The sequence below is a fragment of the Pseudomonas sp. SZ40 genome (genome assembly GCF_052958135.1).
This window is the reverse complement of record NZ_JBQWIF010000025.1, coordinates 1-56,863: the sequence shown is the minus strand read 5'-3', so window position 1 is coordinate 56,863 and position 56,863 is coordinate 1. Positions and strand designations below refer to the sequence as shown.

51 protein-coding genes, 2 pseudogenes and 1 riboswitch are annotated in these 56,863 nt (G+C 63.9%); of the genes and pseudogenes, 20 read left to right on the top strand and 33 right to left on the bottom strand.

Annotated features, from left to right (window positions below; translation table 11 throughout):
- The first annotated feature begins 59 nt into the window (after positions 1-59).
- The 4 genes from ACT9T4_RS18620 to cls all read left to right on the top strand — a co-directional run bounded on the left by ACT9T4_RS18620 (position 60) and on the right by cls (position 5,542).
- Positions 60-1,070, top strand: coding sequence for an ABC transporter substrate-binding protein (locus tag ACT9T4_RS18620; protein WP_042553447.1), 1,011 nt, complete (start codon positions 60-62; stop codon positions 1,068-1,070).
- A 149-nt stretch (positions 1,071-1,219) separates the two neighbouring features.
- Positions 1,220-2,263 (top strand): LLM class flavin-dependent oxidoreductase, encoded by a 1,044-nt coding sequence (locus tag ACT9T4_RS18615; RefSeq protein WP_042553448.1) that lies wholly within the window; start codon positions 1,220-1,222, stop codon positions 2,261-2,263.
- 272 nt (positions 2,264-2,535) lie between these two features.
- Positions 2,536-3,930, top strand: a complete 1,395-nt coding sequence (locus ACT9T4_RS18610) for a purine-cytosine permease family protein (protein ID WP_179539485.1) — start codon at positions 2,536-2,538, stop codon at positions 3,928-3,930.
- A gap of 172 nt (positions 3,931-4,102) precedes the next feature.
- Positions 4,103-5,542, top strand: a complete 1,440-nt coding sequence (cls, locus tag ACT9T4_RS18605; RefSeq protein WP_499118375.1) for a cardiolipin synthase — start codon at positions 4,103-4,105, stop codon at positions 5,540-5,542.
- 386 nt (positions 5,543-5,928) lie between these two features.
- On the opposite strand, the gene ACT9T4_RS18600 is transcribed toward cls, so the two are convergent.
- Complete coding sequence (locus ACT9T4_RS18600) at positions 5,929-6,174, bottom strand: hypothetical protein (RefSeq protein ID WP_499118373.1); 246 nt, start codon at positions 6,172-6,174, stop codon at positions 5,929-5,931.
- Positions 6,175-6,455: 281 nt separating this feature from the next.
- Between ACT9T4_RS18600 and ACT9T4_RS18595 the strand changes: the two are divergent.
- From ACT9T4_RS18595 to ACT9T4_RS18585, 3 genes and pseudogenes are all read left to right on the top strand, one after another.
- Positions 6,456-6,548: pseudogene (locus ACT9T4_RS18595) on the top strand (HNH endonuclease); the annotation flags it as partial.
- A 59-nt stretch (positions 6,549-6,607) separates the two neighbouring features.
- The gene (locus tag ACT9T4_RS18590) at positions 6,608-7,081 is read left to right on the top strand and encodes an SMI1/KNR4 family protein (protein WP_042553476.1); all 474 of its coding nucleotides are present in this window, start codon (positions 6,608-6,610) and stop codon (positions 7,079-7,081) included.
- Between the two features lie 140 nt (positions 7,082-7,221).
- Positions 7,222-7,632, top strand: coding sequence for a hypothetical protein (locus ACT9T4_RS18585; protein ID WP_042553477.1), 411 nt, complete (start codon positions 7,222-7,224; stop codon positions 7,630-7,632).
- 139 nt (positions 7,633-7,771) lie between these two features.
- Here ACT9T4_RS18585 and ACT9T4_RS18580 read toward each other — a convergent pair whose 3' ends face one another.
- From ACT9T4_RS18580 to ACT9T4_RS18540, 9 genes are all read right to left on the bottom strand, one after another.
- Positions 7,772-8,302: a DUF3617 domain-containing protein gene (locus ACT9T4_RS18580; protein WP_052493780.1), complete on the bottom strand. Its 531-nt coding sequence runs from the start codon at positions 8,300-8,302 to the stop codon at positions 7,772-7,774.
- 96 nt (positions 8,303-8,398) lie between these two features.
- Positions 8,399-9,571 (bottom strand): ABC transporter substrate-binding protein, encoded by a 1,173-nt coding sequence (locus tag ACT9T4_RS18575; protein WP_499118371.1) that lies wholly within the window; start codon positions 9,569-9,571, stop codon positions 8,399-8,401.
- Entirely contained in the window at positions 9,568-10,557 is a 990-nt protein-coding gene (locus tag ACT9T4_RS18570) for a CobW family GTP-binding protein (protein WP_042553479.1), read from the bottom strand. Before ACT9T4_RS18570 ends, ACT9T4_RS18575 begins: the two co-directional genes overlap by 4 nt.
- Positions 10,554-10,853, bottom strand: a complete 300-nt coding sequence (locus ACT9T4_RS18565; RefSeq protein ID WP_042553480.1) for a hypothetical protein — start codon at positions 10,851-10,853, stop codon at positions 10,554-10,556. Before ACT9T4_RS18565 ends, ACT9T4_RS18570 begins: the two co-directional genes overlap by 4 nt.
- A gap of 1 nt (position 10,854) precedes the next feature.
- Positions 10,855-11,604 (bottom strand): SDR family NAD(P)-dependent oxidoreductase, encoded by a 750-nt coding sequence (locus ACT9T4_RS18560; RefSeq protein ID WP_042553481.1) that lies wholly within the window; start codon positions 11,602-11,604, stop codon positions 10,855-10,857.
- 221 nt (positions 11,605-11,825) lie between these two features.
- Entirely contained in the window at positions 11,826-12,587 is a 762-nt protein-coding gene (locus tag ACT9T4_RS18555; protein ID WP_042553482.1) for an SDR family NAD(P)-dependent oxidoreductase, read from the bottom strand.
- A 17-nt stretch (positions 12,588-12,604) separates the two neighbouring features.
- Entirely contained in the window at positions 12,605-13,963 is a 1,359-nt protein-coding gene (locus ACT9T4_RS18550; protein WP_499118367.1) for an MFS transporter, read from the bottom strand.
- A gap of 27 nt (positions 13,964-13,990) precedes the next feature.
- The gene (locus ACT9T4_RS18545) at positions 13,991-14,872 is read right to left on the bottom strand and encodes a polysaccharide deacetylase family protein (protein ID WP_499118365.1); all 882 of its coding nucleotides are present in this window, start codon (positions 14,870-14,872) and stop codon (positions 13,991-13,993) included.
- Between the two features lie 73 nt (positions 14,873-14,945).
- On the bottom strand, positions 14,946-16,298 hold the full coding sequence (locus ACT9T4_RS18540) for an amidase (RefSeq protein ID WP_499118363.1): 1,353 nt from the start codon (positions 16,296-16,298) through the stop codon (positions 14,946-14,948).
- Between the two features lie 269 nt (positions 16,299-16,567).
- On the opposite strand from ACT9T4_RS18540, the gene ACT9T4_RS18535 reads away from it, so the two are divergent.
- Positions 16,568-17,578: a GntR family transcriptional regulator gene (locus ACT9T4_RS18535; protein ID WP_042553486.1), complete on the top strand. Its 1,011-nt coding sequence runs from the start codon at positions 16,568-16,570 to the stop codon at positions 17,576-17,578.
- A gap of 8 nt (positions 17,579-17,586) precedes the next feature.
- Here the strand turns inward: ACT9T4_RS18535 and ACT9T4_RS18530 are convergent, their stop codons facing one another.
- The 7 genes from ACT9T4_RS18530 to ACT9T4_RS18500 all read right to left on the bottom strand — a co-directional run bounded on the left by ACT9T4_RS18530 (position 17,587) and on the right by ACT9T4_RS18500 (position 24,168).
- The gene (locus ACT9T4_RS18530; RefSeq protein ID WP_179539467.1) at positions 17,587-18,090 is read right to left on the bottom strand and encodes a GNAT family N-acetyltransferase; all 504 of its coding nucleotides are present in this window, start codon (positions 18,088-18,090) and stop codon (positions 17,587-17,589) included.
- A gap of 176 nt (positions 18,091-18,266) precedes the next feature.
- Complete coding sequence (gene puuE, locus ACT9T4_RS18525) at positions 18,267-19,190, bottom strand: allantoinase PuuE (RefSeq protein WP_499118361.1); 924 nt, start codon at positions 19,188-19,190, stop codon at positions 18,267-18,269.
- 54 nt (positions 19,191-19,244) lie between these two features.
- A complete protein-coding gene (locus ACT9T4_RS18520) occupies positions 19,245-19,946 on the bottom strand; it encodes an aspartate/glutamate racemase family protein (RefSeq protein ID WP_042553489.1) in 702 nt (233 codons plus the stop codon).
- Positions 19,943-20,761 (bottom strand): ABC transporter permease, encoded by an 819-nt coding sequence (locus tag ACT9T4_RS18515; RefSeq protein ID WP_179539466.1) that lies wholly within the window; start codon positions 20,759-20,761, stop codon positions 19,943-19,945. Before ACT9T4_RS18515 ends, ACT9T4_RS18520 begins: the two co-directional genes overlap by 4 nt.
- A gap of 2 nt (positions 20,762-20,763) precedes the next feature.
- The gene (locus ACT9T4_RS18510; RefSeq protein ID WP_373565163.1) at positions 20,764-21,555 is read right to left on the bottom strand and encodes an ABC transporter permease; all 792 of its coding nucleotides are present in this window, start codon (positions 21,553-21,555) and stop codon (positions 20,764-20,766) included.
- Positions 21,556-21,697: 142 nt separating this feature from the next.
- Positions 21,698-23,032, bottom strand: coding sequence for an ABC transporter substrate-binding protein (locus ACT9T4_RS18505; RefSeq protein WP_042553492.1), 1,335 nt, complete (start codon positions 23,030-23,032; stop codon positions 21,698-21,700).
- Positions 23,032-24,168 carry an ABC transporter ATP-binding protein gene (locus ACT9T4_RS18500; RefSeq protein ID WP_499118359.1) on the bottom strand — a complete coding sequence of 379 codons (1,137 nt, stop codon included), beginning with the start codon at positions 24,166-24,168 and terminating at the stop codon, positions 23,032-23,034. Before ACT9T4_RS18500 ends, ACT9T4_RS18505 begins: the two co-directional genes overlap by 1 nt.
- A 335-nt stretch (positions 24,169-24,503) precedes the next feature.
- Between ACT9T4_RS18500 and ACT9T4_RS18495 the strand changes: the two genes are divergently transcribed.
- Positions 24,504-25,196 (top strand): GntR family transcriptional regulator, encoded by a 693-nt coding sequence (locus ACT9T4_RS18495; protein ID WP_499118358.1) that lies wholly within the window; start codon positions 24,504-24,506, stop codon positions 25,194-25,196.
- A gap of 274 nt (positions 25,197-25,470) precedes the next feature.
- Entirely contained in the window at positions 25,471-26,283 is an 813-nt protein-coding gene (locus ACT9T4_RS18490) for an ion transporter (protein ID WP_499118356.1), read from the top strand.
- A gap of 101 nt (positions 26,284-26,384) precedes the next feature.
- Here ACT9T4_RS18490 and ACT9T4_RS18485 read toward each other — a convergent pair whose 3' ends face one another.
- The 8 genes from ACT9T4_RS18485 to cbiE all read right to left on the bottom strand — a co-directional run bounded on the left by ACT9T4_RS18485 (position 26,385) and on the right by cbiE (position 36,417).
- Positions 26,385-26,777 (bottom strand): DUF1850 domain-containing protein, encoded by a 393-nt coding sequence (locus ACT9T4_RS18485; RefSeq protein WP_179539462.1) that lies wholly within the window; start codon positions 26,775-26,777, stop codon positions 26,385-26,387.
- Positions 26,774-28,837 (bottom strand): TRAP transporter permease, encoded by a 2,064-nt coding sequence (locus ACT9T4_RS18480; RefSeq protein ID WP_042554998.1) that lies wholly within the window; start codon positions 28,835-28,837, stop codon positions 26,774-26,776. The genes ACT9T4_RS18485 and ACT9T4_RS18480 overlap by 4 nt, the downstream gene beginning before the upstream one ends.
- Positions 28,838-28,954: 117 nt before the next feature.
- Positions 28,955-29,911, bottom strand: a complete 957-nt coding sequence (locus ACT9T4_RS18475; RefSeq protein WP_499118354.1) for a TAXI family TRAP transporter solute-binding subunit — start codon at positions 29,909-29,911, stop codon at positions 28,955-28,957.
- A gap of 464 nt (positions 29,912-30,375) precedes the next feature.
- Entirely contained in the window at positions 30,376-31,719 is a 1,344-nt protein-coding gene (locus tag ACT9T4_RS18470) for a sigma-54-dependent transcriptional regulator (protein ID WP_179539460.1), read from the bottom strand.
- 93 nt (positions 31,720-31,812) lie between these two features.
- Positions 31,813-33,561, bottom strand: a complete 1,749-nt coding sequence (locus tag ACT9T4_RS18465; RefSeq protein ID WP_179539459.1) for a sensor histidine kinase — start codon at positions 33,559-33,561, stop codon at positions 31,813-31,815.
- 178 nt (positions 33,562-33,739) lie between these two features.
- Entirely contained in the window at positions 33,740-34,450 is a 711-nt protein-coding gene (locus ACT9T4_RS18460) for a (2Fe-2S) ferredoxin domain-containing protein (protein ID WP_499118353.1), read from the bottom strand.
- A gap of 39 nt (positions 34,451-34,489) precedes the next feature.
- The gene (locus tag ACT9T4_RS18455; RefSeq protein ID WP_499118351.1) at positions 34,490-35,215 is read right to left on the bottom strand and encodes a cobalt-precorrin-6A reductase; all 726 of its coding nucleotides are present in this window, start codon (positions 35,213-35,215) and stop codon (positions 34,490-34,492) included.
- Positions 35,212-36,417 carry a precorrin-6y C5,15-methyltransferase (decarboxylating) subunit CbiE gene (gene cbiE, locus ACT9T4_RS18450; protein WP_499118349.1) on the bottom strand — a complete coding sequence of 402 codons (1,206 nt, stop codon included), beginning with the start codon at positions 36,415-36,417 and terminating at the stop codon, positions 35,212-35,214. The genes ACT9T4_RS18455 and cbiE overlap by 4 nt, the downstream gene beginning before the upstream one ends.
- Before the next feature lie 135 nt (positions 36,418-36,552).
- Positions 36,553-36,890: riboswitch (cobalamin riboswitch) on the top strand.
- Positions 36,891-36,986: 96 nt separating this feature from the next.
- On the opposite strand from cbiE, the gene cobG reads away from it, so the two are divergent.
- The 4 genes from cobG (at position 36,987) to cobJ (ending at position 41,562) form a co-directional block, all read left to right on the top strand.
- On the top strand, positions 36,987-38,342 hold the full coding sequence (gene cobG, locus ACT9T4_RS18445; protein WP_499118347.1) for a precorrin-3B synthase: 1,356 nt from the start codon (positions 36,987-36,989) through the stop codon (positions 38,340-38,342).
- Positions 38,339-38,971: a precorrin-8X methylmutase gene (locus ACT9T4_RS18440; protein ID WP_499118344.1), complete on the top strand. Its 633-nt coding sequence runs from the start codon at positions 38,339-38,341 to the stop codon at positions 38,969-38,971. Before cobG ends, ACT9T4_RS18440 begins: the two co-directional genes overlap by 4 nt.
- 8 nt (positions 38,972-38,979) lie before the next feature.
- Positions 38,980-39,732: a precorrin-2 C(20)-methyltransferase gene (locus ACT9T4_RS18435; RefSeq protein ID WP_499118391.1), complete on the top strand. Its 753-nt coding sequence runs from the start codon at positions 38,980-38,982 to the stop codon at positions 39,730-39,732.
- Positions 39,733-39,900: 168 nt separating this feature from the next.
- Complete coding sequence (gene cobJ / locus ACT9T4_RS18430) at positions 39,901-41,562, top strand: precorrin-3B C(17)-methyltransferase (RefSeq protein ID WP_499118342.1); 1,662 nt, start codon at positions 39,901-39,903, stop codon at positions 41,560-41,562.
- A 21-nt stretch (positions 41,563-41,583) separates the two neighbouring features.
- On the opposite strand, the gene ACT9T4_RS18425 is transcribed toward cobJ, so the two are convergent.
- The 7 genes and pseudogenes from ACT9T4_RS18425 to dsdA form a co-directional block, all read right to left on the bottom strand.
- Positions 41,584-42,549, bottom strand: a complete 966-nt coding sequence (locus ACT9T4_RS18425; protein ID WP_499118340.1) for an oligopeptide/dipeptide ABC transporter ATP-binding protein — start codon at positions 42,547-42,549, stop codon at positions 41,584-41,586.
- A complete protein-coding gene (locus ACT9T4_RS18420) occupies positions 42,546-43,538 on the bottom strand; it encodes an ABC transporter ATP-binding protein (RefSeq protein ID WP_499118338.1) in 993 nt (330 codons plus the stop codon). The genes ACT9T4_RS18425 and ACT9T4_RS18420 overlap by 4 nt, the downstream gene beginning before the upstream one ends.
- Positions 43,539-43,540: 2 nt before the next feature.
- Positions 43,541-44,422 carry a D,D-dipeptide ABC transporter permease gene (ddpC, locus tag ACT9T4_RS18415; protein ID WP_499118336.1) on the bottom strand — a complete coding sequence of 294 codons (882 nt, stop codon included), beginning with the start codon at positions 44,420-44,422 and terminating at the stop codon, positions 43,541-43,543.
- 1 nt (position 44,423) lies between these two features.
- Positions 44,424-45,441 (bottom strand): annotated as a pseudogene (locus ACT9T4_RS18410) (ABC transporter permease).
- Positions 45,442-45,498: 57 nt separating this feature from the next.
- Positions 45,499-47,070 (bottom strand): ABC transporter substrate-binding protein, encoded by a 1,572-nt coding sequence (locus ACT9T4_RS18405; RefSeq protein ID WP_499118334.1) that lies wholly within the window; start codon positions 47,068-47,070, stop codon positions 45,499-45,501.
- 186 nt (positions 47,071-47,256) lie between these two features.
- The gene (ddpX, locus tag ACT9T4_RS18400) at positions 47,257-47,793 is read right to left on the bottom strand and encodes a D-alanyl-D-alanine dipeptidase (RefSeq protein ID WP_499118332.1); all 537 of its coding nucleotides are present in this window, start codon (positions 47,791-47,793) and stop codon (positions 47,257-47,259) included.
- A gap of 43 nt (positions 47,794-47,836) precedes the next feature.
- Positions 47,837-49,147 carry a D-serine ammonia-lyase gene (gene dsdA / locus ACT9T4_RS18395; protein ID WP_499118330.1) on the bottom strand — a complete coding sequence of 437 codons (1,311 nt, stop codon included), beginning with the start codon at positions 49,145-49,147 and terminating at the stop codon, positions 47,837-47,839.
- A 106-nt stretch (positions 49,148-49,253) separates the two neighbouring features.
- Here dsdA and ACT9T4_RS18390 point away from each other — a divergent pair, with 106 nt between their 5' ends.
- The 3 genes from ACT9T4_RS18390 (at position 49,254) to ACT9T4_RS18380 (ending at position 51,185) form a co-directional block, all read left to right on the top strand.
- On the top strand, positions 49,254-50,210 hold the full coding sequence (locus ACT9T4_RS18390; protein ID WP_499118328.1) for a LysR substrate-binding domain-containing protein: 957 nt from the start codon (positions 49,254-49,256) through the stop codon (positions 50,208-50,210).
- On the top strand, positions 50,207-50,536 hold the full coding sequence (locus ACT9T4_RS18385) for a low molecular weight protein tyrosine phosphatase family protein (protein ID WP_499118326.1): 330 nt from the start codon (positions 50,207-50,209) through the stop codon (positions 50,534-50,536). Before ACT9T4_RS18390 ends, ACT9T4_RS18385 begins: the two co-directional genes overlap by 4 nt.
- Before the next feature lie 127 nt (positions 50,537-50,663).
- Positions 50,664-51,185, top strand: a complete 522-nt coding sequence (locus tag ACT9T4_RS18380; protein ID WP_179539454.1) for a hypothetical protein — start codon at positions 50,664-50,666, stop codon at positions 51,183-51,185.
- Here ACT9T4_RS18380 and ACT9T4_RS18375 read toward each other — a convergent pair.
- Positions 51,178-52,182 carry an Ldh family oxidoreductase gene (locus ACT9T4_RS18375; RefSeq protein WP_499118325.1) on the bottom strand — a complete coding sequence of 335 codons (1,005 nt, stop codon included), beginning with the start codon at positions 52,180-52,182 and terminating at the stop codon, positions 51,178-51,180. The two genes, ACT9T4_RS18380 and ACT9T4_RS18375, sit on opposite strands and share 8 nt — an antisense overlap.
- 256 nt (positions 52,183-52,438) lie before the next feature.
- On the opposite strand from ACT9T4_RS18375, the gene ACT9T4_RS18370 reads away from it, so the two are divergent.
- The 3 genes from ACT9T4_RS18370 (at position 52,439) to ACT9T4_RS18360 (ending at position 56,638) form a co-directional block, all read left to right on the top strand.
- Positions 52,439-52,978: a sigma-70 family RNA polymerase sigma factor gene (locus ACT9T4_RS18370; protein ID WP_499118323.1), complete on the top strand. Its 540-nt coding sequence runs from the start codon at positions 52,439-52,441 to the stop codon at positions 52,976-52,978.
- Positions 52,971-53,939, top strand: coding sequence for a FecR domain-containing protein (locus ACT9T4_RS18365; protein ID WP_042555082.1), 969 nt, complete (start codon positions 52,971-52,973; stop codon positions 53,937-53,939). The genes ACT9T4_RS18370 and ACT9T4_RS18365 overlap by 8 nt, the downstream gene beginning before the upstream one ends.
- A 269-nt stretch (positions 53,940-54,208) precedes the next feature.
- Positions 54,209-56,638 carry a TonB-dependent siderophore receptor gene (locus tag ACT9T4_RS18360; RefSeq protein WP_499118321.1) on the top strand — a complete coding sequence of 810 codons (2,430 nt, stop codon included), beginning with the start codon at positions 54,209-54,211 and terminating at the stop codon, positions 56,636-56,638.
- Positions 56,639-56,863: the final 225 nt, after the last annotated feature.

The following is a 56,863-nucleotide window of genomic DNA, read 5'->3' as shown; positions in this document are numbered from 1 at the left end:
CCACGGCAGGTTCGCCGGGTCGGCAGCCAGGGCGTCTTTATCGTTCGGGAGGGATTTCCATGCGTACAGTGCTGGCCATGCTGCTGGGGTTGCAGCTGTTGTCGACCGCTCATGCCGAGCAGAGCATCACCTTCGTCAGTTGGGGTGGCACCACCCAGGCAGCGCAGACCCGCGCCTGGAGCGAACCCTTCACCCAGCAGACCGGCATCCGTGTCGAGCAGGCCGGGCCCACCGACTATGCCGCTTTCAAGGCCATGGTGGAGAGTGGCCAGGTGACCTGGGACGTGGTCGATGTGGAGGCGGATTTCGCCCTGCGGGCCGGCCGGGAAGGGCTGCTCGAACCTCTGGATTTCAAGCAGATCGCCAAGCGCACCATCGACCCGCGCTTCGTCACCATCTACGGCGCCGGCTCGTTCTATTTTTCCTTCATCCTCGGCTACAACACCCAGGCCCTGCGCGAGGCGCCGCAGAGCTGGGCGGCACTGTTCGACACGAGTACCTTTCCGGGCAAACGCGCGCTCTACAAGTGGCCGAGCCCAGGTGTGCTGGAGATAGCCCTGCTCGCCGACGGGGTAGCCGCCGACAAGCTGTACCCGCTGGATCTGGATCGCGCCTTCAGGAAGCTCGACAGCATCAAGGGCGATATCGCCTGGTGGGGCAGTGGTGACGAATCACAGCAGTTGCTCGCCTCCGGGACCGCCAGCCTGGGCATGTTCTGGAACGGCCGGGTCAATGCGCTACACGATCAGGGCGCCCCGGTGGGCATGAGCTGGCAGCAGAATCTGGTGGCCGGTGACTTTCTGGTGATACCCCGGGGTTCGCGCAATGTCGCAGCAGCGCGCACCTTCATCGCCCATGCCACCAGCCCGAAACCCCAGGCCGACTTTTCCTCGCTGACCGGTTATGCGCCGGTCAATCTCGGCGCCTCGGCATTGGTGGACCCCAAGCTGGCGGAGAACCAGCCCGGTGCCCACAAAACCGGGCAGATCACGCTGGATTTCAAATACTGGAGCCTCAACGGCGAGCGCATCGCGCAACGCTGGAGCGCCTGGCAAGCCGCCAACCACTGACGCTTTTCGATAACACTGGTCGCCTGCCACTCGCCAAAGTATTTTATATTATGGTATACCATGAACCATAAGCCTCGTGATCCTGCACGGCGGCCAGCCCCGACAGCGCCTCAAACGCACCGGGCTTTATAAAAATCGAGGAAAGCGACATGAAATTCTCTTTGTTCGTCCACATGGAACGCTACGACCAGGAAGTCGGCCACCGCGAGCTCTTCGAGCAACTGACCGAGCTGACCCTGCTGGCCGAAGCTGGTGGTTTCAGCACCGTGTGGGTTGGCGAGCATCACGCCATGGAATACACCATTTCGCCGAGCCCGATGCCGATTCTGGCCTACCTGGCTGCCCGTACCAGCACTATCCGTCTGGGTGCCGGCACCATCATCGCGCCGTTCTGGAACCCGATCCGCGTAGCAGGCGAATGCGCCCTGCTCGACGTGATCAGCAACGGCCGCATGGAAGTCGGTCTGGCCCGCGGTGCCTATCAGTACGAATTCGATCGCATGGCCGGTGGCATGCCCGCCAGTGATGGCGGCAAGTACCTGCGCGAGATGGTGCCGGTGGTCAAGGCACTGTGGAAAGGTGACTACGCCCACGACGGCGAAATCTGGAAATTCCCTACCAGCACCTCGTCGCCCAAGCCGCTGCAGCAACCACTTCCGCCGGTGTGGATCGCCGCACGTGATCCGGACTCGCACAATTTCGCAGTCGCCAATGGCTGCAACGTGATGGTCACGCCATTGATGAAGGGCGACGAGGAAGTGGTCGACCTGAACAACAAGTTCAATGCCGCCCTGGCCAACAACCCGGACGTGCCACGCCCACAGCTGATGGTGTTGCGCCACACCCACGTACACCTGGCAGACGACCCCGAGGGCTGGAAGGTCGGTGCCGCTGCGATCTCGCGCTTCTACCGCACCTTCGATGCCTGGTTCGGCAACAAGATCACCCCGGTCGACGGCCTGCTTGAGCCGAGCCCCGAAGAGAAATTCAAGGAGCGCCCGGAGTTCGAGCTGGAGAACATCCGCAAGAACACCATGATCGGTACGCCCGAGGAAATCATCGCGCGCATTCGTCACTACCAGGAGCTGGGCGTCGACGAATTCAGCTTCTGGGCTGACAACAGCCTGCCCCACGCCGAGAAGAAAAAGTCCCTGGAGCTGTTCATCCAGCACGTGGTGCCAGCCTTCCGCTGAGCCCGCAACCGCTGCCCGGCCATGCCGGGCGGCGGCCTTCGCCCTTGCGGCGAGACGCAAAACCCTATCCGAATAAAGACAAGAAGTAGGTTTTCCCATGGTGTCCCGCACAACCTTGCTGCTCTACCCCTGCCCGTTCTCCCCCGTCTGCGGGCTCTCCCGCGACAGGCGCAGCTGACCCGCTCAGCCGCAACCACCCACGCATCCCCTCCGGCTCTGCCCCGTTCACGCGGAGCAGCGTGCCGTCGCCAATTTGCGCAGGAGAGCAGTCCATGTCCCAGCAAGAGCTCATCGAAAGCAACAGCGTTGGCCAGGTCGCCGATGCCGATCGTCACGGCCGTGTCCGTGATCTGTTCACCCTCTGGTTCAGCACCAATATCGCGCCGCTGCCCATCGTCACCGGCGCCATGGCCGTGCAGGTGTTCCACCTCAGCCTTGGCTGGGCGATCTGCGCCATTCTGGTCGGCCACCTGCTCGGCGGCATCGTGCTCGGTCTGGCTTCGGCGCAGGGCCCGCAAATGGGCTTGCCGCAGATGTTGCAGAGCCGCGGCCAGTTCGGCCGTTACGGCGCCCTGCTGGTGGTGGTGATCGCCGCGGTGCTGTACATCGGTTTTTTCATCTCCAACTGCGTGCTGGCCGGCAAGTCGATCCATACCGTGGCGCCGGATCTGCCGCTGCCTGCCGCGGTGCTGATCGGTGCCTGCGCCGCAACGCTGATCGGCATCCTGGGCTACAACTTCATCCACACCCTCAACCGCATCGGCACCTGGGTAATGGGTATCGGCCTGCTCGCCGGGTTCATCGCGCTGTTCGCCAACGGCCTGCCAGCGGATTTCGCCAGCCGTGGCGGCTTCAACCTCGCCGGCTGGCTGGCGATGGCCTCGCTGGGCGCCATCTGGCAGATCTCCTTCGCGCCCTACACCTCGGACTACTCGCGCTACCTGCCGAAAAACGTGGGTATCTGGAAACCCTTCATCGCCACCTATACAGGCGCCGTTCTCGGTACCTCGCTGTGCTTCGTGTTCGGCACACTGGTGGCGCTGTCGGTGAGCGCGGACACCGATACCATGGACGCGGTCAAGCAGAGCACCGGGGTATTCGGCCCGGTACTCATGGTGCTGTTCATCCTCAGCATCATCAGCCACAACGCCCTGAACCTGTACGGTGCGGTATTGGCACTGATCACCTCGGTACAAACCTTCGCCGCCGACTGGGCACCCAGCCGTCAGGCCCGGGTAGCGCTTTCGGCAATTTTGCTGGTGGCCTGCTGCGTGGTCGCGGTCAGCGCGCCTGCGGACTTCATCTCGCGCTTCATGCAGCTGATCCTGGCGATGATGATCGTGCTGGTGCCCTGGGCGGTGATCAATCTCGCCGACTTCTACCTGGTGCAGAAACAGCGCTACCACATCCCTTCACTGTTCGACGCCACTGGCGGCATCTACGGGCGCTTCAACCCCAACGCGGTGAGCGCCTACGCCGTGGGCATCCTGGTGCAGCTGCCGTTCGCGGTCACGCCGATCTACACCGGGCCGATGGCCAGCAAGCTCGATGGCGCCGACCTGTCCTGGCTGGTGGCGATCGTCGTTACCCTGCCGCTGTACCTGCTGCTGTCACGTCGCGACACGGTGTACCGGCGCAAGCAGATATCCACCCTGTCGCGCGCCTGACAGCAGGCATCATAGACCCCGCCCTCAGCGGCGGGGTTTTCATCAGCAAGCTCCCGCGGTTGCTATAGCGCCTAGCAGTCGCAAGGGTTTGACGCGAAACACCCGCATCTATCGGTGACGTCCCAGCAGTACCGTGGTCTATGCTGGCACAGCAGCCAACAAGCGAACGGCAATGGAATTCGGCATACAGCATTTCTTCGGCTATCTGATCGCGGCGATTCACGGCCTCGGGGCGATAGCTGCCGTGCACGCGATCCTTACCGTACGTACCGCTCAGGGCGCCATCGCCTGGGCGTTGTCGCTGTTCTTCATGCCTTACCTGACGCTGCTGCCCTACGTGGTTTTCGGGCGCAGCCGTTTTTACGCCTACATCGAAGCCCGCCGTCAGGTGGACAAGCAGATGCACAAGGCCATGGCCGCCCTCGACTGGCGACCCTGGGTCGAGGAAGCCATCGCCGCCGGTGAGTCGGAAGCCTACGGCCAGCTCCGCGCCTTGCCGCGACTGGGTCGCATGCCCTGCCTGGCGAATAATCAGGTCAGCCTGCTGATCGATGGCCACGCGACCTTCGAGGCAATCTTCCAGGCACTGGCCGAAGCGCGTCAGGTAATCCTCATCCAGTTCTTCATCGTCCACGACGACAAGCTTGGTCGTCGCCTGCAGGACGTTCTGCTCGAGCGCGCCGCTGCCGGCGTGCAGGTGCACTTCCTCTTTGACGCGGTGGGCAGCCATGCCCTTCCACGCCGCTATATCAAACGGCTGCGCGAAGGTGGCGTGTTCATGCACGCATTTCCCACCGGTGGTGGTCTGTTCAATCGCTTCCAGTTGAATTTCCGTAACCACCGCAAGATCGTCGTGGTCGATGGCGAGCGCGGCTTCCTGGGCGGCCATAACGTTGGCGACGAGTATCTCGGCGAGAAGCCGAGCCTGTCGCCATGGCGTGACACCCACGTGGAAGTACACGGCCCGGCCGTGGCCTGCCTACAGGAATCCTTCGCCGAAGACTGGTTCTGGGCGACCCGCAAACTGCCGCCGCTGCTGCTGCCGGAACGCTACCCGGACGAAGGCATGCTCTGCCAGGTGATTACCAGCGGCCCGGCGGACGCCCAGGAAACCTGCTCGCTGCTGTTCGTGGAAATGCTCAACGCAGCCCGCGAACGCATCTGGCTGACCAGCCCCTATTTCATTCCCGACGAAGCGCTGTTCGCCGCGCTGCGCCTGGCGGTACTGCGTGGCGTGGATGTGCGCATCCTGCTGCCATCGCGGCCGGATCACCGCATCGTCTACGCAGCGTCCAGCCTGTTCGCCCTGGAAGCGCTGCGCGCCGGGGTGAGGATCTTCCGCTACCTGCCGGGTTTTCTGCACCAGAAAGTCGCGCTGATCGATCAGGACATCGGCGTGGTCGGCAGCGCCAACCTGGACAACCGATCCTTCCGCCTCAACTTCGAGATCACTCTGGTGACGGTCGATACGGAGTTCGCACGCCAGGTCGAGGCCATGCTGGAAACCGACTTCAGCCAGTCCCGCGAACTGGTCGGCGCCGACCGCCGCGACGTGCATCGCCTCCAGCAACTGGGCATGCGCGTGGCGCGGCTGATCTCGCCGATCCTTTGAGATCGCGCCCCCTGAAGGCCCAGGCCGGAAAGTGAGCAGCATCACAGCCCCACCATCCAGCCCGACGAACGGCACCTCCACCCCTCCCCAGCCTCCGCGGCGGTACGCTGGCGGAGGAGCGACAGCAATCCATTGCCCGGAACAGCAACAGCTGGCGTAACGAAGCCAGTCGTACCGAGCTAGGCTCCGCCGTCCAGACCACCGGCGAGCTGCAGCTCAGCGCTGGCCAAGACATCAATCTCACCGAAGCCGAGAACACCAGCTCGCCGACGAGGCGCACAAGTTCAAGGGCAAGAGCGGAATGTTCTCCAGCGCCACCACGACCATCCGCGATACGGTCGACCAAGCCCTGGCCGAGCAGGCCTATCTTCAGGCAGGACGCGACATCACTCTGCCCAGCAGGAAAGCGATAGCCGTGGCAGCAGCGCGAGCGTCGGCACCGGCTTCTCGCTCGGCAGCCAGAACGGCTTCTTCAGGGTGACGGGCAATCGGTGAAAGATGGCGAAGACACCGCCCATGCCAACACGCGGGTGGATGCAGGCAGCGCGCCCCTCCTGCTTCGACGCCAGCTCCATTCCGGCAACTTCGGCAAGACCGATATCGACTCCGAATACGCCAGCGTTGTCGAACAATCCGGCATCCGCGCAGGCGGTGGCCGCACACGCAGAGTACCGGGACGCTTACCACCCGCGACATCAAGAACGAGGCCCGGTACGAGGAGAGCAGCATCAACATTGGTAGTGTTCGACACAAAAGGCTTGCCGATCTTCTGCGACTTCGCCAAGTTCGATACTCGCTTGGAAATCGACGCCTTCCGCAACGCCAGCTATGAACGCCAGTTGCGGATGGCCACCAGAAACCCGAGGGCGCCGATAGGCGCGGGTAATGTAAGCACTGGGCAGTCAGTAGCGAGCAGATCAACGCGATTCGCGGTGGGATGGACAAGATTCCGGGTTACACATGGCATCATCACCAGGATACGGGCGGGATACAACTTAGTACCTGAGGCCATTCATAGTGGCGCAAGGCATGTCGGCTGGGAATCCATGAGCAAGGGGCAATGAAATGAGCACATCGGTCGAGTTCGACTCTTACTACGGTGACGGTAATTCCGCTGCTATCGCTGCAGTCGAACAGCAGTTGGGCAGACCTTTTCCTAACAGCTACAAGGACGTCGTCAAGCGTTTCAATGGTGCCTTTATCGTCGATAGACCCTATTTCAGGTACTTCAGTCGCCTGCACGGAGAAGAGGTGGAATCCGGAACGGGTATGTTCCTGGCTTTTGGCGATATCGAGGGCTGCACGGAGACGATGGAGATCAAGCTACGATTGCCACCCGAGGGGTTAGTGCCGGGCCTGGTGATTTTTTCGGCGCTGGGCAACGGTGATGCGCTGTGCTTTGACTATCGAGAGTGTCCACCCAGTGAAGAACCGCCGGTTGTGATTTGGCACCACGAGGGAGTGCCCGGTAGCGAGGAAGAGGTCTCACCTGTTGCCTCCACGTTCGCGGCACTGCTTGATCGGTTGTATGAAGACTGAGCAATACATACACGTCCTGCATACTGCATATTCAGGAAAAGGCCGATTAGGTTTTCTCGAATGGCCGCGGTCTTTCCCTGAGAAATCCCTTACCAGAGCGTTCCAATTCACCTGCTGCGTGTTCATTACAGGGATAGGCTGTGTGGTACCCGGTCAAACGCATAGTGACATCCTTCACCCTCTGCCCGGCGCTGGTGGGCGTGTTCATATTTGGGTATTTCTGCACGCTTGAATTGATGGCCCGAACCACCAGCATGAGCGTCGTGGAAACCGTGGTGGGTACGTTCTGGTTCGGCATTCTTTCAGCCGTAACGAGCCTGTTTTTCTATGGAATCCCAGCGTTCGGCCTGGCAATGCTTTACGCATACTTCCAGCTTCACCGATGCGTTCTGCACATGCTGATCGTTTGCCTGGCTGGTGGTACGGGCGCACTCGTATGGGGTGAGGTGCTGCCGATGGAAACCCATCATGTCGGCAACTTCTGCCTGGGCGCAGTGACGTCGTTTCTGATGGCGCTCTATGCGCTGCCGAGACAGAAGCCAGGCACATGACCGCGCCCTAGCGAGCCGCTTCCTCATCCTGCTGGCGAACACCGGCTGAGCAGCAACTTCGGCCAAGCCCAGGCCAGAGGGAGCGCCCTCGAGCATGGCACTCAGAGCCGATCCACATCGACGGCAGGCTGATGCAACCTCAAGGCTGACGCGGCTTCAGCGCACCACAATCGGCCGACACCCAGCGGGCGTCAGACTCCATGCTGCCCTGCTGACGACCGGCACCGCTGTCGAACTCGCCGCTGACTTTGGAGCTGAAGGACTTGTCGTCGAGGAAATGCGCCTCGCCCTGCCCCTGGCCCTGCGGACAGGTGAAGTTGAACACCCAGCGATCGTTGTCGCGCGAGGTGATCTGCTGGCGGCAGTTGGGATCCTGCAGAGGGATGTTCTGGGCATCGATCTGCGCCTGGCTGATGCAGTACTGCACGCCCTTGTCGCCCAACTGGATACCCTGCTGGGCCATCGCCCGCTCCATCATCTCGCGCTGCGCCTGGGGCAGGTTCTTGAACTGCTGCAGCATCACGTCGCTGCTCGGCAGCGCTTTGCCACCCAGTTGCATGTTCTTCGAGGTGATTTCCCAGAGGCCGGGCTGAATCTGCTGCTGGGCTGTCGCCATGAGCGGCAGCGCCAGCAGGCAGAGTGGCAGGAACTTCAAACTAGGCATCGGCATGTAAGACTCCGTTCAGTGACCGCGACTTGGCTCGCTCCAACTAGGACAGCAGCCCCGGCGAGATGTCGCCGCTGATTGTCGCATCACGTCAGCGCTTCAGCGCCCTGCACGCAAGAAGTCGCTCCACCGCCGCACCAGATAGTTGTGCTCGTCCATGACCGCGTTCCATACGCCGATATGCCCCATGCGCTGAGCGTAGGTGCCGCCTTCCCGCACTTCGCCGGGCTCGATCAATGGCAGCCCGTCACTGCCCAGAAGCTGCTCTGCGGCAGGCTTGCCGTCGTACCAGTAGTCCCATTCGGCAGCGGACATATGGTCACGGGCGCGGGGCGGATTGGAGATGTAGAACCCCTGCCTGGCCATCAGCGCGCCAGGCCAGCCGGCCAGCCACCAGTTGAGGTAGGCGTAGGCAGCGTCCTTGACCTTGCCCTCGACGCAACGCGACAGCGAGAGGCCGCCGAACCAGGCGCGATAGCCCTCCTTGGGCGCAGCCAGACGGTACTGCACGCCGGCGCGATGCAATTGCATCAGGGTCGGCGACCACAGGCTCTGCACATGCACGTTGGGGCCGAGCATCAGTTCGCTGGCCTCACGATCATCCGACCAGAACGCCGCGAAGTGGCCGTGACGCTGCTTCTCGATCAGCCGCTCGGCGAGGCGGTCGATTTCGCCGAGGCGCAGGTTGCCGATATTCTCGAAGTGCGCCAGGCCTCCGGCCTGAAGCGCCAGTGCCGCATCGAGGGCACCGATGGCGGCATCGTTCTGCAGGGCGATATGCCCGCACCAGCCTTCGTCGACCAGCCAGGCCCAGCTCTCCTCGTTGCCAGCCAGGGCCTTGGGCAGGTGCGCGGGCAGATAGGCGAAACTGTCGGCGTTGTGGGTCAGCGGCAACATGCTGATGTGGTCGGTCGGCGCACTGCCCAGGTTGCCGTCGGGCTGCACGAACAGTCGGTCGCACGGCAGGCTGCCGCTGGCCAGCCGATCGTCCGGGTGCAGGCGACCTTTCTTCGCCAGGTCGTTGATCTCTTCCCAGAGCGCCACCCGCCGCGTGTCGATAGGCTGAATTGCCCGCGCAGGCCACACGAAGTCGACGTTGTGAAACCACTGGTCATAGAGGTCGTAGCTCTCCGGCTGCATCACCGCGATGCGTTGCACGGTCTGGGTGTCGTGCAACTGATATTCCAGGCGAATGCCAAGCTCCTGCTCGGCGCGCTGCCGGATCGGTTCGAGCAAGGTCACGGAGGTGCCGAGTACGCGCAGGGTGATCATGCGGCGCGCCCGAGCCGGGCGAGGAAGGCATTGAACGAACGGCGCAGCGTCAGGGTGTCCAGCTCGCGGACGATGAACACCAGGCGCGAGCGGCGCACACCACCTGGCCAGGCGTTGAGATGGACCGGCGCATGCAGACAATGCTGCACGCCATGGATGACGATGGGCTGCGGAGAATCGATCACGTCGAGGATGCCTTTGACTCGGAGTATGCGTTCGCCGTGGCATCTTAGCAGCATGGACAGCCAGACCCCGAAGGCGATCCAGTCCAGCGCGCCATCGAACTCCAGGCAGCACACCTCGGCGCTACCGTGGCGGCTGCTGCCGAGCGGTGCGAACAGTTGCCAGCGCGCCACCTCGGCATCCGGGTCGCGCCCCTTGAGCCCCTCGCCGAGCAGCAGTTCGTCACCACTGACGATGTCAGCGGTCAGGGCCAGGGATGCTGATGGATTGAGCGCCAGCAGTCTGCAGCGCAGCGGGTCGACGACCTCTGCTGCAACCAGATCGGTCTTGCTCAGCAGCAGGCGGTCGGCAGCGGTGACCTGACCAAGCCACTCGGGGTGCAGGCGCTCCTGCAGCTCGGCATGCTGCGCATCGACCACCGTTACCAGCAGACCGAGATGGAAGCGGCCACGCATTTGCGGATCACGTTGCAGGGTGGCCAGGATCGGCGCCGGGTCGGCCAGCCCGGTGGTTTCCAGCAGCACCCGGCGAAAGGCCGGAACCTCGCCACGACTGCGTTTGCCGTGCAGATCCAGTAGCGCCTGCTTGAGATCGCCACGTACCGAACAACAGACACAGCCGCTGGGTAGCAACACGGTTCCCGGGGCGACCTCCTCGACCAGCAGATTATCGATACCGACTTCGCCGAACTCGTTGATCAGCAGCGCAGTGTCACCGAGTTCCTCGTCGGCCAACAGGCGCTTGAGCAACGTGGTCTTGCCGCTGCCGAGAAAGCCGGTGACGACGTTGATTGGCAGGCTCATGGCTGTGCCTCCAGATGATCGAGCACCCGTGGGTCGAGCGGATCCAGTGGTCGGCCGAGGATCGCTTCGGCCTGCAGCCAGAGCTGGTCGAGGCCGCTGGCCAGTTCCTGGCGGCCGGTCGCCCCCTGCACCAGATAGGATGCACCCTGTACGTCGCTGACGGTGAGGCGGAATGGCGCCAGCACCTGATTGATCGCCGCGATCCGACGCAGCCGCTCGCGGCGCCGAGGCAGGGTATCGCCGAGCGGATCGCTCCAGTGCAGCTCTTCGCCGAGCAGGCCGCAGAGTCCGCACATGTCAGGGCATCACATCGCCGGAGTTCGGCCCGAGGGTCTGGCCGACGAACAGGTTGCCACCCGGCTCCGAAGCCAGCAGCACGGCGACAGGCGCAACCTCACTGGCCTTGCCGAAACGGCCAAGGGGCAATTCTCTGGCCTTGGCGGTCTTCCAGTCCTGACTGATGCCATCGACCAGTGGCGTCTCGATGGGGCCGGGAGCGATGGCATTGACCAGCACGTTGTCCTTACTGACCTCGAGGGCCAGGGACTTGCTGAAGCCGATCACGCCGGCCTTGGCTGCGGCGTAATGGGTCAGCTCGGCGCCGCCCTTGATGCCCAGTTGCGAGGCGACGTTGATGATCCGCCCCCACTGCTGGGCGAGCATGTGCGGCAAAGCGCGCTGGCTGGCAATGAACACGCTGGTGAGGTCGACGCGCAGCATGTCGTCCCACATTTCCTGGGTCAGCTCGACGCAGGGTGCCTGGGTCAGCATGCCGGCGTTGTTGACCAGAATATCGATACCGGCGAAGGCCTTCACGCAGGCATCGACACCGGCCTGGGCACCTTCGCGGCTGCCGACGTCGGCCACGCTTTGCACCACCTCGGCCCCGCGCTCGCGGCACTCACGGGCGGTGATCGCCAGGCGGGCGGCATCGCGGTCGCAGAGCACCAGGCGGGCGCCTGCATCGGCATAGGCATGGGCAATGGCCGCGCCGATGCCACTGGCGGCGCCGGTGATCACGGCGCGACGGTCTTGTAGCTGTTTCATGGTCTGTCCTTATCGGAGTTCGTTGCCGTCTCGGTGGAATGGGTTGGAGTAAGGCGATAGCGGACCTTCGATTTGGTGGGCTGAAGCCCACGCTACAGCTGAATGGTGGGAGTAGACGCTCGGTCTACATTCTGTGGGAGCGGGCCATGCCCGCGAAAAAGTCGCGGGCATGGCCCGCTCCCACAGGTACTGCACCGATCACCGCTTTCGCCTTATAGCCGTCAATCCGGCCAACGCACCGTCAGGCCGCCGTCGACGATGATGCTCTGCCCGGTGATGTAGCTGGCCTGGGCACTGGTCAGGTAACGCACCAGATCGGCCACTTCACTGGCGCGCCCCACCCGACCCAGCGGGATGGCCTTGGCCGCCTGGGCCAGCCCCTCCGGGCCGAGGGAGTTTTTCGCGTCGAGCGATTGCGGCGTTTCGATCAGCCCGGGAATCACCGCGTTGCAGCGGATACCCTGCGGCGCCAGCTCCACCGCCAGCGAGCGGCACAGGCCGGGTACGCCGGCCTTGGCGGCGGCATAATGGGAGTGATCCTGCCAGCCGTAGACGCCGCCGGCGATGGAGGAAATCGCCACCAGCGCGCCCCCTTCACCGATGTAGCGTGCGGCGCTGCGGAAGGTACGCATGACCCCGGTCAGGTCGACGTCGAGCATCTCGTTCCAGCGCTCGTCGGTCATTTCCAGCAGCGGTGCGCGGCGCAGCAGGCCGGCATTGGCCACCGCATAGTCGAGACGGCCGAACCGCTCGACGGCGGCAGCGGCCAGCGCGTCCAGCGAGGCGCTGTCGGTAACGTCGGCAGCGAGCATGATGCACTCGCCACCTGCGCCCTCGACCAGCCGCAGGGTCTCGGCAGGGTCATGGGGATCGCCGGCGAAATAGCCACCGGCCACACGCACGCCGCTTCTGGCATACGCCACGGCCAGAGCCTGACCGATACCGCTGGCGGCACCGGTGATCATGGCAACGGGTAGAGTCATGGGAAGAGCCTCCTCGGTCATTTGACGCTGTTCGGTTCGACGTGACGCGCGGCCAGCATCACCACACCGGACAGGAAACACGGCAGGGCACCGAACCACAGAGCCGCGCTGTGCCATTCACCGCCGCTGGTCAGCACCCCGGTAATGCCGAGGCCGGCGAGGATCGCGCCAATCGGGCCCATGGCATGAACGATGGCGCCGCCGGTCGCGCGAATGCTGGTGGGGAAGCTTTCGCCCATGAAGAACAGCATGGCCGAGTACGGACCGGTCAGGAAGAACAGGCCGAGGCTGTACAACGCGATGACGGTCGCCAGGTCGCTGGGCGCCTGAACCATGGCGAAGAAGGCGACACCACCGCACATCCAGCCCAGCGCCACGGTGTTGCGGCGTCCGAAGCGATCACCCAGCCAGCCGTGAAACAGATAGCCGATGAAGCCGACCAGATTGGACAGCACCAGGATCACCAGCGAGTTCTCGAACGACAGCTTGTGCACGCTGACGATCACCGAGGTACCCAGCACGCTGAACACCTGAATCGCCGACCAGTTGAGCAGGATCGCCAGGCTCAGCACCAGGGTCGGGCGCAGCGCGGCACCGCGAAACGCAGCCGCCACGCCAGCCTTGGCATGCTCCTCGTAGTCCACGTCATATTCACGGGCCAGAGCACGGGCATCGGCATCCTGGCCAGCCTTGCGAAGCTGGGAAATACGCTGATGCACCTGAAACTGCGGGCTCTCCTTGAGCTTGTAAGCCAGCACGGCGATGACGAATGCCGGTATCGCGGCAAACACGAAACAACCCTGCCAGCCGATATGCGGCAGCAGCAGGGCGGTGAGTCCGGCAGCGATCAGCGCACCGACCGGCCAGCCACTTTGCACCAGGCTGTAGATGAAACCACGGCGCTTGATCAGCTTCGGATCAGTGGACGCGGCATACACTTCGGTCAGGTAAGTGGCGTTGACGGCTTCCTCGGCATAACCCAGGCCCGCCACCGAGCGCACCAGAATCAACGGCACCTTGCCCATGCCGGCGCAGACGGCGGTCAGCGCCGAGCAAATCGCCGTTCCGCCAATCGTGACCATGATGCCGCCACGGCGACCGATGCGGTCGACCAGCGGGCCGATCCCGAAAGCGACGATGGCGCCGCCCAGAGCGACCCAGGTGGCTATCTTGGCCTGCTCGGCCTCGCTCCAGTTGAAGTGCCCGCCCATGACCGGCAACAACGTGCCGAACAGGATGAAGTCATAGACTGCGAAAACCCAGGCGAAGAAAGCGATCCAGGTCGAATAGGTGACATCTCTGGACGAGAGCTGCACCGGTTTCCAGGTGCAGGATTGTTTGACGTGGGTCGGTGTTGCGGCATGCGTTGTTGTCATGTCGGCATACTCATCAGGGGCTAGGCGTCAGCGCTTGTGCGGCTGGCGACGCAGGAAGTCATCGGCGATTTCGTCCATGGTCACGAAGTGCACACCTTCATGGCCTTTGATGTGCTCGATAAGGCGCTCGAGCATCAACAGCACCTGCGGACGACCGGACACGTCGGGGTGGATGGTGATCGGGAACACCGCGTAGTCGTGCTCGCGGTAGACCCAGTCGAACTGGTCGCGCCACATCTCCTCGAGATGACGCGGGTTGACGAAGCCATGGCTGTTCGGCGCCTTCTTGATGAACATCATTGGCGGCAGGTCATCGAGGTACCAGTTGGCCGGAATCTCCACCAGGCAGGTTTCCTCACCACGCACCAGCGGCTTCATCCAGGTATCCGGATGCTGGCTGTAGTCGATCTTGGTCCAGCGATCGCCAACCCTCACGTAGTAGGGATGGAAGTCGTTGTGCATCAGGCTATGGTCGTACTTGATGCCTTTCTTGAGCAGCAGCTCGTTGGTCACGTTGCTGAATTCCCACCAGGGCGCGACGTACCCGGTAGGACGCTTGCCGGCCAGTGCCGTGATCAGCTCGATGGACTTGTCGAGAACGATCTCCTCCTGCTCCGCCGTCATGGCGATCGGATTTTCGTGGCTGTAACCGTGGATGCCGATCTCATGGCCTGCATCGGCCACCGCCTTCATCTGCTCGGGAAAGGTTTCGACCGAATGACCGGGAATGAACCAGGTGGTACGCAAACCGTACTTCTCGAACAGTTTGAGCAGGCGCGGTGCCCCCACTTCACCTGCGAACAAGCCACGGGAGATGTCGTCCGGGGAATCCTCACCGCCGTAGGAGCCGAGCCAGCCGGCGACCGCATCCACGTCAACGCCGATGGAGACGAATATTTCTTTTGCCATCGTTGAATCCTCTTGGCCCGGATCGGTGAGCGACGTGCAAGCGGGCCGGGCCCCGCTGCTCGCCCAAGCGAATTCAGGGCAGCAAGGCAGCCTCGACAGCCAGCGCCGCACGCAGCAACAGGTCGTCCGCGGCGCTGGGCGCTGCAAGCAGCAGGCTGGTGGGCAAGCCGTGCTCATCGACACCGCTAGGCAAGGCAACCGCGGGCATGTCGAGCAGGCTGCCGGGCATGGTCAGGCGCAGAGTGGCCAGGTTGGTGGCAACGAACAACGCCTCGTCGGCTTCCAGAGGCGCCAGCAGCGGGGCCACATGAGCGACGGTCGGCGTGATCACGAAGGCTCCATCCAGCTCATCGACGAGTTGCCTGCGCAGGCTTTCACCCTGTTGGTAAAGGCGTATCTGGTGGCTGGCCGGGATCGAGCGCGCCCCTTCGAGCCGCTTGCGCACGCGCGGGTCGAGACGCTTGGCGTCGGCGCTGTCGAGCAGGCTCTCGTGCAGGGCAAAGGCCTCTGCGGAACCGACCCAGTCGCCGCGCTCGATCATCGCCAGCGCCTCGCGCATGGCCTTGATGGGTTTGCGTTCAACCACAGCACCGGCGCAGGCCAAGCGCTCCAGCGCGCGCTCCAGGTTCTGCCTGACCGCTGGCTGTACGCGCGAATCGTCGACCCAGGCCGGGTCGACGTACACACGCACGCCAAACAATGAACACGCGGTTGAGCGACGCGACACCGGGCCACCACGCAGCAGGCTGTCCACTGCCACGACGTCCTCGACAGTGCGCGCCAGTGGGCCAAGGGCATCCAGAGAGCGAGCCAGGGGAAATACACCGTCGAAGGCGTAACGGCGTCGGCTGCTGCGGTAACCGACCAAGCCGTTGAAAGCCGCCGGGACACGAATCGACCCTGCCGTGTCGGTGCCCATCGCCAGCGGCACCACACCCGCGGCCACGGCAACCGCAGAACCACTCGACGAGCCACCGGGAACACGGGGCTCGTGCCCGCTGAATGGGTTGATCGGCGTACCGAAATGCGGATTGAGGCCGAGCCCGGAATAAGCGAACTCACTGAGGTTGGTCTTGCCCAGATTGACCAGGCCAGCCCTGGTCAGCGCGCCAACCAGGGCAGCGTCAGCGGTGGCTGGCGCCAGCTCGCGGCGGGTCGCCGAGCCGGCGGTGGTCACGCTGCCGGCCACATCGAACAAATCCTTCCAGGCGAAGGGCACACCGTCCAACACCGACAGCGCTTGCCCGGCCCGCCAGCGTGACCGTGACGCCAGCGCTTCGCGACGGCCACGCTCGGCGCTCAGCGAGATGAATGCCGCCGGCAGCTCGGCAGCTTTCGCCAACGCGGCCTCGAGCACCTCGACGGGGTCGGTCGAGCCCGCAGCATAAGCCTGGGCGAGTTCGAGAGCGCGGGATGGACCGGGCATGGAAACCTCAAAACGTACATATACAAAAAAGTACGTTTACAAAAGCAGCCTTCATGCCAATCTTTCAAAAACACTTCAAGAGCCCGTCAAGCGCGGGACCGAAGGTTGCCAAAACAAATAATGGATATAAATTTAAAAGATCCATTTTTGTGCAAAAAAGTAACGCTGGGTTCCAAGATGCTTCCTTTTGGAGCACCGCCATCGAGGTAATCGGGAGGGCTGAACCTGTGAGAGAATCGTCACCTCGTACTCGTCCCCGGAAACCCGGTATGCCCGCAGCAAGCGCCCCTCAGGAAGAATCCCTTGCGGTCTCGCGCTACGAAATGATCCGCGACACCCTGCGCGCCTCCATCACTCAGGGACGTGCAGCCCCTGGCCTGGTGCTGGTCGAAGCCCCGCTGGCGCAGCTGTTCGGCACCAGCCGCGTACCGGTACGGCAGGCGCTTAACCTGCTGCATGACGAAGGCCTGATCTGCCGTTTCGAAGGCCGCGGCTATCTGGTCAACCCGCACGACGCAGCCGTCGAACCGCTGCGCACACCGCTGACACGCCAGCTATTGGGCCTGGAAACGGAAGATGAACTGATCGACGTACGACCATTGGGTGAACGTGCTTATGAAGACCTCGCCGCCAGCGTTGGCACCTTCATGGTCTTCGGTCACTACCGGCTGGACGAGCAACTGGCGGCCGAGCACCTGAACGTCAGTCGCAGCGTGGTCCGCGAAGCGCTGATGCGCCTGCGCGATCGTGGCCTGGTGGAAAAGGAACCCTACTCGCAATGGCTGGCCGGCCCGCTCACGGCGCAATCGGTGATCGACGACTACGAACTGCGCGGCCTGCTCGAACCGCAGGCGCTGAGGCAGAGCGCTCCAGGTCTGAGCCAAGATGCACTGCACGGCATGCTCGAGCGCATCGAGCGCGCCCGCCAGGCCAGCAACGGCGCCGAGCGCGCCACCATCGAACGCATCGAACACGACCTGCACGTCGAGTGCCTGGCCGGCCTGCGCAATCAAAAGATGGCTTCGCTGATACGCCAATGCCAGAGCCAGATGAACATCGGCCGCATCCTCCACGGCGCCTTGCGCAGAAGCCTGGACGAAGCGATGCTCGACGAACACCATCAGGTGATCGAGGCGCTGCTGGCCAAGGATATCGACCGCGCCGCCAACGCCCTGCGCCATCACCTGAGCTGCGCCCGCGAGCGCACCCTGCAACGCCTCAAGGTGCTGTCGGTATTACCGGAGCCGGCACTACCGAGTTATCTGATCCGCTTGAGCTGAAACGCCCCTCAGCCTTCGACTTCCTGGCGATACAGCTGCAACCCACGGGCCTGATAGTTGGCCAGGGCGCTGGGGTGATCGAAGGTGCAGGTGTGCACCCAGACTCGCCGGGTACCGGGCCAGGCCCAGGCGGATTGCAGCGCGTGGGTCAGCAGCGGGCCGCCGAAACCCTGACCGAAAAACGCTTCGGCGAGACCGAAATAGAGAATCTCCACCGAGCCGTCGGCGTCACGCTGCAACTCGTAGTAACCGGCGATAGCGCCTTGGTGGTAGGCCACCCAAGTACGATGAGTGTCAGTCTCGACCAGCTCGCGCCACTGCGCATCCGACCAGGACAGCTTGTCCGTCCACTCCCAGGGCCCGCCCACCAACTGGTAGAGAAAGCGGTTGAGCTGGAACTGCTTGATGCGGCACTCGACCACCTGCAGGTCGTCAGGCATGGGCTTGGCGCGCACCTGTTCGGGGCTGTGCATCTCCAGGTAATAGGTGATGTTTTCGACCTGCTCGCTCATACCGTGATCCATCGTGTTGGTCAGGACCACCCGGCCCCGGCAAAAAGCGCAGGCTAATGATCTTCGATGGATTCGGCAATCCGCTCAGGTTCGGCAGCTCCCGATACCCTGATTCCTATCTGCTGCAGGCGTCTTTCGAAATACCCAGCCAACCGCCCTGGCGAAGCAGTGCGTTTCTACGCTTGGTAAGGATGATGCTCAACCCAGTGCCGGGCGATGTCGACTCGACGCGCCACCCAGACACGATCATGGGCTTCGATATGATCGAGGAAGCGTTGCAACGCCCGGAAACGCCCAGGGCGACCGATCAGCCGTGCGTGCAGACCGATCGACATCATTTTCGGCGCCGTTTCGCCCTCGGCGTAGAGCACGTCGAAAGTATCTCTCAGGTAGGCGAAGAACTGGTCACCACTGTTGAATCCGCCCGGGCTCGAGAAGCGCATGTCATTGGCGTCGAGCGTATAAGGCACGATCAGGTGAGGCTGACGGGTACCGTCGCGAGTTCCTACGGTGCTCCATAGCGGCAGGTCGTCGCCGTAATAATCGCTGTCGTAGAGAAAGCCGCCATGCTCGACCACCAGGCGCCGCGTGTTGGGGCTGTCTCTACCGGTATACCAGCCGAGCGGTGCGGCGCCGGTAAGGCGGGTGATCAGCTCGACCGCGCGCTCGAGGTGTTCGCGCTCCAGATCGGCCGGAGTGTTCTGGTAATGCAACCAACGCCAGCCGTGACTGGCGATTTCGTGGTTGCGTGCGACCAACGCCTGGGTGATGTCCGGGCAACGCTCCAGGGCCATGGCGACGGCAAAGGCGGTAAGCGGCAGTTGGCGGCGTTGGAACTCATCGAGGATGCGCCACACACCGGCACGGGAGCCGTATTCGTACATCGACTCCATGCTCATATGCCGATCGGCAAAGCTCTGCGCACCGACGATCTCGGAAAGAAACGTCTCGCTCTGCGGATCCCCATGCAGCACACAACTTTCACTGCCCTCCTCGATATTGAGGACGAACTGGACGGCGATTCGCGCATTTCCCGGCCATTTTGCCTGAGGCGGGTTGCCTGCGTATCCGCGCAGGTCGCGGGGATAATGTGGAGTCATGTTCTTCCTTAGGCTGCTTTAGAGGTGATAGAAAATGTGCCAGCGGCACAGCCGCTACACCACCTTCTCGCGCGGCCAGGCATAGCTCAGGCTCTTGCTGCTGCCCAGGCGCAACTGCACCAGCGCCTCCACCCATTTCAACGCCACCTGAACCCCATCGACCACCGGCACGCCGAGATCCTCCTGCAGGCGCTGCGCCCACTGGCTCATGCCCGCGCAGCCCATCACCAGACACTCGCTACGGTCATCGCGCAGGATCTGCTGGCCTAGGTCGCGCAGACGCAGGTAATGGGCGGGATCGCGCTCCAGCTCCAGCACCGGAATATCCGCCGCATGGATATTCGCGCAGCGCCGCTGCAGACCATAGCTGTGCATGTTGCGCTCGATGATGTGGATCGAACGCGGCAGGCTGGTAAGGATCGAGTAGCGCACGCTCAGCATGCTCGCCGCGTGCATGGCCGCTTCGCCGATGCCCAGCACCGGGCCGCTGGCCAATTCGCGAGCGGCATCCAGGCCGGTGTCGTCGAAACAGGCGATCACGAAACCTTGCACGCCCTCTTCCTGGCCCTGACGCATCGCTCCCAGCAGGTGATAAGCCGCGCACACGCCATCGGCAGCGCCCTCGATGCTCGCCACCGAGCCGGGCAGATGGATCACGCTCAACTGCGTATCGGCCGCCTTGATGCCCTGGCAGGTTGCATCCAGCAATTGGGCCATGCCCGCCGAGCCATTGGGATTGATCACGCGAATCTTCATACGGGTTTTCTCATACGCTGGCTCAGATTCATCAACAGCAGCACCAGACCAATCAGCGCCAGGGAAAACAGCGTGGTCAGTGTGCCCAGCGCATAGAGCACCGGGGTGGTGACGTTGGTGGTCATGCCGAAGATTTCCAGAGGCAGGCTATTGAAGCTGCCGGAGACCATCAGGGTGCGGGCGAATTCGTCGTAGGACAGGGTGAAGCCGAACAGCGCCACGCCGAACAGGCTCGGGGCAATCAGCGGCAGAACGATCAGGCGTACCGTTTGCCAGGCGCTCGCGCCGAGGTCGCGGGCCGCCATTTCGTAGGCGCGGTTGAAGCGGTTGAACACGGCGAACATGATCAACAGGCCGAACGGCAAGGTCCAGGTCAGGTGCGCGCCAAAGGCCGAGCTGTACCAGATCGGCTCCCAGCCGAGGCGATCGAACATCAGGCCAATGCCCAGGCTGACCAGAATCGACGGAATGATCAGGCTCGCCAACGTCAGGTAGAACAGTGCCTGACTGCCAGCGAATGGGCGCCGGTAAGCGAACCCGGCGAGCACCGAAAACACCAGTGTGCAGGCCATCACCGCGATACCGAGGAGAATCGAACGGCTGAAGGCACCGGCGAAATCGCCCACCTGCTGGGCCTGGAACAGGTTGTGAAACCAGTGCAGGGACACGCCGTTCATGGGAAAGGTCAACCCGCCGTCCGGCCCCTGGAACGAGAGAATGCCGATGGTCAGGGTCGGCCCGTAAAGGAACAGTACGAACAGGCCAAAGAACAGGCTCAGGCAATAAAAGCTCAACGGCCGTGCCGTGGATTTCATGGTCATAGCTCCTTGCGGATATCCACCAGGCGGAACATCACCACCAGCATCAGCAGCACCGTGGCCAGCAGCACCACGGCACTGGCCGCAGCCGCCGGGTATTGCAGCAAACTGATTTCGTTGTGGATCAGCACGCCGACCGAAGCATGCAGGCCGCCCCCCATGATGCGCACGGTAACGAAGTCGCCCATCACCAGGGTCAGTACGAAAATGCTGCCGATGAGAATGCCCGACTTGCACAGCGGCACGATCACCAGCAGGAGGATCTGCCAGGTCTGCGCTCCCGCGTCCCGCGCGGCCTCGATCAGGCGGCGATCGATGCGCATCATGGTGTTGAAGATCGGCACCACCATGAACAGGGTGTACAGGTGCACATAGGCCAGAACGATGGAGAAGTCGCTGTACAGCAGAAACTCCAGCGGCTGTTCGATCAACCCGGCGCCGATCAGGCCGCTGTTGACCAGACCATTGCGCCCCAGCAGCGGTATCCAGGAAATCATGCGGATGATGTTGGAGGTGAAGAACGGGATGGTGCACAGCAGAAACAGCAAGGTTTGCACCTTGTTGCTGCGGATGTGGAAGGCCAGGTAATAGGCCACGGTAAAGCCCAGCGTCAGGGTGATCAGCCAGGTCAGCAAGGCGTACTTGAAGGTATTCAGGTAAGCCTGCAAGGTCGTCGGCGATGACAGCAGGTACTGGTAGTTGCCGAAGATGAAGTCCGGGATCAACTGGTAGGAGTCGTAGTCCCAGAAGCTCACCACCACGATCACCGTGATGGGGAAGACCAGGAACAGCAGCAGGGTCAGCGCCAGCGGCAGGGCTTGCAGGTGGCTGATGTTGGCGAGTCCGGTGCGCATATCGAGTCCAGTACGCAGAAAGTGAGGTGGCGCAGGCGCGGCGGTGGATGAAACGGCGCCACCCACCGCTACGGCCGGGTCAGGAAACGATGAACTCGTTCCACTTGCGGACCATGTGGCGGTTCTCGTCCATCACCGAGTTCCAGCAAGCCACGCTGCCCATGCGCTGCTCATAGGAGCCGCCATCACGCACCGCGCCGGCCTTTTCCATGACCTTGCCGTCCGGGCTGAGAATGTCGCTCTGGGCGGCCTTGCCCTCCATCCAGAAGCCCCATTCATCGGCGCTCATGTACTGCCTGGAGGTCTCCGGGGCGGCGCTGTAGTAGCCCTGGCGGTTGAGGTAGGCACCGACCCAGCCCGACAGGTACCAGTCGATGTACTCATAGGCCGCATCCAGCTCCAGGCCGCTGAGGTGCTTGGCCAGACCGATACCGCCGCCCCAGGCGCGATAGCCCTCTTCCAGCGGCTGGTAGGTGCAGGCCACACCGCGGCTGCGCACGGCGGCCACGGCCGGTGACCACATGGACTGGATCACCACCTCACCGGAAGCCATCAGGTTCACCGACTCATCGAAGCTCTTCCAGAAGGCGCGGAATTGGCCATCTTTCTTCGCCTGCATGAGGATGGCGATGGTCTTGTCGATCTCGGCCTGGGTCATGTTGCCCTTGTCGCCATAGGTGATCTCACCCATGGATTCGCAGATCATCGCCGCGTCCATGATGCCGATGGACGGGATGTTGAGGATCGAGGCCTTGCCCTTGAAGGCCGGATCCATGATGTCGCGCCAGTTCTTGATCGGACGCCCGACCAGATCCGGGCGAATGCCCAGGGTGTCGGCGTTGTAGATGGTCGGCACCAGCGTCATCCAGCGGGTCGGCTCACTGGCGAACTTCAGCGAATCGGCGCTTTCGACGAAGCCAACGGTGTGTGGCGCAGTACCTTGGGCGATCACCGAATCGGCGTTCAATTTGCCGTTGATGAACAGCGGCGAGATCTTGTCGAAATTCTTCAGTCGTTGAGTGTCCATGGCCTGCATGGTGCCGGACGGGTACACCTTCTTGCCGATCCAGTACTCGATGTCGGCGATGTCGAAGGAGCGTGGCTGAGTCACTGCCCGCTGCGCCACCGCATCGGAGTCCAGTGCGGTGAGTTGCAGGGTGATCCCCAGATCTTCCTTGGCCTTCATGGCGATGTCGTTGAGGTTGGACACCCCGGTGCCGAACTGACGCAAGGTGATGTTCTTGATGTTCTGCGCCCAGATCATCGGAAAACCGGTGATCGCGCCGGAACCCACGGCCACTGCCGAGGCCACCCCCAGCCCCTTGATCAGGCTGCGCCTGGACAGTCCCTTGGCGGATTCCACCTGCGGGGTTTCGGCGGGGAGTTGCGGGGTGCTGTCATCGTGCTCGCTCATCAGTGAACCTCCTCTGTCGGGTTGGCGTGTTGCGGGGAGAACAGGTTGAGGTGCGCGGCGTCCCAGGCCAGGGTGACCTCTGCACCCACCTCGGGTACCTGGCGCTGGCGGTCGGCCAGGTAAACCATCAGCGGCGTAGCGCTGGCGGTTTGGCATTCGACGTAGATGAAAGCGCCCTGGAACTCGACATCGCAGACCCGCGCAGGCAAGCCAAACTGCCCGGCTGGCGGAGCGCTGCCTGGCGGCAGGATGTCCAGGTGATCGCAGCGCACCGAGAACGCCAGCGGCGTGCCCACCATGGCCTCGGCATAATCGTCGCCCAGTTGCGCCAGACTCAGGCTGCCCTGCCCTGTGCCTTCGACGCTGAGTACCACGCGATCTGCCTCGCGCGCAGTCAGCTCGCCACGCATCAGGCTGTGGCCGCCGATGAATTGCGCGACGAAGGGAGTGGCCGGCCGCTCGAACAATTCCCGTGGCGGCGCTACCTGCTGAATCTTGCCACCGTCCATCACCACCGCCAGATCGGCCAGGGCGAAGGCTTCTTCCTGGGAGTGGGTGACGTGGATGAAGGTCAGCCCCAATTGCTTCTGGATCGCCTTGAGCTCCTTGCGCATGCGAATCCGCAAGAACGGGTCGAGAGCGGACAGCGGCTCGTCGAGCAGCACCACGTCCGGCTGGGTAATCAGGGCACGGGCCAGCGCCACTCGCTGCTGCTGACCACCGGAAAGCTGCTCGGGGTAACTCTCGGCGTAATCCTGCATGTTCACCAGCGCCAGCAGCTCGCGGGCCTTGGTGTGGCGCTCGGCCCTGGCCATGCCGGCGATGCGCAGGCCGAAGGCGACGTTGTCCAGGCAGCTCATGTGCGGGAACAGCGCGTAGTTCTGAAACATCATTGCCGTGCCGCGCTGGGTCGGCGAAAACTCGGTGACGTTGCGGTTATCCATGAGGATGTCGCCCTCGCTCACCTCTTCGTGCCCGGCCAGCATGCGCAAGGTGGTGCTCTTGCCGCAGCCGCTGGGGCCGAGCAGGCAGCAATAGCTGCCACTGGGAATTTTCAGATGGAGATCGGTGACCGCCACCCGCGCACCGTAGGCCTTGTGCACCGCCACCAGCTCGACCTGACCTTTCCCAGACATGCTTGCCGCCCGAAATTGCTAACAATTATAAAACAAGTGTTAGCAACGGATGTGCCAGGCTGCCACTTCGCTGCTCACAACCTGCACCAGACTTCTCCCGCACTGTGTATCCGGCTGAAAAACGGATGGTTTTTCAGTTACGGTGAAAAGACGGCATACGCCCTACATAACGGATTAAATCCTGAAAAATAGCGTGCATTGCACAACAATAGGGCAATGCGATAACGCCGTGCACCACCCGGTATAGCCCTCTCCCCCTTTGCCGCTTCATTGTTAACAATTACACTGCCGCCAAGCTTCAGCCGCCCTGGCTCCCACGCAAACGAGCATCGCCCATGGCCAGTCACGTCATTCGTGAAGTGCAACGCATCTACAACGCGATCTACGATGCCATCGTCGAGCAGCGTCTGCCGCCCGGTACTCGCCTGACCGAGCTCAACCTGGTGGACGTGTTTCAGGCCAACCGCAACCACATCCGCAGTGCCCTGCGCGACCTGGCTCACCTCAAGCTGGTGCGCCTGGAAATGAACCGTGGCGCCTTTGTCGAAGAACCCACGCCGCAACAGGCCCGCGAAGTGTTCGCCGCACGCCGGGTGATCGAAAAGGCGTTGATCGAAGAAGCCTGCAAGCGCATGCAAGCCCCCGACCGCCGCGCCATCGAAGCGCACCTGAAGGCCGAATTGGCACTTGGGCATGAACCGGCCAAACCCGAATTCATCCGCCTGTCAGGGGACTTCCATCGCCTGCTGGCACGTATCGCCGGCAACAGCACCCTGGGCGAAATGCTCGAAGGCCTGATAGCCCGTAGCTCGCTGATCATCGCCCTGTATGAAAACCATAACGGCATCCAGTGCTCGCACAACGAGCATGAAGCCCTGGCCAAGGCCCTGCTCGACGGTAATGTTCAGCAGGCGACGCAGTGCATGGAGGAGCATCTGCTGAATATCGAACAGCGTCTGCGCCTGGCCCCACCGGAAAGCGAAGAGGTCGATCTGTTCAAGGTGTTTGCGCAGCAGTCATCCGGGTAAATCGGCTCGCAGTCGGAATCGAAATCGCGGCAGGGCGAACACGTCTTTCTCCCCCTTAGGCAGGGTAGCCCCTCTTCGCAGCCACGCGGAGTGCAAGCCCATGCTCGTGGTTTTCAAAACCTGCGGGGCGGCAATTACCCTCGAGATCGGTCTGCTGAAACAATGGGTAACCCGAAATCCCTGCCGAAACGCCGCTTGTGCCTGATCACTGCCAGCCTGAGACCTTAGAATCGTCAGCCTTCTGACCGAACCGGACATCGACTGACGCACGCCCATGAACAGCCCCCTACCTTCCTCGAACGCCACCTGGCGCCTGAAACTGGCCGAGGTGATGGACGGCACCCCCGTGCAGCGCCTGATCACCGTGCTGATCCTGATCAACGCCGCCATCCTCGGCCTGCTCACCTCGAAGGAGATCGTCGCTGAGTGGGGCTGGCTGTTGTTGCCTGTGGATATGTTCATCCTGGCGGTGTTCGTGATCGAGCTGGCGCTGCGCTTCGCGGCCCGTGGCATAGGCCTGCTGCGTGATCCGTGGGCGGTGTTCGATTGCATCGTGGTGGGCATCGCGCTGGTGCCGGCCAGCGGGCCGTTCAGCGTATTGCGGGCATTGCGCGTGTTGCGGGTACTGCGCCTGGTGTCGATCAATCCGAGCATGCGCAAGGTGGTGCAGGCGCTGCTCGCGTCGCTGCCCGGCATGGGCAGCATCATCATGCTGATGGGGCTGATCTTCTACGTGTCGGCGGTGATGGCCACGCAACTGTTTGGCGAGCGCTTTCCCGAGTGGTTCGGCTCGCTGACCGCCAGCCTGTATTCGCTGTTCCAGATGATGACCTTGGACAGCTGGTCGAGCGGCACGGTGCGACCGATCATGGAGGTCTATCCACTGGCCTGGGTGTTCTTCATTCCTTATGTGCTGATCGCCACCTTCATGATGCTCAACCTGTTCATTGCAGTGATCGTCAATGCCATGCAGGACGCCCAGGGGCCTGATCCCGAAGTCGATGCACGGCTGCAGCGCGAGCAGATGATCCTGGATGAGTTGAAGGCATTGCGGGCGGAGTTGCGGGAGATGCGGCAGGGCCGTTGATCAGTGCGGCAGAGCAAGCAGGCCGTCTGTGGGAGCGGGCCATGCCCGCGATTTCTTTCGCGCGCATGGCGCGCTCCACATGGCTGCAATTACTTGCAGGATCAAGGATCGGTCAGCTCACAACTCCAAAGCTCCACCGCCGGCTGATTGGCCGTCGGTGGCCCGAGCCACTCGCTGAGGGGTTTACAGCCCTGGGCATCGCAGAGTTGATAGTCGCCCGCCTCGGGTGTGCGGCCGAGGCGTAACGGTTGCAGAGGCGGCATTCGACGCTGGTAATGCCAGGCGCCATCACGCAATACGGCGCCGTCAGGAATCTCCATGCCGGCACCGCTGCCGCGCACCCGCGCCTCGCCGAGCAACAACCCCTCGGCACTGACGCGGTAGTCCTCTTCCCAGCGAATCTTCTCGATGCTGTGATTCCAGGCCAGGGTGAAAGCCGGGGTGGGCACTTGCGCCCAGACCACCCCGGCCAACCCCATGCACAGTGCGATCAAGCTGCAGCCAGTGCAGGCTGACGGCGTGCGCGCAGCACGTGCTGGGCAATCACCGCGGCCGCGACCAGAAAACCGATTTCATCGGTGGTCACGCTGTACAGCCCGAGCAGGTCGTAACTGAACACCGAGGCTGGAATCACCAGCGAAGCACCGGCAGCGAAAACCAGTAGCCGCTCCCACGCACGCATCGGCGCCGAGCAATAGCCGACCACCGCCATGCCCCACAACCCGACGGCAAACACCGACTTGATGAACATGTAGAGGATCGCCCCCCAGTCATCACCCTGCATCAGCAGCGCCGGGTCATACACCGCCATGAAGGGGACGACGAAGCCACAGGCGGCGATGCGCACCGACCACAGGCTGATCTTCAGGCCGTTCTCCTTGGCGATCGACCCCGCAGCGAAGCAGGCCAGCGCCACCGGCGGCGTCAGGTCGGCCATCAGGCCGAAATAGAACACGAACATATGCGACACGATCAGCGGCACACCCAGCTCAAGCAAAGCTGGCGCGGCAATCGCGCTGGTGATGATGTAGTTGGGGATGGTCGGAATACCCATGCCCAGGATCAGGCACGTGAGCATGGTCAGCAGCAGTGACAGGAACAGGTTGTCCTTGCCAATGGCCATGATGTAACCGGCGAAGGTGGTGGCGATGCCGGTCAGCGAAACCACGCCGATGATCACCCCCACCAGGATGCAGGCGACCGCCACCGGCACCGCATGGCGCGCGCCCTCGGCCAGCGCCCAGACGCAGGCGCGCAGGGTTTCACGCCCGCCCTTGACGTAGAAGCAGCCGGCAACCAGCACCGCGATCACGCCGAACACCACGCCAATGCCGAATTTGAGGAACCCGGAACTGACCAGCCCCAGGGCGATCCAGAAGGCGATCTTCAGCCACAGGTTGCTGGCGCGCATGACGATCGCCGTGCCGAGGATGACGATGGCCGTCAGGGCCAGGCCCACGGTGCCGGAGAACATCGGGGTGAAGCCGGCGAACAACAGATACACCAGCACACCCAGCGGAATCAGCAGGTACCAGCGCTGCTTGATCGCCGCGAATGGATCCGGGCATTCGTCTTTCGGCAGGCCAACCAGTTTGAGGCGCTGGGCCTCGAGGTGCACGGTCCAGAAAATCGAGCCGAACCACAGCAGGGCCGGGATCAGCGCCGCCTTGGCGATCTCCACGTACGGCACGTTGATGGTCTCGGCCATGATGAAGGCCACGGCCCCCATGATCGGCGGCATGATCTGGCTGCCCATGCTGGCCGAGGCTTCCACCGCGGCGGCGAAGGTGCCCTTGTAACCGAAGCGCTTCATCAGCGGGATGGTGAACTGGCCGGTGGTCACCACGTTGGCTACACCCGAACCGGTGATGGTGCCCATCAGCGCCGAAGAGACCACCGACACCTTGGCCGGGCCGCCGGTCTTGTGACCGAACATGCCCATGGCGAAATCGGTGAATAGCCTGATCATCCCCGCCTGTTCGAGGAAGGCGCCGAACAGGATGAACAGGAAGATATAGGTGCCCGACACGTAGGTCGGCGTGCCGTAGAAACCCTCGGTACCGAACGACAGCTGGTTGATGATCTGGTCGAAGTCATAACCACGGTGCGCCAGGTCGCCCGGCAGGTGCTCGCCAAACAGGCCGTACGCCAGGAAGCAGCCGCAGATGATCGGCAAGGCCAGCCCCATGACCCGTCGCGCCGCCTCGAATACCAGCACCAGCAAGGTCACCCCGATCACCATGTCGAAGGGGGTGAGGTCGCCCGACCGCTGGATCAGGTCGGCCTCGAAATACCACTGGTAAATCGCCGTGCTCAGGCCAGCCAGGCCCAGGGCCCAGGCCACCGGAGTCCATGGCCGGCCCTGGCCCCGCAACGGGAAACACAGGTACACCATCAGCAACACGAAGCCGACGTGCCCGGCGCGCAGCACCTGGCTGGAGAAAGGATGGAACGCAGCCCCGATGATCTGATAGACCGAAAACAGGATCGCGACGTAGAACACGGCCTTGGGCCACTGACTGGGATTGCCGGTCAGACCTGGATGATCGCTCATGGATAGATTCTCGATACAGCTGGGATAACGGTACGCCGACACCATCAGGGCATGGGCGAACGCTGACTCGATGAACGAGGGCGCCGGACACGGGCCCCGGCCCCTCTTCCATCGGTGTTACTCGAGAACGCCGGCTTCCTTGTAGAAGCGCTCGGCGCCCGGATGCAACGGGATCGGCAGGCCTTCCGTGGCCTTCTCCAGGCTCATGTCGTTGGACGCAGAATGCGCGGTGCGCAGGCGGGCAAGGTTGTCGAACATCAGCTTGGTCATCTGATAGGCGACGTCGTCGGACACGCCTTCATGGCTGACCAGCAGGTTGATGATCGCCGCAGTCGGCACATCCTCGCTCTGGCCGTCATAGGTGTTGGCCGGGATCACCATCGGCTGGTAGGCGCTGCTGCCGATCTTGGTGACGACCTCCTCGGGAATCGCCACGAAGGTGAGCGGCACCATCGACGCCAGGTCGCGGATCGCCGCCATGCCCAACCCGGAAGACTGCAGCGTGGCGTCCAACTGGCGGTTCTTGATCAACTCGACCGACTCGGCATAGGGCATGAATTCGACCCGGCCCATGTCCTTGTAACTCAGGCCAGCGGCCTTGAAGATGGCCCGGGCATTGAGCTCGGTGCCGGACTTCGGCGCGCCGACCGAGATGCGCTTGCCCTTGAGGTCTTCCAGGGTCTTGATCCCGGATTCCTTGCTGGCCACGATCTGGATGTAGTTCGGGTAGGTGGCGGCGATGGCACGGATCTTGGTCAGCGGCGCCTTGAAGCCAGCGTCCTCGACTCCCTTCCAGGCATCGTCCACCGAATCGCCAAGCGCGAAGGCCAGTTCACCCCGGCCTGCCTGCAGCAGATTGAGGTTTTCCACCGAGGCTTTGGTCGCCTGCACGGAAGTCTTGGCACCCTCGATACCGTTGCCGTAAAGCTGCGAAAGGGCCACGCCAATCGGGTAATACACCCCGCTGGTACCGCCGGTAAGCACGTTGATGAAGGTGGGTGCGGCGAGTGCGGCGGTGCTGGCAGTGAAGGCCGCAGCGGCGGCGAAGAGGCTGAAGCGCTTGGTCAGTCGCATGGTGTTTCTCCGTGATTATTCTTGTCAGAGAGCCGGTGCGGGATCGATGACCAGAGAGAACGGAGAGCGGCGAACAGAGAGCAAAATCACGCTGCCGCTGACGACCTGTTGTCTTTGTTATGGTCACCGACTCGAATGCCGGTTGCCCAAGCGACATTGCAGATGCCATGCCAGCGCCCAGAATTCCCGTGCCAGAGCGGTAGAGGGTTTTCGCAGCGACTGAAACCAGCGAAAGCCCGCCTATTCGCGGACCGGCGACCGGCAAGATTCCGCCCAGAAAGACCGACGCTTCTCAGAAGCGAACGCAGAGCGTGGAAATGATCTGGCAACTCCACTATTGGTGGGCTGAAGCCCACCCTACACGGGGAGCGCGCAGACGTCGGGTGGGCCGGGCAGCAATCCGCCTCAGACTGTAGGGTGGGCTTCAGCCCACCAGCAAGGGTGAACGGCCCATCAGGTGCTGCTCAATCCTCGTCGCCGCTTCCGGCGGGGCGATAGGTGCTGCGTTGCAAACCATGGCGCTGCATCTTTTCGTTGAGGGTACGGCGGGGTACCTGCAGCAGTTCCATGGTCTGCAGGATGCTGCCGCGACAGCGCAGCAGCGCGTTGTGCAGGCACTGCGCCTCGAAGGTTTCCATCTGCCCGGCGAGGGACTGGCCGGCCTGTTCCTGGGCCGCACCGCTCAGCCCCAGGGCGTGGCGCTCGGCGGCGTTGACCAGCTCGCGTACGTTGCCCGGCCACTCATGCCCGAGCAACGCGGCCAGCTCGGCGGGTGTCAGTGGTTCGAGGCTGCGACCGTGGCGTTGTGCGGCCTCTTCGGCGAAATGCTCGAAGAGCAGCGAGATGTCTTCACGACGCTCGCGCAACGCCGGAATCTGCAAGGTGGCGACATTCAGCCGATAGAGCAGATCCTCGCGGAAACGCCCGGCTCTCACTTCATCGAGCAGGTCCGGCTTCACCGCACTGATCACCCGCAGGTCGACGTGGATGCTGCGGTTGGACCCCAACCGTTCCAGGGTTTTCTCTTGCAGCACGCGCAACAGCTTGACCTGTTGCGCCAGCGGCAAGCTTTCTACCTCGTCGAGGAACAGGGTGCCGCCGTCGGCATGTTCGATACGGCCGATGCGCTTGCTCTGGGCACCAGTGAAGGCGCCGCTCTCGTGGCCGAACAGCTCGCTCTCGAACAGATGCTCGGGAATCGCGGCGCAGTTGAGGGCCACGAAGGGCTTGTCGGCACGTTCGCTGAAGTCGTGCAGGCAGCGCGCCACGCGCTCCTTGCCGGAACCGGTCTCACCGCGGATCAGCACGTTCACGGAGGTGCCGGCCAGGTCGAGGATCTGTCGACGCAAGCGCTCCATGGGCCGCGACACGCCGAGCAATTGCGCGGCGATACCGTCCTTGAGGGCGAACTGCTGGCGCAGGCCGCGGTTCTCGCAGACCAGGCGACGTTTTTCCAGAGCTCGGCGCACGGTGTCGAGCAGGCGATCGGGGGTGAAGGGCTTTTCGATGAAGTCATAGGCGCCCTGCTTGAGCGCCTGCACGGCCATGGGCACATCGCCGTGCCCGGTGATCATGATGACCGGCAGATCGCGGTCGCAGGCGACCACCTTGTCCAGCAGTTGCAGGCCATCGGTGCCGGGCATGCGCACATCGCTGATCAGCACGCCGGGAAAATCCACGTCGATCAGGGCCAGCGCCTGGGCGGCGTTGGCGCAGGTACGCACGCTGAAACCGGACAACTCCAGCCATTGCTGCGCCGCTTCGCGGATTGCTGCCTCATCGTCGACGACGATTACCTGACCACCCATATCACCTCCTTATTCTTGGATCGCGCAGTGTAGCGCCCGGTCATCGGCCCGCCAGCCACGGCGTCGTTACACGAAATGCCAAACCCGCCCGGTTCACCCCGCGCGCGGCAGGCGCAGAATGAAGATGGCGCCGTCAGGGCCGTTGCGCGCCTCCAGGCTGCCGCCCAGATCACGCACGATGCCGTAGGAAATCGCCAGGCCGAGTCCGAGCCCCTCGCCCACCGGCTTGGTGGTGAAGAACGGCTCGAAGACGTTACCCAGATGCTCTTCGGGAATGCCGCCGCCCACATCGCTGACCTCCAGCGCACAGCTGTCGCCAAGCAACTCGATGGTCACCCCGAGGATACGCCGCGGGCTGTCGACCATGGCGTCCAGAGCATTGTTGAGCAGGTTGAGCACCACCTGCTCCAGGCGAATGGCATCGCCGGAAACCCGGGCCTCGCTGCGAATTTCGCGGCGCAACTCCACCTGCTCGCTGCGCAGGCGTGGCGCCAGCAGCAACAGCGCCTGCTCCAGCACATCGCTGAGCAACAGACGCTCGTTGAGCCCCGCCGGGCTCTTGCGGGCGAAGGTCTTCAGATGGCCGGTCAGACTGGCCATGCGCTGCAACAGACCATCGATGCGGATCAGGCCCTCGCGCACCTCGCGCTCGCGGCCGTTGTCGAGCAGCAGGCCGAGGCTGCCCAGGTGCATCTGGATGGCCGTCAGCGGCTGGTTGATCTCATGGGCCATGGCCGCCGACATCTGCCCCAGCGCCGCCATCTTGGCGGCATGTACCAGGCCTTCCTGGGCCTCTCGCAATTCGGCGGTACGCAGGGTCACCTCACGTTCGAGGTTCTCGCGGATGCTCGCCTGCAGGCGCTGGTTCTTGTGACGCTGGACCAGAAACAGCACCAGGAATACCAGGGTCAGCCATACACCGGCCGCGGCCAGACGATAGCTGCGCGCGGTGTCGCCCAGGCTGTTTTCCTCGATCAGCAGGTGCAGCGTCCAGGCTTCGCTGGTCAACTCCTGGCGCTGCCACAGGTAACTCTGCCGGCCATCCGGACCATCGATGTTCATCCAGTCCGCATTGCCCTCGAAGTACGGGCCGGGCTCCGTGGACAGCACCTCCAGGGGGCGCTCGGCGTACTTGCGCACCTCCACCAGCTCGGCGTGATCGAGTTCGTCGAGCTCATCCAGGGCACGGAAACGCCAGGCCGGCCGGCTGCTGAGAATCACCACGCCGTAGCTGTCGGCCACCAGCAGCACACCGGGCTGGCCCACCCACTCGCGCTGCAGTTCCTCCAGCTCCAGCTTGACCACCAGCACGCCGATCACCGCGCCGTTATCGTCGTACACCGCATGGGAGAGAAAGTAACCGGGCACGCCAGTGGTCACCCCGACCGCGAAATAGCGACCTGCGGTGCGGTGCAGCGCATCCTGGAAGTAGGGGCGGAAGCCATAGTTGCTGCCGACGAAGCTGCTCCACTCGTTCCAGTTGCTGGCCGCCAGGGTGAGGCCCTGGCGGTCGATCAGGTAGAGCACGCTGGCGCCAGCGGCGGCGTTGAGCATTTCGAAGCGACGGTTGAGCTTGTCGCGTAACTGCGGATCGTCCGGTGCCTGCAGCAGTGCCTGAATATCACCGTCCATGGACAGCAACTCCGGCACCGAACGGAAGCGGTCGACCAGGGTCTGGATCGATTGCGCATACAGCTGCAACTGGCCGTGTGCCTCGCTGCTGCGATCCTCCCAGGCCCGCTGCTCGGCATAGCGGCTGGCCAGCCACAGGCTGACGGCCAGGCCAAGGATGACCAACAGCACGATGGCAACGATGCGATAACGCAGAAACAGGGCGGTCATGCACGACTCGAATTTTTATGATGCCGGCATGTTAGCCCGAAATCAGTTCAGGTCGAGTAGGGGATGCAGCCGCCGATGTAGCCTGGATTAGCCGAAGGAGTAACCCGGGGCAGCAGGTTCGGGCTGCTCAAGAGACCCGGGTCTCGCTACGCTCAACCCGGGCTCCAGGCGATACCGGTCAGGGGCGCGCCATCATCAGTTCGGGCACCGCACGGCCAGCGACCAGTTGCTCGTCGACCAGGCGCACCACGTCTTCCTCGCTACGCACCTGATACCAATGACCCGGCGGGTAGACCGTCAGCGTCGGGCCCTGATCGCAGGGAAACTGGCACTGGGTACGGGTGATATGCACGCCACCCTCGCATTCCAGACGGCCAGCAGCCTTGACCTTCTCCCGCAGCATTTTCCACAGCGGCAGAGCGCCACGACGGGTGCAGCGTGGGCCGTTGCACAGCAGCACGCGGTACTGGTGAGCGGGAATCTTCGACCAGGCGTGGCTGCCGGGCAGCGCTGGCACATCGAGGCAACTCAGGTGCAGCTCCGGGCGTTCGAGCAATGCACAGGCGGCCCCGGCTGCATCGGCATCGAGCTGGCCGAACAGGCTGGTGACAGACACCCGTGCAGGCTCGGTCAGGCGCGCCAGCTCGCTGCGCAGCCAGTCGACATGCTGGCTGCTGCTCTGCGCCTCCAGGTCGATCACCAGCAGCCTGCCGCTGCCCTCCTGCACGCGCTGCCAGAGACCGTCATAACCGGCACCGGTATCGACGATTTCGGCCAGCGCAGGCTCGCCACGCAGCTCGACCAGGCGGGCACGAAACAGCTCGGCAAAGGAGCCGTCGAGCAGATCCGGACCGGCGAACAGCACCTGAGCGTAGGGCGTGGTAGTCATGGGTAGGCTCCGGGAAAAGGGCGGCAGTCTAGCAGTGAGCTAGACACCGTTGGTCAGCAACGCCTGCCAGAGCACTTCGGCTTCGGCGAACTCGCGATCCACAGCGGGCAAAATCGGCCGCTGCAACACCAACACCGGCACACCACGCTCACGGGCCACCTGCAACTTGTGCTCGGTGGCAGCGCTGCCACTGTTCTTGCTCACCAGCACATCGCAATCGAGGCGCTCGAACAGCGCGCGCTCATCGTCCAGGCTGAACGGCCCTCGGGCGCCGATCACTTCGGCGCGGGGCATGGGAGGCTGGCTCTGCAGGCAGCGCACCGTCCAGTGCTGGTGGGCGGGAATCTCGTGCAGATGCTCCAGTGGCTCGCGGCCAAGGGTGAACAGCGGGCGCTGAAAGTCGCCAAGCGCGGCGATCAGGCTGGGCCAGTCGAACACCTCGCGCCAGTCATCCTCGGACGAGGCCTGCCAGCCCGGACGACGCAGCGCCCAGCAGGCGATCCCGGCCTGTCGCGCGGCCTGGGCGGCGTTGTGGCTGATCTGCGCGGCGTAGGGATGGGTGGCGTCGACCAGCAGGTCGATACCCTGCTCGCGGATGAAGGCAGCCAGACCATCGGCCCCGCCAAAACCGCCGACGCGCACCTGGCAAGCGAGGTCATCCGGCACCTTGCCCAACCCGGCCAGGCTGTAGACATGCGCCGGGCCGAGGCGCCGGGCGAGGTTCAGCGCTTCGCCGATCCCGCCCAGTAGCAGGATGCGGCTCATAACGGCTTGCTGACCTGCAGCAGGGTGATCGGCAACGCGGCGCGCCAGGTGTCGAAACCGCCGAGCGGGCGCGCCTGGGCCACTTCGATACGGGTCAGCTCGCCGCCCTTTTCGCCACGAAAGGCGATCAACGCCGCCTCGCTCTGCAGGGTCACGGCGTTGGCCACCAGCCGACCGCCGGGCTTGAGCGCGCGCCAGCAGCTTTGCAGCACGCCGGGCGCAGTCACCCCGCCGCCGATGAAGATGGCGTCTGGCGCCGCCAGCCCGGCCAGCGCCTCGGGTGCACGCCCGGCCACCAGTTGCAGGCCCGGCACGCCAAGGGCATCGCGGTTGTGGGCGATATGGCCCTGGCGGCCTTCGTCGGCCTCGATGGCGATGGCCCGACAAGCGGGGTGGGTACGCAGCCACTCGATGCCGATGGAGCCGCAGCCGGCTCCCACGTCCCAGAGCAGTTCGCCGGGCAGCGGCGCCAAGCGCGCCAGGGTGATGGCGCGCACGTCGCGTTTGGTGAGTTGCCCGTCGTGGCGATAGGCATCGTCCGGCAGGCCCGGCGTGAGCGGCAGGCGCATGGCGTCATCACCGGCCACGCAGTCGATCGCCACCAGATTCAGATCAGCGGAGCGAGCCAGCGACCAGCCATCAGCCAGGCCATCGATACGCCGCTCGCGCTCACCGCCCAGGTGTTCGAAGACGCTCAGCCGACTGGGGCCGAAACCACGCTCGCGCAACAATCCGGCGATGGCCGCCGGGCTCTCGCCATCGTTGCTCAGGACCAGCAGGCGCACGCCGGGATGGATCTGCGTATTGAGCGCCGCCAGCGGGCGGCCCACCAGCGACACCAGAGGCGTGCTCTGCAACGGCCAGCCCAGGCGAGCCGCCGCCAGCGAGCAGGAAGAAGGCGCCGGCAGAATGTGCAGTTCCTCGCTCGGCAGCTCACGGGCCAGGCTGGCACCGACACCAAAGAACATCGGGTCACCGCTGGCCAGCACGCAAACCGGCGTGCCGCGGCGCTCGAATACCGGGGCCAGGGAAAACGGCTTCGGCCAGGGCAGGCGTGTGGCACGGATACAGTGCGGCAACAGTGCCAGTTGGCGCTCGCTACCGAACACCTGCTCGGCGGCCAGCAACGCATGCCGCGCCGCCTTGCCGAGGCCGGGGTAGCCGTCTTCGCCAATGCCCACGACGGTCAGCCAGGGTGTCATGCGTTTTTCCTCATCCTAGAAACAGCCATAAGCTGCAAGCCTCAAGCGACAAGCCAACGAGTCGTCAGCAACCTGTTTCCGGCTTGGCGCTTGCCGCTGATCCACACGGCTTTTCATCCGGGTGGGCAAAGCGGGCATAATAGCGCCTTCGTCGGTGTCCGTCGGCTGCGTGGTACGTAGGCGCGGGCCTAAGAGGGAACACGATATAAAACGTGTTCAATATCTAGCGAGCTAGAGCCATGCAAGGCAGAAAGGGGCGAGAAAGCGGAGTTTACGACTGTAAATGAGCATTTCGAGTCGCTTTCTAACGCAGCAGGGCCGACGCGCAGCAGATATTGAGCAGGTTTTCAGCCGTGGCTGCCCCCGCAACTGTAGCAGCGAGCGCCTGTGCCAATCGCCACTGGGAAACCGGGAAGGCCGGCCACGCGCCATGACCTGCGAGCCAGGAGACCTGCCGACGGATTCAGTCGCATGTGCCCACACCGGGCGGGGTGTCCCGGTGATAGAAGCTCGTCCTTCTCTGGCCTATCCTCGAACGGATGCCCATGTGACCCGACCCCGGTGATCCGTTGAAACAGGCTTTTTGCATTCCATCCCCTGCTGTTCGCCCCTCGGCCTGTCCGGGGTTGCTGCGTATCGTGCAGGCGAAGGACGGCGGCATCTGCCGGATCAAGCTGGCCTGCGGGCGCCTCGATGCCACCGGAGCTGAGCGCATCGCCAGGGCCGCACAACGCCATGCAGGCGGCGTGATCGAAGCCACCAACCGCGCCAACCTGCAGATCCGCGGCATCCACGCCGGCAGTGAAGACGCGTTGATCGGCGAGTTGCTGGCCGCCGGCCTCGGCCCGCGCTCACCCGCTGCCGACGATGTGCGCAACCTGATGGTCAGCCCGGCCGCAGGCGTGGATCCGCAAGCGCTTGTGGATATCTCGCCACTGGCCATGCAGTTGCTGGCGACGCTGGAAAACACAGCGCATCTGCATGCCCTGTCGCCGAAGTTCGCCCTGCTGCTCGACGGCGGCGAACGCCTCGCGATGCTCGAACACCACCACGATATATGGCTCAGCGCGCTGCCGCTGAACGGCGGTATCGGCTATGCATTCGGGCTGGCCGGCTGCCCGCCCTTCGCAGAAGAAGATGCAGCCGCGTTGGCTGTCGTGCCGCAAGCCTCTGCTCACGAACTGATCATCGCCTTGCTCGACCTGTTCCTGGAGCTGGCCACGCCAGAGCAGACGCGCATGCGGCATCTGCTGGAAAACCATTCTCCTGCCGATCTGCTGCAGCGTCTGCAGATACGGTTGGGAGATGTGCTGCTGCCTGCAGGCAACTGGCGCCGCACCCCGGCGCAAGACAATGCCCATCTCGGTATCCATGAGCAGCGTCAGCCGGGTCTCGTGCATATCGGCGCCGCCGCTGTGCTCGGTCGGTTGGATGCCGAACAGTTACTCGGCCTGGCAGATCTCGCCCGCCGTTACGGTGATGGCAGCCTGCGCCTGACGCCCTGGCAAAGCGTATTGCTGACCAATATCCCCGAGACGGCTGCCGATGCAGTCATGCACAGCCTGCACGCACTCGGCCTGCTGACCGATGCCAGCGCGCCGCTGACCCGTATCATCGCCTGCACCGGCGCCAGCGGCTGTGCCAAAGGCCAGGCCGACACCAAGGCCGATGCCCTGCGCCTGGCCGACCGGCTACCCGCTGGCAGCGAGCAGCCGGGCATTCACCTCACGGGATGCAGCCGCTCCTGCGCCGCCGCCCATCGCACACCTTTCACCTTATTGGCCGTGGCCGAGGGTCGTTACGACTTGTTCGCCCGCCAACCGCTCGGCACCGGCTTCGGCCAATTGCTGGGCCACCACCTGACACCTGACGACGCCGCCGAATTGCTGGCCTCGCTCACCGCTACCCGGAGTTTCACCCGATGACCGATTACATCCGCGATGGTCAGGAGATCTATCGCCATTCCTTCTCCATCATCCGCGCCGAGGCCGACCTGAGCGCCATTCCGGCGGATCTCGAGAAGCTCGCGGTGCGGGTCATCCACGCCTGCGGCATGGTCGATGTGGTGCAGGATCTACGCTTCTGCGCGGGTGCCGGTGCGGCCGGCCGCCAGGCCCTCGCCAATGGCGCGGCGATTCTCTGCGATGCGCGCATGGTTGCCGAAGGGGTGACGCGCACGCGCCTGCAGGCCGGCAATCCGGTGATCTGCACCCTCAACGATGCGGGTGTACCGGAGCTGGCCAAGAAGCTCGGCAACACCCGCTCGGCGGTGGCCCTGGAGCATTGGCGCGAGCATCTCGAAGGCTCGGTGGTGGTGATCGGCAACGCCCCCACCGCGCTGTTCTATCTGCTCGACATGCTCGCTGCAGGCGCCCCCAAACCAGCGCTGATTCTCGGCTTCCCGGTGGGCTTCGTGGGCGCTGCTGAGTCCAAGGACCTGCTCGCCAGCACCTTCGCCGAGCATCGCGTGCCCTACGTGATCGTGCAGGGCCGTCGGGGCGGTAGCGCCATGGCCGCCGCCGCGGTCAACGCCCTGGCCACGGAGGTCGAATGATGACCGGCATGGACCGCCCCGGCAAAGGCCGCCTGCTGGGCCTGGGCGTTGGCCCGGGCGACCCCGAGCTGATCACCCTCAAGGCCCTGCGCCTGCTCAAGTCGTCACCCGTGGTCGGCTACTTCGTGGCCAAGGCCAAGGCCAATATCGGCCAGGGTGGCAACGCCTTCGGCATCATCGAAGGTCACCTGGACGACAGTCAGCAGCGCCTGCCACTGGTCTACCCGGTGACCACCGAAAAGCTCGAGCCGCCGCTGTCTTACGAGGACGTGATCAGCGACTTCTACGACACCTGCGCCGCCCAGGTCGCCGAGCACCTCGACGCGGGCCGCGACGTGGCGGTGATCTGCGAGGGCGACCCGTTCTTCTACGGCTCCTACATGTACCTGCATGACCGCCTGGCCGAGCGCTACGAGGCCCACGTGATCCCCGGCGTGTGCTCGATGCTCGGTAGCGCGGCGGTGCTCGGCGTTCCCCTGGTGTACCGCAACCAGAGCCTGTCGGTGCTTTCCGGCGTGCTGCCCGAAGACGAGCTGCGCGAGCGCCTGCGCGATGCCGAAGCCGCCGTGGTGATGAAGCTGGGCCGCAACTTCGAGAAGGTCCGCCGGGTGCTGCAGGACCTCGGCCTGCACGACCGTGCTCACTACGTGGAGCGGGCGACCATGGCCAACCAGCGCATCGTGCCGCTGGATGAAGTCGAACCGATGGCCTCGCCGTATTTTTCGATGATCGTGGTGCCCGGTGAGAAATGGCGGGGTTGAACCGAAACAGCTGTCTCGCAATAGGCACCTTTTCCGTAGGAGCCAGCTTGCTGGCGATATCGATGGCCAAATCGATAGTTGTGTTGCGGTTCGGATCGCTTCGCCGGCAAGCCAGCTCCTACATGATTGCAGCGAACTCGCCTGCCTGTTCCTGACAGTGGATAAACCATGACCTCTTCACCCGCCATCGTCATCCTCGGCCCCTCTGCGCTGGCCACTGCGCGACGCATGCAGACACTTTATCCACAGGCCGTGATCCATGGTCTGCGCGGGCGGGTCGAGGCCGACCAGGCCTACGAAGACTTCGGCGACACCCTGCGCAGCCTGTATCGCAGCGGCACGCCGATCATCGCCCTGTGCGCCGCCGGTATCGTCATTCGCAGCCTGGCACCGCTGCTCGCCAGCAAGGGCGCCGAGCCACCGGTGCTGGCCGTAGCCGAAGACGGCAGCGCCGTGGTGCCGCTGCTCGGCGGCCTGGGCGGCGTCAACCGCATGGCCAGGGAGATCGCCACGGCACTGGAGACCCGCGCGGCCATCACCACCAGCGGCGAACTGCGTTTCGGCACCTGCCTGCTCGACCCGCCGAGCGGTTATGCCCTGGCCGACCTGGAGCAGGGCAAGCGCTTCGTCTCCGACCTGCTGGGCGGCGAAAGCCTGCGCATCGATGGCACCGCGCCGTGGCTGAACGATGCCAGCCTGCCGCTGGCCGAAGATGCCGGCCGTACCGTACGGATCACCACCGAACAGCGCCCCGCGCAGCCTGACGAACTGCTGATCCATCCACGCACGCTACTCGTTCTGGTCAACCAGGCAGATGACCTTGCCGCGGCCATCCGCCAGGCATTCGAACAGTCGCGCCTGGCGCCGAAATCCCTGGCGGCTCTGCTCGCCCCCCAGGCACTGATCAGCGACAAGCGCCTGGCCCAGGTCGCCAGCGAGCTCGCCGTACCACTGCGCTTCGTCCGCGCTGACGATGGACTGCCACCTCGGGTGCACCGCAGCGAAAACCTGCAGGTGCTGCAGGCCGACTCGCCCGAAGCGGCGCAATCCATGGGCCGCCCCCGCGGTCGCCTGAGCGTGATCGGCCTGGGCCCCGGCGCCGCCGAACACATGACCCCCGCCGTTCGCCGCGCGCTGGACGAAGCCGAAGATCTGCTCGGCTACGAAACCTACGTGAAAATGGCCGAGCCGTTGCGCCCGGAACAGGTGCGCCACTGCAGCGACAACCGTGAAGAGCTGCAACGGGCCCGCCATGCCTTCGAACTGGCGGCCAGCGGCCGCCGCGTGGTGGTGATTTCCTCCGGCGACCCCGGCGTATTCGCCATGGCAGCGGCGGTGCTGGAGGCGTTGGAAGAAGCGGGCGCACCGATCGACTGGAACAGCGTCGAGCTGGAAATTCTGCCCGGTGTCTCCGCTGCCCTGGCCACCGCCGCCAAGGCCGGTGCGCCGCTGGGTCACGACTTCTGCCTGATCTCCCTGTCGGACAATCTCAAACCCTGGGCGGTGATCGAAAACCGCCTCGACCATGCCGGCGCGGCGGACCTGGCGATGGCCTTCTACAACCCGATTTCCAAAGCTCGCCCCTGGCAACTCGGCCGCGCCCTGGAAATCGTCCGCCAGCACCGTACGCCCGACACCGTGGTGGTGCTCGGCCGCGACATCGGCCGCCCCGCCGAAGCCCTGCGCGTGCTCGACCTCGGCGAGCTGACCCCGGACATGGTCGACATGCGCACCCTGGTGATCATCGGCTCCAGCCAGACCCGCCGTCTGCCCAGGGGCGATGGCGGCGAATGGGTGTATACGCCGCGCAGTTATCCACAGCTGCCCTGATCGAGCACCCAGCGGGCATCTTCAACCCTGTACGTGACAGCGCACACCCTGTCGCTCGTCACCTTGCAGGGGCTGCGGCCTTTCACAGCCCACTCCACTGAAACTGCAGCGCTCGCGGAAGAAACAGCCTTTCGGCAACAGACGGTTGCCGGGCAGCTCCCCAGGGGCGGCCAGCTGGTCGGCCGGCAGTGCAACGCCGAGCCGCGGCACGGCGTCGAGCAGCAGCCGGGTGTAGGGATGACGCGGCCGTTCCAGCACCTGCTCGGCCTGGCCGAGTTCGACGATCTGCCCGAGGTACATGACCGCTACCCGGTTGGCCATGTGCCGCACCACCGATACGTTGTGCGAAATCAGAATGTAGGTCAGGTTACGGGCCCGTTGCAGATCGGCGAGCAGGTTCAAAATCTGCGCCTGGACCGAGATGTCCAGCGCCGAGGTGGGCTCATCCAGCACGATGATGTCCGGGTCCGACGACAGGGCGCGAGCGATGGCGATACGTTGCCGCTGACCACCGGAGAACTGGTGCGCGAAGCGATCCAGATACGCCTCGCGTATACCGACCTGGGCCGCCACTCTGGCCGCCACCTCGCGCATGCCGGCAGCGTCGACATTGCCCCTGGCATACAGCGGTTCGGTGATGATCTTCCAGATGGGCAGACGCGGGTCGAGGGACGATTGCGGGTCCTGAAAGACGATCTGCACGTTGCTGCCACCTGCATCACCGCCGGCCCAGTCGACGGCGCCACTGCTGGGCGCGATAAGGCCCATAAGCACTTGCGCCAGGGTACTTTTTCCACAACCGGACTCGCCGACCACGCCAAGGGTTTCCCCGGCCCGGACCTGCAGGTCGATGCCGTTCAGGGCGTGGGCGTATCCCCGCGCCCGGCCCAGCCAGTCGCGAGACACGGGGAAGCGCACGCGAACATCGTCGAGCTGCAGGATTGCCGAGGCGCTCCCGGGGGCGTACTGGAGAGGGGTAGCGTTCATGTGCGTGACTCCTCGAGCGACAGCCAGCAGGCGCTCCTGCGCCGCTCGTCATTGCCGATGACATTGAGGTTCGAGCGTTGGCTGCACACCGGCATGCTGTGCGGGCAGCGCTCCTGAAAGGTACAGCCCTGCGGCAGATGGGCCAGGTTCGGCACCTGGCCGGGGATGGTCAGCAGTGGCTGGCCGGGCTCGACCATTTCCGGCAAGCCGCTCAGCAGGCCCTGGGTGTAGGGATGCTGCGGGCTGGCCATGACCTCGCGGGTAAGGCCCTGCTCGACCACGGCACCGGTGTACATCACGTACACCCGATCGCAGAACTGCGAGACCAGCGCCATGTCATGGGTGATCAACAGAATGGCGGTGCCGCGCTGACGTGCCTTTTCCCGCAGCAGCAGGAGTACCTGGCGCTGCACGGTGACATCGAGGGCGGTCGTCGGCTCGTCGGCGATCAGCAGTTTCGGTTCGCAGGAAAACGCCAGGGCGATCATCACCCGCTGACGCATGCCCCCGGACAGCTCGAAGGGGTAGCTCTGCAGCACCTGCTCGGGGCTGGCGATGTGCATGTCGCGCAGCAGAGCAATGGCCTTGAGGCGCGCCTCGGCCTTGCCGATGCGCTGGTGATGGACGATCACGTCGAGCATCTGCCGACCAATGCGACGGGTCGGATTGAGGGCCGTCATCGGCTCCTGGAAGATCATCGCCGCATCGCGCCCACGAATCTTCAACAGCGCCTTCTCCGGCATCGCCAGCATGTCCCGATCGAGCATTCTCAAACTGCCGCCGGTAACCCGGTAAGTGCGCGGGGACAGCAGCCGCATGCTCATCATCGCGGTAACCGACTTGCCAGAGCCGGACTCCCCCACCACACCAACGATTTCACCCGGATCGACGTGCAGGGATACGCCATTGAGGGCCTGAACGTGGTGCCCATAACCGGGAAATTCCAGACTCAGGTTGTCGATGGCCAGCACCGGTGGGCTATCGGTCATGATCATTTCCCCTGTTGCCGTGGATCGAGCAGATCGCGCACTCCGTCACCCAGCAGATTGAAGCCGGTGGCGGTGATCAGAATGGCGAGCCCCGGAAACGTCGAGTACCACCAGTTGTCGAGGATGTAATTACGGCCGGTGGCGACCATCGCCCCCCACTCCGCCGTGGGTTGCTGGGCGCCCAGGCCGATGAAGCCGAGTGCCGAGGCCATCAGGATCGCGCTGCCTATGTCCAGGCTCAGTTGCACCAGCAGCGGCGGCATCGCATTGCGCGCCACATGCCAGTGCACCTGATGCCAGCGGCCGGCGCCAAAGGTCTGGGCGGCCTTGACGTAGCCCATCTGACGAATGCTCAGGGCCTGTCCCCTGGCCAGGCGCACATAGTAGGGAATGCGCACCAGGGTGATCGCCAGCATGGCATTGAACAGACTCGGCCCCAGCGCGGCTGCCAGTGCCATGATCAGCACCAGGGAAGGCACCGCCAGCATGATGTCCATCAGGCGCATCATCAGGGCATCGAAACGCCCGCCGATCACCCCGGAAAAGCACCCCAGCAAGCCGCCGATGAAACAGGCGGTAAAAGCCACGAACAGACCCACACCGACCGACTGCTGGCTGCCGAATACCACGCGGCTGAACAGGTCACGGCCTACCTCATCGGTGCCGAACCAGTGTTCGGCGGATGGTGCCGCGAGGCGTGCGGAAAGGTTGAGGGCATTGGGATCGTGGGTGGCGAGCCAGGGCGCGAAGATCATGCACAGCATGACCAGCGAAGTGATCGCCAGGCCTGCCAGGGTCAACGGGCTGCGGCGGATGCGGTAAGCCTGGTAGGCGAGCGTCTGCCGCCAGCGCGACGGGCGCGCGGCAATCGAAGTCAGGGTCATCTCAGTTCACCTCGCCGATGCGCGGATCGACCATCCGGTAGAGAAGATCGATGAACATGTTCAGGACGACGTAGACGAACGACACCAGAATGGCGAAGCCCATCACCGCCGGAAAATCCAGGGCCTGGATCGAGCTGACCACATAGGCCCCCATACCCGGCCAGGCGAAGACCGCTTCGGTCAGGACGGCGCCGTACAGCAGATCGCCGAGGGTCAGCCCGAGCACCGTGATCGAAGGAATCAGCGCATTGGGCAGGGCATGGCCGAGGATCACCGTCCATTGCGAAAGGCCGTAGGCGCGGGCCGTGCGGATGTAGTCCTCGCCCAGCTGGTCGAGCATGGCGGAGCGGATCTGCCGCGCCACCACGCCCAGGGTCACGAAGCCCAGCGTCATGGCTGGCAGAAGCAGATGCTGCAACGCATCGAAAAACAGTCGGCCATCGCCGGCGAACAACGCGTCGAGCAGATAGAAACCGGTAACGGTGGGGGGGCGGAGCCAGCCCCTGGGACAAGCGCCCGCTGCCCGGCAGCCAACCGAGGTGACCGTAGAAGATCACGATCAAGCCCATGCCCAGCCAGAACGCCGGGGTGGAGATTCCGGTAACGGCCAGGGTCCGGGCGATCTGATCGATCAGGCGGTTATGGTAGACCGCAGACAGCACGCCCAGCGGAACCCCCACCAGAATCGCCAGGGTCAGCGCCACCAGAGCCAGCTCGAGTGTGGCCGGAAAGAACGCCTGCAAGTCCTCCAGCACCGGACGCCCCGTGCGGATCGAGGTACCCAGATCGCCCTGCAGCAGGTTCAGCAGGTAGCGGCCGTACTGCTGGTAGAGGGGAAGATCGAGCCCCAGTTGCTGACGTATGCCGGCCACCAGTTCATCACTGGCACGGTCACCCGCGATGAGGCGGGCGGGATCGCCGGGAATCAGATGCGAGATCGAGAAGGTGATCAGTGAAACGCCCGCCACCACCAGCATCATGCCGAGCAGACGTTTGCGCAGTAAGGTCAGGAAGGCCATCGGAAACCCCTATCAGTATGCGCGCCAGCCGCCACGGACCGGCGCACGAGAACCGCATCACTTGCTCATGCCACCCAGGTTGAACACCTGTTCCAGCATGGGATTGAACACGTAGCCCTTGACCGCATCACGCATCGGCAGGCTGTAGTTCTTCTGATAGAGGTAGGTGTACACATTGTCTTCGAGCACCTGCCGCTGCGCGCTCTGGTACAGCGCCAGGCGTCGGTCAGCATCGCTGGTCGAGGCCGCTTCGCGGATCAGCCGGTCGACCTCCGGGTTGCTGTAGAAGGAGCGGTTGCCCTGCAAGCCGTGCATGTTCGAGTCGAACCAGAAGTTCATGTACATGTAGGGGTCGGCGAAGTCGGGGCTCCAGGAGCCCACGGCGATATCGAAGTCGCCCTGATCGACGCGCTCGCGCAGGGTCGCGTTGGCGAGTTTTTCCAAGCGCAGGTTGATGCCCAGAGGTGCCAGCGCCGCCTGCAGGGTCAGGCCGATGGGCTCCCAGTTGGGATCCTTGTCGGAATACAGATAGCTCAGACGGGTGAATTTCTGCGCCACGCGGCCCAGGCTGTCGCGCGCAGCCTGGGGATCCTGACGCATGGTCGGCAAGCTGGCATCGTAGCCCCACATGCCATCCGGGATGGGGCCGTTCAGCAACTTGCCCTTGCCATGGAGAATGCCATTGACGATGCCGTCGTAATCCATGGCCTGGCTGATGGTTCGCCGCGCCTCGAGATCGGCCAGTGGCCCGCGCTTGTTGTTCAGGTACAGGTAGGTCACCCGCAACGACGGGAACTCTCTGACCACCACGCCCGACTTGCTGCTCAGGGCGGTGAGCTGGTCCTCAGGCATGTCTTCGATGATGTCGAGATCGCCGCGCTCCAGTTGCAGGCGCCGCACGGACGCCTCGCCGATGATCTTGATCACCACGGCTTTCAGGGCGGGAGCGGGGCCAGCGAAATGGCTGTTGGGCTCGAGGGTCAGTGACTGGCCCTTCTGCCACTTGCTCAGGCGGAAGGGGCCGGAGCCTGCGGTATTGCCCGCCAGCCAGGTATTCACGTCGACGCCCTTGTCGAGCACCGCCGGGTTGATGATCGATGCACCGTTGTGCGCCAGGGTGAACAGAAAGGGGGCGAAGGGCGCCTTGAGGGTGAAACGCACGGTCTGCGGATCCAGCACCGTGACGCTCATGTCCTCGGGAAACGCACCGGATGGTCCCTGCTTGAGGGCCATCAACCGGTCGAAGGTGAACTTCACCGCTGCCGCGTCGACTGGCGCGCCGTCATCGAACCTGTTGCCGGTCTTGAGCTTGAATTCCCAGACCAGATTGTCTGGCGACACGCTCCAGCTCTCGGCCAGTTCGCCCTCCACTTCGGTGGTTCCCTTGCCGTCTTCGGTGCGGTACCCCACCAGCCGCTGGTAGGCGGGGTAGGTGATGGTCCAGTCGTTGTTGTCCATGGTCACGGCCGGATCGAGGGTCTGCGGATCCGCCGCCTTGCCGATCACCAGGGTATCGGTGGCGGAAGCACTCGCAGCCTGCCAGACGCCCAGCAACAGGACTGTGCAGATGACGCGAAGCAGTCGCTTGACCGTGCGATATGGGTATTCGAAGGGGTTCAGGTTGTTCATGCCAGTTTCCTCGATCTTTCGATGCATGGAAATTCAAAGGTTTTTTGTAAGCGCTATAACCGGCAGTTGCAGGAAGTGGGCGACGCAGGGACCTTGTCGGGCGATGACGCGGGCCGCGCGTACGCAGTGGTATCCGGGAACTCTGCGGTTCCTCGAATGGCCAGAATCGGGGTCTGGCAAGGCCGTTCAGGCCTCGAGCAGCGGGTACTCCTCGGCGTTTGGCAACTCGTAATGCCACCACTCGGTGGCAATGCAGCTGAAGCTGGCGCCGAGCATGATCCCGAGCAGCAGCAGGCGGTTCTTCTGCACGCTCTCGGGCAGATCGGGGTAGAAATGATGGGATCGCGGCTCCATCGCATCGAAGGCGCTGCCCATGTCCAGAGGAGTACCGCTGGCGTCCAGCAGGGTCAGGTCCACCGCCACGCCGCGGCTATGGTGGGAGCCGATACGCGGGTCACGTACGTAATCGTTGTCCGGCAATACCTCCCAGAGCAGGTACTGGGCGTAGGGCGGTCGATAGGCGTCGTAGATCAGCAGTGTCAGCCCGGCCTGCCTGGCCAGCCGAGCGGCTTTCTCTAGACAGCTGGCGGCGTCGCGGTGCAGCTGACAACGGGCATCGGCGTAGATGACCTTGCCCGTCATGTTCGCCGCCGTGGCATAGAGCATCTCGATTCGTAGCTGATGACGCTGGGCGTCTATCTCGACAAGGGGGCTGTTGTTCATCGCAAGACTCCAGTCGTGTGAAGCGGATCGGCAGACAGTGGTTTCAGGCACACAGACGCGTGGCCCGCTGCAGAAAACGCAGTTGCTCTTCAGCGGGAACCAGGGAGCCCCCGGTGGCCCAGATCACATGGGTCGCGTTGTGCAGATGCTCGCCATCCAGGCCGTTTTCGATTCGGTAGCGCAGCCCCTCGTCACTGTTCTCGAGCCAGCCCGGGCCGGCGATACCGGCAGCGGCAGAAGGCTCCAGAGAAACATCCAGAGCCTTGCTGGCGGCAAGCAGCAGGGCATAGAGCTGCAGATCGCTGACGGTGAATACGCCAGCCAGTTGAGCCGCCATCAGCGGCGCGACCAGAGAGGACGCCTGCCCGACGGCCAGGCCGTCGGCATCGGTGCGGTTGTCTAGGCCGACGTCGTAGACCGACACGGGCCGTTCGCCACCGGATGCCAGCTGAACCAGCATGCAGGGTGACGCCACCGGCTCGGCGAAGAAGCAATGCACGTTGTCACCGAACAGGGCCTTGAGGCCGTAGGCGATGCCACCGGGCGCGCCGCCCACACCACAAGGGATATGCACGAACAGCGGGTGAGCAGCGTCCACCCGGCGACCGGCTTCGGCGAGCTGGGTCGCCAGGTGCGCGGCGGAGGCGGCATAACCGAGAAACAGCAGGCTGGATCGCTCGTCATCGACGAAATGGCAGCGCGGGGTCTTCGCGGCTTCCGCACGTCCCGAGGCGACGGCCTGCGCATAATCGCCGGCATGTTCGACGACACGCACACCGCGATTCCTGAGACGCTCCTTCTTCCATTGTTTGGCGTCGGTGGACATATGAACCACGGCATCGAAGCCCAGAGCTGCAGCGATCACACCAATGCTCAGCCCCAGGTTACCCGTGCTGCCGACCGCAATGCGGTAGTGGGAAAACAGCGCTCGCGCGGCCGCGCTGGCCAGCACGCGGCTGTCGCCGTATGGCTGCAACAGGCCATGGTCGATGGCGATGGCTTCGGCATGGCTGAGGATTTCGTGCAGGCCACCACGGGCCTTGATGGAGCCGGCGATGGGCAGCTCATCGTCGCGCTTGATGAACCATTTCCCCTGGCGGCCGCCCAGACACTGCTGCAGCTCGTCGGCCGGCATGAGCTGCGACTCGATCCGTCCAGCGCTACTTTCGAGCTCGGGAAACAGCAGCGCCAGCAAGGGTGCGCAGCGCTCGAAACGAGCCTGCGCAGAACGGATCCTGCCGATCGATGGGGCATCGACGGGCAATGGCTGACCGAGCTGCGGATTGAGCCACAGCAGGGGCTCCCTTGATTGTAGTTTCGCTAATAACTCGGTAGGTTCGAGCAGGACGGTCATCGCAGTTCGCCTCTAGTTAAACTGGACCTCTGGCGAAATACTAGAGCGATCGATGCAGCCAAAACAGCGGTCATTCTTAATGTAACCATTAGCCAGGCTAATACCTATGCAGCTCAATGCCACGAATCTCGGCGCGCTCAAATCCTTCGAAATCGCGGCGCGTCAGCTGAGCTTCACCCGCGCCGCCCAGGCCCTCAACCTGACCCAGAGCGCGGTCAGCCAGCAGATTCGTCAGTTGGAAGATCGCCTCGGCTATCCCCTGTTCGTGCGCCAGGCGCGGCGCATCCAACTGACCAGCAAGGGCCAGTTGCTTTTCGACAGCATCTCCACCGCGTTCCTCGCCATCGACCGGACGCTGGAGCAACTCAGCCTGTCGAACTCACCCCTGCAACTCAGTTGCCTGCCCTCGCTGGCGCTGCAGTGGCTGCTGCCACGCCTGACCGACTTTCATCGGCAACGGCCAGAGCTGTCGGTACGCCTGAAAGCCGAATATCAGGTGCTGGATCAATATGCGATGAGCGTCGACGACATCGATATCGCCATCCGCTACGACCCGGTCCAATACAGTCAGATCCCGGCCGAAGTCATTCTGGATGAATACCTGATCGCCGTAGCCAGCCCCGAATACCTGGCCCAGCACCCCGCCTTCGCCAGGGGTGAAAGCCTTGCTGGAGTGGAATTGCTGCACGACGCCACACCCTGGATCGGCGCGCCGGAATTCATCGAATGGCGTACCTGGATGGAAGCCGCGCACCCGCAGTGGGCCGGGCAGATCGGTGGGCAGCAGTTCAACCTGTCCAGCCTTGCGATTACCGCAGCGGTGAATCACCAGGGGGTTGCGATGGGCCGCACCGCCCTGGTGTACGACGAGCTGAAAAGCGGACGCCTGGTAAACGTCTTCAACACCAGCGTGCAAGCCCCTGCACGTTACGTACTGCTGTGCCGCCAGCCTGACGATCCACGGGTCGCGGTTTTCAGCGGCTGGCTCAGGGCCGAGTGCAAACGCTTCGCCGAGGCGAGAAAACAACGCCTGCAATCGACTTCAGACAGGCACGACTCATGACGCATGTTCTGTTCATCTGCAGCCGCAATCAGTGGCGCAGCCCTACCGCCGAAACGCTATGGCGCAAGCATCCAGGGCTCAGCGTGCGCTCCGCAGGCACCAGCCCGAGGGCACGAAGGACGGTGAGCGCGGGCGATATCCAGTGGGCCGACGTGGTGTTCGTCATGGAGCACAAACACAAGAGCCGCCTGCTGGCGGACTTCGCTCGGCTGCTGAGCCATAAACCACTGCACGTTCTGGATATCCCGGACGAGTATCAGTACATGGACGCTGAGCTGGTGCAGATTCTCGAGCAAAGCGTCGCTGCCTTTCTTGGCATCGACTGACGATAGCCTCGACTCTAGCCTCCTTTACACCAGCTTTACATCTGCCTGACGTCCCTTTGCACAGGCCTCTGGATAATCGATTCTGCCCAACCAGCTGGTCGGGCTATCGCATTTTCTGGAGCCCACGATGAAAGCAAGTCTCCCCCGTACCGCCGTCGCCGCACTGTTGCTGGCGACGCTTTCCCTGAACGCGGTGGCTGGTCCCGGCGGGCCGGGCGGTGGTCCTGGGGGGCCGGGCGGATATCACGGGCATGGCGGCCCGGGACCAGGCTGGGGTGGCCCGGGGCCGCGGCATGGCCATGGCCTGCCGGACTACGCTCGTGAGCTGTGGATCGGCAGTGCGCTGTACTTCGTCGCGGCCGGTACCTACTACATGTGGAACGCCGATCGCAGGCAGTACATCGTGGTCGAGGCGCCACCGGTAGCCGTGGCGGCCCCTGCGGCCAATTACAACGTGATCGCCTATCCGGCCCGCGGTCAGAACGCGGACTTGCAGGCCCGCGACCGCTACGAGTGCCACAGCTGGGCGGTCGGCCAGAGCGGTTTCGACCCGGCTACCGCCGTCAGTGCACCCGCCGCCAGCGCCACCGACTACTACCGGCGCGCCTTGGGTGCTTGCCTGAGCGGGCGCGGTTACAGCATCAATTGAGCAGCGCCTTGAGGTCGTCGTAGAGCGCCTGGGGAATCTGTACACCGTCGATGAGGCTGCGTGCGCGGGCATCGTAGCGGCGCTGCGAGGGCAGGCGCGCGCCCTGCCCCTCGATGCCGTCGAACAGCGCCTCGGCCCTTGCCAGATGCTGATCGGCAGCCGCACCGAGAAAGCGCTGCGGGTCGAGGGCGATGATCAGTTCGCCGTGATAGGGCGACGATTTGCTGCCGGCGTCGTAGGCCAGGGACTCGGCGCTGGTCAGGTCACCGATCAGCGGCCCGGCGATCAGCTCCACCATGGCCGCCAGCGCCGAGCCCTTGTGCCCGCCAAAGGTCAGCATGGCGCCGTTCATGACCGCCTCGGCGTCGGTACTCGGCTGGCCGTCGGCATCGATGCCCCAGCCCTCCGGGATGGCCTTGCCGGCACGACGGTGCAACTCGATGTCGCCACGGGCGATGGCGCTGGTGGCGAAGTCGAAGATGAACGGATGCTTGCCGGCGCGCGGCCAGCCAAAGGCGATGGGGTTGGTGCCGAAGATCGGCTTGCTGCCACCGGCCGGTGCTACCCAGGCATGGCTGGGATTGCACGCCAGGGCCACCAGCCCGGCTTCGGTGAGCGCCTCGATCTCTACCCACAATGCGGAAAAATGCACACAGCGGTTGATCGCCAGCGCGGCGATGCCGTTGGCCCTGGTTTTCTCTTCGAGCACCGGCAACCCTGCCTGGAAAGCCAGCTGCGAGAAGCCGCCGCGGGCATCCACGCGGACGATCGAGGGTGCCTGGTCGATCACCTCGGGCTCGGCATCGGCCACCACCTTGCCAGCCTTCAGCGAACTGACGCAGCCCAGCACGCGGTACAGGCCGTGGGAGGCGCAGCCGTCGCGCTCGCCGGCCAGCACGGTGGCGGTCACTGCCCGCGCCTGGGCTTCGCTGAAGCCGTTGTGGCGCATGATCGAGAGCGCTAGCTCTTCGGCTTCGTCCAGGGTCAGTCGAATCATCTTGAGCTCCTTGTTCGAGGCGGCCGCAGGGCCAGATTGACGTTATACAGTGAGACCTGAAGCAGTCGCTGGCTTGATGCCTTTGCTCCCGGCAGATGACGAATTCAGCATAGTCCGATCAGCGCTTGCAACGTCCCGGAACCTGGCGTTGAGCGCAGCGATAGCCAGGAAGCGCTGCAGCCGCACCCTTGTTTGTACGAGTGCATAATTACACTGATAGAATGCGACGAATTCTCATTCCCACCGAACCTATCCCGTGCATTCCACTCCACCGGCACCTCACCACCCGCACCAGGCCATCGATCAGCTCTACAGCCACCACCACAGCTGGCTGCAAGGCTGGCTGCGCAAGCGCCTGGGCAATGCCGCCGATGCGGCGGACCTGGCCCAGGACACCTTCGTGCGCCTGCTCAGCAATGCCCCGGGCGAGCCACTGAACCTCACGACGCCCCGCGCCTACCTGGCCACCATCGCCAACCGCCTGACCATCAACCTCTACCGCCGCCGCTCGCTGGAGCACGCCTACCTGGCCGCGCTGGCGGAAATACCGGAAGAGCTGGCGCCATCGCTGGAGCATCAGGCTCTGGTGCTCGAAGCGCTCGACGAGGTCGATCAGGTACTTGCCGCACTGCCCGCCAAGGCCGGGCAGGCGTTCCTGATGGCGCAGCTGGAAGGTTATACACAGGAAGAGATCGCCAGTCGGCTCGGCATCAGCGTGCGCTCGGTGCAGCGCCATCTGGCACGGGCCTTCGAGGAGTGCATCGTGCTCGCCAGCCAGGGCGCGAGGCATGAGTGAGTCGCCCATCGACCGGCGGATCGCCCGTGAGGCGGCCGGCTGGTTCGTGCGTTTACAGAACAGTGGGGTCAGCGCCGCCGAGCATGCTGCCTGTGCCGAATGGCGGGCCCGACATGCCGATCACGAGCGAGCCTGGCAACTGGCCGAGCGTTTCAGCGCTCATGCCCAACAGCTTGCCGGAGGCGCCGGACGGGCGGCCCTGGAGCGCCCACGCAATCTGCAACGGCGACAAGTGCTCAAAACCCTTGCCCTGTTGATCGCCGCCGCCCCGCTCGGCCTTGCCGCACACCGCAGCCTGCCCTGGCGTGAATGGCAGGCGGACGAGCGCACCGCCACCGGTGAGCAGCGCACCCTGCACCTGCCGGATGGCGGACAGCTTCGCCTGAACACCGGCAGCGCAGTCGATATCGCCTACGACGACAGCGTTCGTCGCGTACGCCTGATCGCCGGCGAGCTGCTCATCGAGGTGCCCGGTGAGCAGGCCAGGCGGCCCTTCATCGTCGATACCGCCGACGCGCAAATCGTCCTGCTGGGCAGCCGCGCTCTGGTGCGCCAATACCCGCAAAGTACCTACCTCGCTGCGCTGGAGGGTGCTGTCGAAGTGCGTCCGCGGCTGTCACGAGGCGATGACGGCCTGCTGCGTCTGGCGACCGGCCAGCAGACCTACGTCAACGCTCGCACTGCAGAGCCTGCGGTGGCACTGGCACAGCATCGTCTCGACTGGCTAAGCGGCGTGCTGCGTGCAGAAAAGATGCGCCTGGATGACTTCATCGCCGAGCTGGATCGCTATCGCCCGGGTCTGCTGCGTTGCGATCCGGCGGTGGCCGGGCTGCTGATCTCCGGTGCCTTCCAGCTGCGCGATACCGACCAGATTCTCCGCGCCCTGAGCCAGACCCTGCCGGTGAGCGTCCACTACCGCACGGCCTATTGGGTCACCGTCACCGCGCGTGCCACCGCGTAAGAACCTGTTCACGAGCTAGCGCACTGCAGGGCCAGGCGCCCCCGCAAAAACAAGCGAAGAAGCGGACTGGGCTCGCACGCGTGTTTACGAGTTGTACATGAGCATTGCGACGGGAACGCCTGGTTCGGGCTGGCAATCCAGCCTGTTTTGACGCCGCAGGGCCGAAGCGCAGCAGATCGTGAGCTGGTTCTGAGAATCATTGTCGTGTTTTCTTCTGGCTGCGTGTCCCTCCCGTAACCACATCATTCTCACTGGGCGGGGACGGCAACATGGCGACGACGCAGGGCATGCAACCATTGGCACGGGCGGTATACGCTGCCGCACTGGGGCTGATCATCGCGGGCGGCAGCCTCACTGCGGCCCAGCTGCAGGCCGCCGAGCAGGCAACCGAGCAGAGTCGTGCCTATCAGGTACCGGGCGGTAACCTGAGCAGCGCCCTGTCCGACTTCGCCAGTCAGGCAGGCATCACCTTGCCCATCGAGCCAGCCCTGGTGGAAGGTTTGCGCAGCCCCGGCCTGAACGCCGCCACCAGCGTGGAAGGCGGGCTGCGGCAACTGCTGCAAGGCACCGGTCTGCAAGCTGCACCGCAAGGCAATGGCCTGTATCTGCTGACACCGCAGGAAGCGGGCGCGGGCTTGGAGCTGGGCGCCACCAGCATCACCGGCCAGGGCCTGACGGCGACGACCGAGAACAGTGACTCCTACACCACCGGCACCATGCAGACCGCCACCAAGCTGCCCCTGAGCCTGCGCGAAACACCGCAGTCGGTCAGTGTGGTCACCCGCAAGCGCATGGACGACAAGGCCATGACCAGCATCAGTGACGTGGTACAGAGCACACCCGGCGTTTTCCTGAACAATTCGGGAGGTGTCGGCAGGCCGTCTTTCAGCGCCCGCGGCTTCGATGTCGACAACGTCATGTACGACGGCTTCCCCACCAGCCTGCTGACCTACCTGCCCAGCGGCGAAGCCAACCTGGCCATGTACGACCGTGTGGAAATCGTCCGCGGCGCCACGGGCCTGGCCCAGGGCGCCGGCAGCCCATCCGGCGCCATCAACCTGGTGCGCAAGCGCCCGACCCATGAATTTCAAGGCACGCTTACCGGCAGCGCCGGCAGTTGGGACAACTACACCGGCACCCTGGATGTCGGCGGCCCGCTCAATGAAAACGGCACCCTGCGCGCCCGGACCGTGATCTCCCGGCAGGACGCCAAGAGTTTCCGCGATTCGGTCGAACACGATCACGACCTGTTCTACGGCGTGGTCGACGCCGATCTCAGCGAAAGCACCACCCTGACCCTCGGCGCCTACCGGCAGAAGAACTACAGCAACTACATCTGGGGCGGATTGCCCATGGCCCGTGGCGGCGGTCATCTGGGACTGCCCCGCGACACCTTCCTGGGGCATGACTGGGAGTATTCGGACAACCGCACCACCGGCTACTTCGCCACCCTGGAGCACGGTTTCGCCAACGACTGGACGCTGCGCCTGGCAGCGATGCAGGCGAAAACCGATACCGAGGTGCTGGCTTCTTCGATCTGGGCATACGACCGCCACTACCTGTGGACACAGGCCATGGAGCAGAAGGAAGTCGGCTACGACCTGGCGCTCAGCGGGCCCTTCCAGCTGTTCGGTCTGGAGCACGACCTGACCGTGGGCGCCAGCAAGCGTGAGCTGACTTACCGCACGGGTGACAGCTGGAGCGACTTCATCGATGACGACATCGACCTCTTCGCCTGGAATCCCCGTGGTCACGCGAAACCGAACATCGTGGTCGACCCCTCCTGGACGGGTGAGCTGACCACCCAGGACAGCGTCTACGCCACGACCCGCCTGCGCCTGAGCGAACCGTTGTCGCTGATCCTCGGCGGTCGCGTCGACTGGTACGAATACGACGATCGCGAAAGCAGCGAAAGCGATTACAAGGTCACTCGCAACCTGACCCGCTATGCCGGTGTGGTCTATGACCTGGATACAAACCACTCGGTCTACGTCAGCTACACCGATATCTTCAAACCCCAGAACGATCGCGGCCTGGACAGAAAACCGCTGGAGCCGATGGTTGGTGAGAACTACGAAGTCGGTATCAAGGGCGAATACTACGACGGTGCCTTGAATGCCAGCCTGGCACTGTTCCAGATCGACCAGAAAAATCGTGCCCAGACCCTGACGGGCCAACTCGGCTGTGGTTCCACGCCTGACAGCTCCTGCTACGAGGCCGCCGGGCTGGTGCGCAGCCGCGGCATCGACCTGGAAATCCAGGGCGCCTTGAGCGACGACTGGCAGGTCGCTGCGGGCTACACCTACACCCAAACCAAGTATGTCAGCGACGCCAACGCAGCCCGCGAAGGCGAGGACTTCGACCGCAAGAAACCGCGCCAGCTGTTCAAACTGTCGACGCTCTACACCTTGCCCGGGGAGCTGCAGCGCTGGCGCATAGGGGGTGATGTCTACCAGCAGAGCCGCATCCGTACTTCAGGTGGCACCGGTGCCACTGCCTGGAAGAACCAGCAGGGTTCCTACACCGTGGTTGGCCTGGTGGCCGGGTACAAGGCCAGCGAGCAGTTGGATCTGCAGCTCAACGTCAACAACCTGTTCGACCGCACCTACTACACCAGCGTGGCCAACGGCGAGTGGTACCCCTACGACATCTACGGCGACCCACGCAATTTCAAGGTGACGGCCCGCTACAGCTTCTGAGAAAGCGGCCCGCAGCCCGACCCAGGACCGGGGCCACCCTACCGGGGTTACCGGCGGCGAGGCGTGCTGCCTGTAGGGTGGGATTCAGCCCACCAATCGCCTGGCCGTTACGGTTGGCGGCAACCTCACGAGCGTAAGGGCGGGATAACGCGCTGGTGGGCTGAAGCCCACCCTACCGGGGTTACCGGCGGCGAGGCGTGCTGCCTGTAGGGTGGGCTTCAGCCC

Coding starts and splice junctions, on each gene's coding strand:
- ACT9T4_RS18620 (WP_042553447.1), top strand. CDS start 60: ATGCGTACAGTGCTGGCCATGCTGCTGGGGTTGCAGCTGTTGTCGACC.
- ACT9T4_RS18615 (WP_042553448.1), top strand. CDS start 1,220: ATGAAATTCTCTTTGTTCGTCCACATGGAACGCTACGACCAGGAAGTC.
- ACT9T4_RS18610 (WP_179539485.1), top strand. CDS start 2,536: ATGTCCCAGCAAGAGCTCATCGAAAGCAACAGCGTTGGCCAGGTCGCC.
- cls (WP_499118375.1), top strand. CDS start 4,103: ATGGAATTCGGCATACAGCATTTCTTCGGCTATCTGATCGCGGCGATT.
- ACT9T4_RS18590 (WP_042553476.1), top strand. CDS start 6,608: ATGAGCACATCGGTCGAGTTCGACTCTTACTACGGTGACGGTAATTCC.
- ACT9T4_RS18580 (WP_052493780.1), bottom strand. CDS start 8,302: ATGCCGATGCCTAGTTTGAAGTTCCTGCCACTCTGCCTGCTGGCGCTG.
- ACT9T4_RS18575 (WP_499118371.1), bottom strand. CDS start 9,571: ATGATCACCCTGCGCGTACTCGGCACCTCCGTGACCTTGCTCGAACCG.
- ACT9T4_RS18570 (WP_042553479.1), bottom strand. CDS start 10,557: ATGAGCCTGCCAATCAACGTCGTCACCGGCTTTCTCGGCAGCGGCAAG.
- ACT9T4_RS18565 (WP_042553480.1), bottom strand. CDS start 10,853: ATGTGCGGACTCTGCGGCCTGCTCGGCGAAGAGCTGCACTGGAGCGAT.
- ACT9T4_RS18560 (WP_042553481.1), bottom strand. CDS start 11,604: ATGAAACAGCTACAAGACCGTCGCGCCGTGATCACCGGCGCCGCCAGT.
- ACT9T4_RS18555 (WP_042553482.1), bottom strand. CDS start 12,587: ATGACTCTACCCGTTGCCATGATCACCGGTGCCGCCAGCGGTATCGGT.
- ACT9T4_RS18550 (WP_499118367.1), bottom strand. CDS start 13,963: ATGACAACAACGCATGCCGCAACACCGACCCACGTCAAACAATCCTGC.
- ACT9T4_RS18545 (WP_499118365.1), bottom strand. CDS start 14,872: ATGGCAAAAGAAATATTCGTCTCCATCGGCGTTGACGTGGATGCGGTC.
- ACT9T4_RS18540 (WP_499118363.1), bottom strand. CDS start 16,298: ATGCCCGGTCCATCCCGCGCTCTCGAACTCGCCCAGGCTTATGCTGCG.
- ACT9T4_RS18535 (WP_042553486.1), top strand. CDS start 16,568: ATGCCCGCAGCAAGCGCCCCTCAGGAAGAATCCCTTGCGGTCTCGCGC.
- ACT9T4_RS18530 (WP_179539467.1), bottom strand. CDS start 18,090: ATGAGCGAGCAGGTCGAAAACATCACCTATTACCTGGAGATGCACAGC.
- puuE (WP_499118361.1), bottom strand. CDS start 19,190: ATGACTCCACATTATCCCCGCGACCTGCGCGGATACGCAGGCAACCCG.
- ACT9T4_RS18520 (WP_042553489.1), bottom strand. CDS start 19,946: ATGAAGATTCGCGTGATCAATCCCAATGGCTCGGCGGGCATGGCCCAA.
- ACT9T4_RS18515 (WP_179539466.1), bottom strand. CDS start 20,761: ATGAAATCCACGGCACGGCCGTTGAGCTTTTATTGCCTGAGCCTGTTC.
- ACT9T4_RS18505 (WP_042553492.1), bottom strand. CDS start 23,032: ATGAGCGAGCACGATGACAGCACCCCGCAACTCCCCGCCGAAACCCCG.
- ACT9T4_RS18500 (WP_499118359.1), bottom strand. CDS start 24,168: ATGTCTGGGAAAGGTCAGGTCGAGCTGGTGGCGGTGCACAAGGCCTAC.
- ACT9T4_RS18495 (WP_499118358.1), top strand. CDS start 24,504: ATGGCCAGTCACGTCATTCGTGAAGTGCAACGCATCTACAACGCGATC.
- ACT9T4_RS18490 (WP_499118356.1), top strand. CDS start 25,471: ATGAACAGCCCCCTACCTTCCTCGAACGCCACCTGGCGCCTGAAACTG.
- ACT9T4_RS18480 (WP_042554998.1), bottom strand. CDS start 28,837: ATGAGCGATCATCCAGGTCTGACCGGCAATCCCAGTCAGTGGCCCAAG.
- ACT9T4_RS18475 (WP_499118354.1), bottom strand. CDS start 29,911: ATGCGACTGACCAAGCGCTTCAGCCTCTTCGCCGCCGCTGCGGCCTTC.
- ACT9T4_RS18470 (WP_179539460.1), bottom strand. CDS start 31,719: ATGGGTGGTCAGGTAATCGTCGTCGACGATGAGGCAGCAATCCGCGAA.
- ACT9T4_RS18465 (WP_179539459.1), bottom strand. CDS start 33,561: ATGACCGCCCTGTTTCTGCGTTATCGCATCGTTGCCATCGTGCTGTTG.
- ACT9T4_RS18460 (WP_499118353.1), bottom strand. CDS start 34,450: ATGACTACCACGCCCTACGCTCAGGTGCTGTTCGCCGGTCCGGATCTG.
- ACT9T4_RS18455 (WP_499118351.1), bottom strand. CDS start 35,215: ATGAGCCGCATCCTGCTACTGGGCGGGATCGGCGAAGCGCTGAACCTC.
- cbiE (WP_499118349.1), bottom strand. CDS start 36,417: ATGACACCCTGGCTGACCGTCGTGGGCATTGGCGAAGACGGCTACCCC.
- ACT9T4_RS18440 (WP_499118344.1), top strand. CDS start 38,339: ATGACCGATTACATCCGCGATGGTCAGGAGATCTATCGCCATTCCTTC.
- ACT9T4_RS18435 (WP_499118391.1), top strand. CDS start 38,980: ATGGACCGCCCCGGCAAAGGCCGCCTGCTGGGCCTGGGCGTTGGCCCG.
- cobJ (WP_499118342.1), top strand. CDS start 39,901: ATGACCTCTTCACCCGCCATCGTCATCCTCGGCCCCTCTGCGCTGGCC.
- ACT9T4_RS18425 (WP_499118340.1), bottom strand. CDS start 42,549: ATGAACGCTACCCCTCTCCAGTACGCCCCCGGGAGCGCCTCGGCAATC.
- ACT9T4_RS18420 (WP_499118338.1), bottom strand. CDS start 43,538: ATGACCGATAGCCCACCGGTGCTGGCCATCGACAACCTGAGTCTGGAA.
- ddpC (WP_499118336.1), bottom strand. CDS start 44,422: ATGACCCTGACTTCGATTGCCGCGCGCCCGTCGCGCTGGCGGCAGACG.
- ACT9T4_RS18405 (WP_499118334.1), bottom strand. CDS start 47,070: ATGAACAACCTGAACCCCTTCGAATACCCATATCGCACGGTCAAGCGA.
- ddpX (WP_499118332.1), bottom strand. CDS start 47,793: ATGAACAACAGCCCCCTTGTCGAGATAGACGCCCAGCGTCATCAGCTA.
- dsdA (WP_499118330.1), bottom strand. CDS start 49,147: ATGACCGTCCTGCTCGAACCTACCGAGTTATTAGCGAAACTACAATCA.
- ACT9T4_RS18390 (WP_499118328.1), top strand. CDS start 49,254: ATGCAGCTCAATGCCACGAATCTCGGCGCGCTCAAATCCTTCGAAATC.
- ACT9T4_RS18385 (WP_499118326.1), top strand. CDS start 50,207: ATGACGCATGTTCTGTTCATCTGCAGCCGCAATCAGTGGCGCAGCCCT.
- ACT9T4_RS18380 (WP_179539454.1), top strand. CDS start 50,664: ATGAAAGCAAGTCTCCCCCGTACCGCCGTCGCCGCACTGTTGCTGGCG.
- ACT9T4_RS18375 (WP_499118325.1), bottom strand. CDS start 52,182: ATGATTCGACTGACCCTGGACGAAGCCGAAGAGCTAGCGCTCTCGATC.
- ACT9T4_RS18365 (WP_042555082.1), top strand. CDS start 52,971: ATGAGTGAGTCGCCCATCGACCGGCGGATCGCCCGTGAGGCGGCCGGC.
- ACT9T4_RS18360 (WP_499118321.1), top strand. CDS start 54,209: ATGGCGACGACGCAGGGCATGCAACCATTGGCACGGGCGGTATACGCT.